This is a genomic window from Nonomuraea sp. NPDC048916 (genome assembly GCF_040649575.1).
Taxonomy (GTDB): domain Bacteria; phylum Actinomycetota; class Actinomycetes; order Streptosporangiales; family Streptosporangiaceae; genus Nonomuraea.
Window position 1 is genome coordinate 54441 of the sequence record NZ_JBEZFS010000021.1, and the last position, 55369, is coordinate 109809.

Annotated in this window: 56 protein-coding genes and 2 pseudogenes (2 of these 58 only partly in view); 29 read left to right on the forward strand and 29 right to left on the reverse strand. The window is 71.2% G+C overall.

The window, feature by feature from the left end; translation table 11 throughout:
- The 3 genes from AB0C16_RS23125 to AB0C16_RS23135 form a co-directional block, all read right to left on the reverse strand.
- Positions 1–674: the 5' portion of a SpoIIE family protein phosphatase gene (locus AB0C16_RS23125; RefSeq protein ID WP_357685958.1), read on the reverse strand. Its footprint begins 502 nt before the window's first position; 674 of the gene's 1176 nt are visible here — the first part of the coding sequence; its start codon is at positions 672–674; its stop codon lies beyond the left edge, outside the window.
- Between the two features lie 13 nt (positions 675–687).
- Positions 688–846 (reverse strand): hypothetical protein, encoded by a 159-nt coding sequence (locus AB0C16_RS23130; protein ID WP_357685959.1) that lies wholly within the window; start codon positions 844–846, stop codon positions 688–690.
- 310 nt (positions 847–1156) lie between these two features.
- The gene (locus AB0C16_RS23135) at positions 1157–1756 is read right to left on the reverse strand and encodes a helix-turn-helix domain-containing protein (RefSeq protein ID WP_357685960.1); all 600 of its coding nucleotides are present in this window, start codon (positions 1754–1756) and stop codon (positions 1157–1159) included.
- A 67-nt stretch (positions 1757–1823) separates the two neighbouring features.
- On the opposite strand from AB0C16_RS23135, the gene AB0C16_RS23140 reads away from it, so the two are divergent.
- Positions 1824–3071, forward strand: a complete 1248-nt coding sequence (locus AB0C16_RS23140) for an MFS transporter (protein ID WP_357685961.1) — start codon at positions 1824–1826, stop codon at positions 3069–3071.
- 56 nt (positions 3072–3127) lie between these two features.
- Positions 3128–3934: a serine/threonine-protein kinase gene (locus AB0C16_RS23145; protein WP_357685962.1), complete on the forward strand. Its 807-nt coding sequence runs from the start codon at positions 3128–3130 to the stop codon at positions 3932–3934.
- Here AB0C16_RS23145 and AB0C16_RS23150 read toward each other — a convergent pair.
- Positions 3931–4677, reverse strand: coding sequence for a lysophospholipid acyltransferase family protein (locus AB0C16_RS23150; RefSeq protein WP_357685963.1), 747 nt, complete (start codon positions 4675–4677; stop codon positions 3931–3933). The two genes, AB0C16_RS23145 and AB0C16_RS23150, sit on opposite strands and share 4 nt — an antisense overlap.
- Before the next feature lie 177 nt (positions 4678–4854).
- Here AB0C16_RS23150 and dhaK point away from each other — a divergent pair, with 177 nt between their 5' ends.
- Genes dhaK through AB0C16_RS23165 form a run of 3 tightly spaced genes read left to right on the forward strand, consistent with a single transcriptional unit; the run spans position 4855 to position 6955 of the window.
- On the forward strand, positions 4855–5835 hold the full coding sequence (gene dhaK / locus AB0C16_RS23155; protein ID WP_357685964.1) for a dihydroxyacetone kinase subunit DhaK: 981 nt from the start codon (positions 4855–4857) through the stop codon (positions 5833–5835).
- 50 nt (positions 5836–5885) lie between these two features.
- On the forward strand, positions 5886–6572 hold the full coding sequence (gene dhaL / locus AB0C16_RS23160; protein WP_357685965.1) for a dihydroxyacetone kinase subunit DhaL: 687 nt from the start codon (positions 5886–5888) through the stop codon (positions 6570–6572).
- A complete protein-coding gene (locus tag AB0C16_RS23165) occupies positions 6572–6955 on the forward strand; it encodes a phosphoenolpyruvate--protein phosphotransferase (protein WP_357685966.1) in 384 nt (127 codons plus the stop codon). The genes dhaL and AB0C16_RS23165 overlap by 1 nt, the downstream gene beginning before the upstream one ends.
- On the opposite strand, the gene AB0C16_RS23170 is transcribed toward AB0C16_RS23165, so the two are convergent.
- The 4 genes from AB0C16_RS23170 to AB0C16_RS23185 form a co-directional block, all read right to left on the reverse strand.
- Positions 6942–8828, reverse strand: a complete 1887-nt coding sequence (locus AB0C16_RS23170; RefSeq protein ID WP_357685967.1) for a thiamine pyrophosphate-binding protein — start codon at positions 8826–8828, stop codon at positions 6942–6944. The genes AB0C16_RS23165 and AB0C16_RS23170 overlap by 14 nt on opposite strands.
- Positions 8829–8856: 28 nt before the next feature.
- Positions 8857–9639, reverse strand: a complete 783-nt coding sequence (locus tag AB0C16_RS23175; protein WP_357685968.1) for a cyclase family protein — start codon at positions 9637–9639, stop codon at positions 8857–8859.
- 65 nt (positions 9640–9704) lie between these two features.
- Positions 9705–10307 (reverse strand): hypothetical protein, encoded by a 603-nt coding sequence (locus AB0C16_RS23180; protein ID WP_357685969.1) that lies wholly within the window; start codon positions 10305–10307, stop codon positions 9705–9707.
- 22 nt (positions 10308–10329) lie between these two features.
- Positions 10330–10758, reverse strand: coding sequence for a CBS domain-containing protein (locus tag AB0C16_RS23185; RefSeq protein ID WP_357685970.1), 429 nt, complete (start codon positions 10756–10758; stop codon positions 10330–10332).
- A gap of 174 nt (positions 10759–10932) precedes the next feature.
- On the opposite strand from AB0C16_RS23185, the gene AB0C16_RS23190 reads away from it, so the two are divergent.
- The 15 genes from AB0C16_RS23190 (at position 10933) to AB0C16_RS23260 (ending at position 25400) form a co-directional block, all read left to right on the forward strand.
- Positions 10933–12327 (forward strand): aminopeptidase P family protein, encoded by a 1395-nt coding sequence (locus AB0C16_RS23190; protein WP_357685971.1) that lies wholly within the window; start codon positions 10933–10935, stop codon positions 12325–12327.
- A 349-nt stretch (positions 12328–12676) separates the two neighbouring features.
- The gene (locus tag AB0C16_RS23195; protein ID WP_357685972.1) at positions 12677–13468 is read left to right on the forward strand and encodes an ABC transporter permease; all 792 of its coding nucleotides are present in this window, start codon (positions 12677–12679) and stop codon (positions 13466–13468) included.
- Positions 13468–14322, forward strand: coding sequence for an ABC transporter permease (locus AB0C16_RS23200; RefSeq protein WP_357685973.1), 855 nt, complete (start codon positions 13468–13470; stop codon positions 14320–14322). The genes AB0C16_RS23195 and AB0C16_RS23200 overlap by 1 nt, the downstream gene beginning before the upstream one ends.
- Before the next feature lie 3 nt (positions 14323–14325).
- Entirely contained in the window at positions 14326–15345 is a 1020-nt protein-coding gene (locus AB0C16_RS23205) for an MlaD family protein (protein WP_357685974.1), read from the forward strand.
- A 1-nt stretch (position 15346) separates the two neighbouring features.
- Positions 15347–16405, forward strand: coding sequence for an MlaD family protein (locus tag AB0C16_RS23210; protein WP_357685975.1), 1059 nt, complete (start codon positions 15347–15349; stop codon positions 16403–16405).
- A complete protein-coding gene (locus AB0C16_RS23215; protein ID WP_357685976.1) occupies positions 16405–17430 on the forward strand; it encodes an MlaD family protein in 1026 nt (341 codons plus the stop codon). Before AB0C16_RS23210 ends, AB0C16_RS23215 begins: the two co-directional genes overlap by 1 nt.
- Entirely contained in the window at positions 17427–18455 is a 1029-nt protein-coding gene (locus AB0C16_RS23220; RefSeq protein WP_357685977.1) for an MCE family protein, read from the forward strand. Before AB0C16_RS23215 ends, AB0C16_RS23220 begins: the two co-directional genes overlap by 4 nt.
- Positions 18452–19468, forward strand: coding sequence for an MlaD family protein (locus AB0C16_RS23225; protein ID WP_357685978.1), 1017 nt, complete (start codon positions 18452–18454; stop codon positions 19466–19468). Before AB0C16_RS23220 ends, AB0C16_RS23225 begins: the two co-directional genes overlap by 4 nt.
- Positions 19465–20811 carry an MlaD family protein gene (locus tag AB0C16_RS23230; RefSeq protein ID WP_357685979.1) on the forward strand — a complete coding sequence of 449 codons (1347 nt, stop codon included), beginning with the start codon at positions 19465–19467 and terminating at the stop codon, positions 20809–20811. Before AB0C16_RS23225 ends, AB0C16_RS23230 begins: the two co-directional genes overlap by 4 nt.
- Before the next feature lie 128 nt (positions 20812–20939).
- Positions 20940–21764 carry a hypothetical protein gene (locus AB0C16_RS23235; RefSeq protein ID WP_357685980.1) on the forward strand — a complete coding sequence of 275 codons (825 nt, stop codon included), beginning with the start codon at positions 20940–20942 and terminating at the stop codon, positions 21762–21764.
- An 18-nt stretch (positions 21765–21782) separates the two neighbouring features.
- Positions 21783–22370, forward strand: a complete 588-nt coding sequence (locus AB0C16_RS23240) for a 4'-phosphopantetheinyl transferase superfamily protein (protein ID WP_357685981.1) — start codon at positions 21783–21785, stop codon at positions 22368–22370.
- A 9-nt stretch (positions 22371–22379) separates the two neighbouring features.
- Positions 22380–22556 carry a hypothetical protein gene (locus AB0C16_RS23245; RefSeq protein WP_357685982.1) on the forward strand — a complete coding sequence of 59 codons (177 nt, stop codon included), beginning with the start codon at positions 22380–22382 and terminating at the stop codon, positions 22554–22556.
- A 100-nt stretch (positions 22557–22656) separates the two neighbouring features.
- Positions 22657–23115: a MarR family transcriptional regulator gene (locus AB0C16_RS23250; RefSeq protein WP_357685983.1), complete on the forward strand. Its 459-nt coding sequence runs from the start codon at positions 22657–22659 to the stop codon at positions 23113–23115.
- Positions 23116–23175: 60 nt separating this feature from the next.
- Positions 23176–23826, forward strand: a complete 651-nt coding sequence (locus AB0C16_RS23255) for an LppX_LprAFG lipoprotein (protein WP_357685984.1) — start codon at positions 23176–23178, stop codon at positions 23824–23826.
- Positions 23823–25400 (forward strand): MFS transporter, encoded by a 1578-nt coding sequence (locus AB0C16_RS23260; RefSeq protein ID WP_357685985.1) that lies wholly within the window; start codon positions 23823–23825, stop codon positions 25398–25400. The genes AB0C16_RS23255 and AB0C16_RS23260 overlap by 4 nt, the downstream gene beginning before the upstream one ends.
- Positions 25401–25564: 164 nt before the next feature.
- Here the strand turns inward: AB0C16_RS23260 and der are convergent, their stop codons facing one another.
- From der to AB0C16_RS23285, 5 genes and pseudogenes are all read right to left on the reverse strand, one after another.
- Positions 25565–26968, reverse strand: a complete 1404-nt coding sequence (gene der, locus AB0C16_RS23265; RefSeq protein ID WP_357685986.1) for a ribosome biogenesis GTPase Der — start codon at positions 26966–26968, stop codon at positions 25565–25567.
- 3 nt (positions 26969–26971) lie between these two features.
- Positions 26972–27199, reverse strand: a pseudogene (locus AB0C16_RS23270) ((d)CMP kinase); the annotation flags it as partial.
- 66 nt (positions 27200–27265) lie between these two features.
- Positions 27266–27394 (reverse strand): hypothetical protein, encoded by a 129-nt coding sequence (locus AB0C16_RS23275; RefSeq protein WP_357685987.1) that lies wholly within the window; start codon positions 27392–27394, stop codon positions 27266–27268.
- A gap of 53 nt (positions 27395–27447) precedes the next feature.
- Positions 27448–28806 (reverse strand): carotenoid oxygenase family protein, encoded by a 1359-nt coding sequence (locus tag AB0C16_RS23280; protein ID WP_357685988.1) that lies wholly within the window; start codon positions 28804–28806, stop codon positions 27448–27450.
- Positions 28806–29429: a TetR/AcrR family transcriptional regulator gene (locus AB0C16_RS23285; protein WP_357685989.1), complete on the reverse strand. Its 624-nt coding sequence runs from the start codon at positions 29427–29429 to the stop codon at positions 28806–28808. Before AB0C16_RS23285 ends, AB0C16_RS23280 begins: the two co-directional genes overlap by 1 nt.
- 219 nt (positions 29430–29648) lie before the next feature.
- On the opposite strand from AB0C16_RS23285, the gene AB0C16_RS23290 reads away from it, so the two are divergent.
- Complete coding sequence (locus AB0C16_RS23290) at positions 29649–29900, forward strand: glycosyltransferase (protein ID WP_357686043.1); 252 nt, start codon at positions 29649–29651, stop codon at positions 29898–29900.
- On the opposite strand, the pseudogene AB0C16_RS23295 reads toward AB0C16_RS23290, so the two are convergent.
- The 11 genes and pseudogenes from AB0C16_RS23295 to AB0C16_RS23345 form a co-directional block, all read right to left on the reverse strand.
- Positions 29878–30049 (reverse strand): annotated as a pseudogene (locus AB0C16_RS23295) (GTPase); the annotation flags it as partial. The gene AB0C16_RS23290 and the pseudogene AB0C16_RS23295 sit on opposite strands and share 23 nt — an antisense overlap.
- 423 nt (positions 30050–30472) lie before the next feature.
- Positions 30473–31168 (reverse strand): (d)CMP kinase, encoded by a 696-nt coding sequence (gene cmk, locus AB0C16_RS23300; protein ID WP_357686044.1) that lies wholly within the window; start codon positions 31166–31168, stop codon positions 30473–30475.
- Positions 31169–31459: 291 nt separating this feature from the next.
- The gene (locus AB0C16_RS23305; RefSeq protein ID WP_357685990.1) at positions 31460–32548 is read right to left on the reverse strand and encodes a prephenate dehydrogenase; all 1089 of its coding nucleotides are present in this window, start codon (positions 32546–32548) and stop codon (positions 31460–31462) included.
- A gap of 97 nt (positions 32549–32645) precedes the next feature.
- Positions 32646–33005 carry a chorismate mutase gene (aroH, locus tag AB0C16_RS23310; RefSeq protein ID WP_357685991.1) on the reverse strand — a complete coding sequence of 120 codons (360 nt, stop codon included), beginning with the start codon at positions 33003–33005 and terminating at the stop codon, positions 32646–32648.
- Positions 33006–33072: 67 nt separating this feature from the next.
- A complete protein-coding gene (locus AB0C16_RS23315; RefSeq protein ID WP_357685992.1) occupies positions 33073–35070 on the reverse strand; it encodes a pseudouridine synthase in 1998 nt (665 codons plus the stop codon).
- Positions 35067–35600: an SMC-Scp complex subunit ScpB gene (gene scpB, locus AB0C16_RS23320; RefSeq protein ID WP_357686045.1), complete on the reverse strand. Its 534-nt coding sequence runs from the start codon at positions 35598–35600 to the stop codon at positions 35067–35069. Before scpB ends, AB0C16_RS23315 begins: the two co-directional genes overlap by 4 nt.
- 313 nt (positions 35601–35913) lie before the next feature.
- Positions 35914–36726, reverse strand: coding sequence for a segregation/condensation protein A (locus tag AB0C16_RS23325; protein WP_357685993.1), 813 nt, complete (start codon positions 36724–36726; stop codon positions 35914–35916).
- Positions 36723–37664, reverse strand: coding sequence for an AAA family ATPase (locus AB0C16_RS23330; RefSeq protein WP_357685994.1), 942 nt, complete (start codon positions 37662–37664; stop codon positions 36723–36725). Before AB0C16_RS23330 ends, AB0C16_RS23325 begins: the two co-directional genes overlap by 4 nt.
- 116 nt (positions 37665–37780) lie before the next feature.
- Positions 37781–38686, reverse strand: a complete 906-nt coding sequence (locus tag AB0C16_RS23335) for a site-specific tyrosine recombinase XerD (RefSeq protein WP_357685995.1) — start codon at positions 38684–38686, stop codon at positions 37781–37783.
- 15 nt (positions 38687–38701) lie between these two features.
- Entirely contained in the window at positions 38702–39310 is a 609-nt protein-coding gene (locus tag AB0C16_RS23340) for an NUDIX hydrolase (RefSeq protein ID WP_357685996.1), read from the reverse strand.
- Positions 39311–39345: 35 nt separating this feature from the next.
- Positions 39346–41010, reverse strand: coding sequence for a CTP synthase (locus AB0C16_RS23345; protein WP_357685997.1), 1665 nt, complete (start codon positions 41008–41010; stop codon positions 39346–39348).
- 130 nt (positions 41011–41140) lie between these two features.
- Here AB0C16_RS23345 and AB0C16_RS23350 point away from each other — a divergent pair, with 130 nt between their 5' ends.
- From AB0C16_RS23350 to AB0C16_RS23360, 3 genes are read left to right on the forward strand one after another with little or no spacing between them, the layout of a single operon-like run.
- Entirely contained in the window at positions 41141–41794 is a 654-nt protein-coding gene (locus AB0C16_RS23350) for a DapH/DapD/GlmU-related protein (RefSeq protein ID WP_357685998.1), read from the forward strand.
- 40 nt (positions 41795–41834) lie between these two features.
- The gene (locus AB0C16_RS23355; RefSeq protein ID WP_357685999.1) at positions 41835–42959 is read left to right on the forward strand and encodes a nitronate monooxygenase family protein; all 1125 of its coding nucleotides are present in this window, start codon (positions 41835–41837) and stop codon (positions 42957–42959) included.
- 17 nt (positions 42960–42976) lie between these two features.
- On the forward strand, positions 42977–43753 hold the full coding sequence (locus tag AB0C16_RS23360) for a GntR family transcriptional regulator (RefSeq protein ID WP_357686000.1): 777 nt from the start codon (positions 42977–42979) through the stop codon (positions 43751–43753).
- Here AB0C16_RS23360 and AB0C16_RS23365 read toward each other — a convergent pair.
- Positions 43710–46097: an FAD-dependent oxidoreductase gene (locus tag AB0C16_RS23365; RefSeq protein WP_357686001.1), complete on the reverse strand. Its 2388-nt coding sequence runs from the start codon at positions 46095–46097 to the stop codon at positions 43710–43712. The genes AB0C16_RS23360 and AB0C16_RS23365 overlap by 44 nt on opposite strands.
- Positions 46098–46165: 68 nt before the next feature.
- Here AB0C16_RS23365 and AB0C16_RS23370 point away from each other — a divergent pair, with 68 nt between their 5' ends.
- The 4 genes from AB0C16_RS23370 to AB0C16_RS23385 all read left to right on the forward strand — a co-directional run bounded on the left by AB0C16_RS23370 (position 46166) and on the right by AB0C16_RS23385 (position 49273).
- Positions 46166–47071 carry a phosphotransferase gene (locus tag AB0C16_RS23370; protein WP_357686002.1) on the forward strand — a complete coding sequence of 302 codons (906 nt, stop codon included), beginning with the start codon at positions 46166–46168 and terminating at the stop codon, positions 47069–47071.
- Between the two features lie 4 nt (positions 47072–47075).
- Complete coding sequence (locus AB0C16_RS23375; RefSeq protein ID WP_357686003.1) at positions 47076–47672, forward strand: DUF4126 domain-containing protein; 597 nt, start codon at positions 47076–47078, stop codon at positions 47670–47672.
- Positions 47673–48033: 361 nt separating this feature from the next.
- Positions 48034–48639, forward strand: coding sequence for a hypothetical protein (locus tag AB0C16_RS23380; protein ID WP_357686004.1), 606 nt, complete (start codon positions 48034–48036; stop codon positions 48637–48639).
- 58 nt (positions 48640–48697) lie between these two features.
- Positions 48698–49273 carry a Uma2 family endonuclease gene (locus AB0C16_RS23385; RefSeq protein WP_357686005.1) on the forward strand — a complete coding sequence of 192 codons (576 nt, stop codon included), beginning with the start codon at positions 48698–48700 and terminating at the stop codon, positions 49271–49273.
- Here the strand turns inward: AB0C16_RS23385 and AB0C16_RS23390 are convergent.
- The 4 genes from AB0C16_RS23390 to AB0C16_RS23405 form a co-directional block, all read right to left on the reverse strand.
- Positions 49263–49760 carry a hypothetical protein gene (locus tag AB0C16_RS23390; RefSeq protein ID WP_357686006.1) on the reverse strand — a complete coding sequence of 166 codons (498 nt, stop codon included), beginning with the start codon at positions 49758–49760 and terminating at the stop codon, positions 49263–49265. The two genes, AB0C16_RS23385 and AB0C16_RS23390, sit on opposite strands and share 11 nt — an antisense overlap.
- Before the next feature lie 560 nt (positions 49761–50320).
- Positions 50321–52429 (reverse strand): excinuclease ABC subunit UvrB, encoded by a 2109-nt coding sequence (uvrB, locus tag AB0C16_RS23395; protein ID WP_357686007.1) that lies wholly within the window; start codon positions 52427–52429, stop codon positions 50321–50323.
- A gap of 213 nt (positions 52430–52642) precedes the next feature.
- Positions 52643–52876, reverse strand: a complete 234-nt coding sequence (locus AB0C16_RS23400; RefSeq protein WP_357686008.1) for a helix-turn-helix transcriptional regulator — start codon at positions 52874–52876, stop codon at positions 52643–52645.
- A 14-nt stretch (positions 52877–52890) separates the two neighbouring features.
- On the reverse strand, positions 52891–53952 hold the full coding sequence (locus AB0C16_RS23405; RefSeq protein ID WP_357686009.1) for an ABC transporter permease: 1062 nt from the start codon (positions 53950–53952) through the stop codon (positions 52891–52893).
- Between the two features lie 139 nt (positions 53953–54091).
- Between AB0C16_RS23405 and AB0C16_RS23410 the strand changes: the two genes are divergently transcribed.
- Positions 54092–55369, forward strand: the 5' portion of a protein-coding gene (locus AB0C16_RS23410) for an SPFH domain-containing protein (protein WP_357686010.1). The gene runs 321 nt beyond the window's last position; the window shows 1278 of its 1599 coding nt (coding positions 1–1278); the start codon lies at positions 54092–54094; the stop codon falls past the right edge of the window.

Genomic DNA, 55369 nt, shown 5'->3' on the forward strand with positions numbered 1-55369 from the left:
TCCGCGGCGTGCGCCCGCACGGTGTGGCGCGCCAGGCTCGTCACCACGGCGGCCTCCGCGCCCTTGCCGCAGACGTCGCCCAGGACGAGCCCCCAGTCGTCGGGAGACGTCTCGAACAGGTCGTAGAAGTCGCCGCCCACCTCGTCGCCGCGCCCGGCGGGCCGGTAGGCGGCGGCCACGTCGAGGCCGGGGATGCGCGGCAGGGCGGGCGGGATCAGGCTCTGCTGCAGGGTCCGCGCGAGCAGGCGGACCCGGGCCTCGGACTCCTCGGCGCGCTGGCGGGCGCGCAGCAGCTCGTACTCGCGGCGCTGGGTGGCGCGGAACACGCAGGTGCGGATCGTCGCGGGCAGCTCACCGGCGGCCTCGTTGAAGCTGGAGCTGACCAGGACGGGCAGGCGTTCGCGGTCGCTGCACAGCAGATCCACCGCGATCTCGCTGACGCCACCCCGCGGGAGCGTGAGCGGGGCGTAGTGGGTCTCATAGAAGATCCGGTCGCCGATCGTGAGCAGCTCCTGGAAGCGGACGCCGCGCAGCAGGGCCTCCCTGCGGTGACCGGTCCAGGTCAGGAAGGTCTCGTTGACCGTGATGATCGTGCCGTCCGCCAGGCTGCACAGGTAGCCGCACGGCGCGTGCTCGTACAGCTCCTTCAGCAGTGCCGGATCGTCGTCGGCCATCGCGCGTCTCCCCCTACGCTCGTGGGAACGCCCTCGCGATCTCCTCGCGGGCGCCAAGCGCGCGGGAGAAGACCCCGCGGGACCCACAGGAGGAGACCTCGCGGAAGCAGGCCGTCGGCCGGCTCCCGCGCGCCCCCCGGACGTGCGCGTCGCCGCGGTTCGGAACCGTCATGCCAGGATGCTATCCGCACCCTCGCGCACGCGTTCGCGCAGGTGAGCCGCACGACCGGGCAGGCTCTCCCGCGCCACCAGCCTGGGGCGCCCAGGGCCGTCGCGGCGAGGATCAGCCGCTGCGACAGCCGCCCGGCCTCGGCGACCAGCAGGCGGTGGCCGCCCTCGCCGTGCCTGCGCTCGTGACGGGTGAACACGCCGGTCAGGCAGACGAGCACGGCGGCCCCGCCGACCATCGCCCGGTCGGCCGGCAGCAGGGACACTAGGGTCCGGCGGGCGGCGGCGCGTCAGGGTGGGGCCTGGGGATGACCCTAGCCCCGCACCCCCACCGGGAAGACGTCGAAGTGCACCACCACGTGCCCCAGCGACGGATCGGGCCGGGCCGGCGACTCCAGGTCGCGCCGGTCGGCCAGCAGGCGATATCTCTCCAGCACCTCGAACACCTCCTCCTTCAGCTCCGTCGTCTCCTCCGGAGTGAGCCGCATCGACCGCCGCCCGAAGGCGCTGGCCCGCACCCATTCCTCGGGCGTGCCGGGCTCCTCCTCGCGCCAGCGCGCCAGCTCGGCGGCGCGCTGCCGGAGGAGGTCGTCGAGCAGGACCGCGACGGCGTCGGCCGCTTCGGGGTCGTCGGGCGGCGGCTCGCCGTAGGAGAAGCCGCCGGGCACGATCCGCCAGTACTTCTCCTTGCCCTTCCCCAGCTCCGGCACCACCTCGATCATGCCGTGCCGGGCCAGCTCCCTCAGGTGGTAGCTGGTGGACCCGGTGTTCTGCCCGACCAGCCCGGCGAGCCGGGTGGCCGTCGAGGGGCCGTGCTCGTCGAGCAGCCCGTAGAGGCGCAGGCGCAGGGGGTGGGCGAACGACTTCAGCGCGTGGGCGTCGAGGGTCCGGGCGGAAAAGCTCTTGCCGGTCATGGCGTGCACACCTATCTTTGCAAAGGAACCTATGCACACTTTCCCTTACATGTTATCGGAGGCGGCGATGCGAAATCTCGGGCGGTCGTTCACCTTCCTGTGGTCGTCGACCGCGCTGTCCAGCCTGGCGGACGGCATGTTGAAGGTCGGGGCGCCGCTGCTGGCCGTCACGCTGACCCGCTCCCCCACCGAGGTGTCACTGGTGGGGGCGGCGGCCACGCTGCCGTGGTTGCTGCTGGCGCTGCCCGCGGGCGCGATCGCCGACCGGGCGGACCGCAGGCGGATCATCGTGCTGGCCAACACCGCCCGCGCGGGGCTGCTCGCGGGGGCCGCGGCGCTGGCCGCGCTCGGCCTGCTGAACCTGTGGCTGATGCTGGTGGCACTGCTGCTGGCCTGCGTGGCGGAGGTCTTCGCGGACACCTCCGCCCAGTCGGTGCTGCCGATGACCGTGTCACCGGACCACCTCACCACGGCCAACGGCCGGGTGGTCGGCGCGCAGACGATCGGCAACGAGTTCGCCGGCGCGCCGCTGGCCGGCCTGCTGGTCATGCTCCTGCCCGCCGCAGTCTTCGGCGGCCCCGCCCTCCTGTACGGCGCCGCGGGCCTGCTCCTGCTGGGCATGCGCGGCCGCTTCCGGCCCGTGCCCGCGACGGCACGGGGCTCGATGGGCGCGGACATCGCCGAGTCGCTGCGTTACCTGTGGTCGCACCGGTTCCTGCGCACCCTGGCCTTCACCGCCGGGACGCTCAACCTCGCCAGCGCCGCCTACTTCGCCGTGTTCGTGCTCTGGGTCGTCGGCGACGGGTCACGGATGGGGCTGGAACCGAGCGGCTACGGACTGATGATGACCGCGATGGCCGCGGGAGCGGTGGCCGGGTCGCTGGTGTCGGAGCGCGTCACCCGGCTGGCCGGCGAGGGCCGGACGCTGATCGGCATGTGGCTGACCAACTCCCTGCTGTATCTCGTGCCGGTGCTCCTGCCCACCGGGTGGCTGCTTTTCCCGACCGCCGTGCTGTGGGGTGCCACCAGCGCCCTGTCGAACGTGCTCGTCATCTCCACCCGGCAGCGGCTGATCCCGCCGGAGTTGCTGGGCCGGGTCAACTCCGCCTACCGGCTGATCGGCATGGGCGGGATGCCGGTGGGGGCGGCGCTCGGCGGGGTGGTGGGCGAGAGCGCCGGGCTGCCGGCCGTCTTTCTCGGCGCCATGGGCCTCTGCCTCATCTCGATCGCGTTCCTGTGGCGTGTCGTGCGTCATCAAATTTCGGTACCTCTGACCAGCGATCCTTTGGTTCCCGGCACATCCAGATCACGTTAGGCACACTATGTCTTGTGGTGAGATGTCATGATTACCCCGAGCGACGAGGGGATGGCATGCGGGAGATCGGCGGACGGTACCTTCTCAATGAGGAGGCCGGTCGTGGGGGTATGGGCGTCGTCTGGCGAGCCTTCGACCAGTTGCTGCATCGTGATGTGGCGCTGAAGGAGCTGACTCTGGTCGGTGAGGCCGAGATGGTGCGCCGCCGGGTGCTCCGTGAGGCCCGGATGGCGGCCGGGCTCACGCACCCCAACATCGTCACGGTGCACGACCTCATCGAGAAGGGCGGGAAGCTCTGGATCGTGATGGAGTACCTCGACGGGCTCTCCCTGCACCAGCTGCTTTCCCAGGTCGGCACGCTGCCCGCGCAGTCGGTGGCCGCGATCGGCCAGCACCTGCTCGCCGCGCTGCGCACCGCTCACCAGGCCGGGGTGCTCCACCGTGACGTGAAACCGGCCAACGTCATGCTCACCGGCGACCGCGTGGTGCTGACCGACTTCGGCATCGCCACGGCCGAGGGCGACATCCGGATGACCACCTCCCGCAGGCTGCGCGGCACACCCGCGTTCATGGCGCCCGAGCGCCTGCACGGAGGGCCGGCCAGCAAGGAGGCCGACATGTGGTCGTTCGGCGCCACCCTCTACAGCGCCATCGAAGGCCAGCCGCCCTACCCGGGCCAGGACGCGGCGACCGTGCTCGGCATGGCGCGCAGCGGTGGTTTCCCGCCGCCGCGCCGGGCCGGAGTGATGCGGCCGCTGATCGAGGGGCTGCTGCACCACGACCCGGTGCGCCGCTTCACCCACGAGCAGACGGCCGGGCTGCTCGCCGGGATGCGCGCCAGCAGCTATCAGGCGGCGATCTAGCGCTTCCTGGCCCGTGCCTCGGCCTCGGCGGCGTCCATCGCGGCGGCCTCCTCCGGCGTCGGCGCGGTGCCGCCGAGGTGCGCGGGCTGCCACCAGACGCCCCGCGGGATCTCCGGGTAGGTGCGCTGCGCCCGGTCCACCAGCGCCGTCAGCCGCTCGTGCAGGTCGGTCGTGTGCTTGTCGACGTCCTCGCCGCGCTTGGGGTGCATGGGCTCGCCGACCACGATCGTGATGGGCACGTGGCGCTGCGTCAGCGCCTTGGGCCGCCCTTTGGTCCACAGCCGCTGGCTGCCCCACAGCGCCACCGGGATGACGGGCGTCTTGGTGGCCTGCGCCATCCGGATGGCGCCGCTCTTGATCTCTTTGACCGTGAAGGACCGGCTGATCGTCGCCTCGGCGAACACGCCCACCACCTCGCCGGCCTTCAGCATCCGCAGCGCCGTCGCGTAGGAGCCGGCGCCGGCGCCGCGGTCGACGGGGATGTGGTGCATGCCACGCATCAGCGGCCCGGAAATGCGGTGCTCGAACACGTCCTGCTTGGCCATGAACCGCACCAGCCGCTTGGACGGCAGCGCGGCGAACCCGGCGAAGATGAAGTCGAGGTAGCTGATGTGGTTGCTCACCAGCACCGCTCCTCCGGTACGCGGAACGTGCTCGGTCCCTTCGAGGTGGAAACGGTAGTCGAGCACGCGAAAGAGGGTCCGCGCGGCGGCGATCACCGGCGGGTACACGATCTCAGCCATGAGCAGACGGTAGCCTAGGTTTTACCGTAGTGGGCAGCCAGACCACGCCCCGCGCGTCCCCGTGACCGGTCCCGACGGCGTGCGCGCCACGGCCTCCAGGCGGCCCGGTGGACCACCGGGCCATGGTCACCGGAAGTGGCGCTTGCCCTGCGGCCGAAACGGGCACATCTTCCCAGCATGAAGAAGCTCATCAACTCGGCGGACTCCGTGGTAGGCGACGCGCTCAACGGCCTGGCGGCGGCCCATCCATCGCTGCGGGTGCTCGGCCAGGTGGTCTACCGCGCGTCGGGGCCGCGTGCGGGGAAGGTCGGGCTGGTCTCCGGCGGCGGCTCGGGGCACGAGCCGCTGCACGCCGGTTTCGTCGGCTACGGCATGCTCGACGCGGCCTGCCCGGGTGAGATCTTCACCTCGCCCGTCCCCGACCAGATCATCGAGGCCACCCGGGCCGTCGACGGCGGCGCGGGTGTGCTGCACATCGTCAAGAACTACACCGGCGACGTGCTGAACTTCGAGATGGCCGCAGAGCTGTGCGACGACGTCGAAGTGGCGAGCGTGCTCGTCGACGACGACGTGGCGGTCCAGGACTCGCTCTACACGGCGGGCCGCCGCGGCACCGGCGCGACGCTGTTCGTCGAGAAGATCGCGGGCGCGCTGGCCGAGGAGGGCGCGCCGCTGGCCGAGGTGGTGCGGGTGGCCGGCGAGGTGGACGAGCGCAGCCGCTCGTTCGGCATCGCGCTCACCTCCTGTACGACGCCCGCGGCGGGCGAGCCGACCTTCGACCTGCCGGACGACCGGGTGGAGCTGGGCATCGGCATCCACGGCGAGCCGGGCCGCAACCGGGCGCCGATGGCTCCGGCGCGCGAGCTGGCCGGGCTGGCCATGGAGGCCGTGCACGGCGACCTGCCGTTGCGGGGCGAGCTGCTCGTCATGGTCAACGGCATGGGCGGCACCCCGCTGCTCGAGCTGTACGTCGTGTTCGCCGAGGTGGAGGCGTTCGTCAGGGGCAAGGGGGCGCGGGTCGCGCGGTCGCTGGTCGGCAACTACGTGACGAGCCTCGACATGCAGGGCTTCTCCGTCACGGTCTGCCGCCTGGACGACGAGCTGACGCGCCTGTGGGACGCGCCGGTCGAGACGCCGGGACTCCGATGGGGACGATGATGGACTCCGATGGGGATGGCCCCTGTGATGGACCCTGTGATGGACCCGTGATGGACACCGTCTTGGACACCGCCTTCTTCGTCGCCTGGTTCGAGGACGCGGCCAAGGTGATCCGGCTGCGGCGCGAGGACCTGACGCGACTCGACGCGGCGATCGGCGACGCCGACCACGGCGTCAATCTCGACCGCGGGTTCACCGAGGTGCGCAAGGCGCTGGCCGACTGGCCGCCGGCCTCGCCGGTGCAGGTGCTGGTGTCCGCGGGCACGACGCTGATCCGCCGCGTCGGCGGCGCCTCGGGCCCGCTGTACGGCTCGGCGTTCCGGCAGATGGGCAAGGCGCTGGAGGAGCCGGTGACACTGGCCCGGTTCGCCGGGGCGTTCGAGGCCGGAGTCGTCGCGGTCGAGCGGCTGGGCAAGGCCGCCCCGGGTGACAAGACCATGCTCGACGCGCTGGTGCCCGCGTCACGGGCGCTGGCACAGGCCGTACACGAGGGTCTGGAGCCGCGCGAGGCGTTCGAGCGGGCGGCGCGCGCGGCCGAGGAGGGAACACAGGCCACCATCCCGATGCGCGCCCGCAAGGGCCGGGCCAGCTATCTGGGAGAGCGCAGCGTCGGGCACGAGGACCCCGGCGCCGCCTCCTCGGCGCTCATCGTCGCGTCACTGGTGACGGTGGCGGGCGGCATGCCGGACGGCATGACGGACGACGTGGCGGACGGCGCGGATGGGGCAGGGGGCTGATGGTCGGGATCGTCCTGGTCGCGCACAGCGCCGGGCTGGCGGCGGAGACGGCCGCGCTGGCCAGGGGCATCGCCGGGGCCGAGGCGCCCGTGGCCGCCGCGGGCGGCACCGAGGACGGTGGGCTCGGCACCAGCGTCGACCTCATCGAGCGGGCGCTCGCGTCGGTCGACCAGGGCGACGGCCTGGTGCTCATCCCCGACCTGGGCAGCTCGGTGCTGACGGCCCGCCTGCTGGCCGAGCCGGGGCGGGTGGAGCTGGCCGACGTGCCGTTCGTGGAGGGCGCGATCGCGGCGGCGGTGTCGGCCGCGGCGGGCGCGCCACTGGCCGACGTGCTCGCCGCCGCGGCGGACGCGTGGACGTATCGGAAGGTCAGTGGCCCTTGAACGCCTCCTCCAGCCACCATGACGGGTGCTCCCGGGTGACCTTGGCATGGACGAGCAGCGGCCGGTCGCGGGGACCCTTCAGCCACTCGGCCACCCCGCTCAGGTCGCCGCGCTCCGTCACCGTCACGGCGTCGAAGCCGTAGCCCCTGGCGATCGCGGCGAGGTCGGCCGTCGGGAACCGCACCAGGTCGAGAGGATGGCCGTGCGGCCCGAAGTGGTGCACCTCCGCGCCGTAGCCGTCGTCGTCGTAGACCACGACCACCATCGGCAGGCCGAGCCGGGCGACGGTGTCGAGCTCGGCGACGCCCATCAGCGCCCCGCCGTCTCCCAGTGCGGCCACCGGCAGCCGGTCGGGGCGGGCGAGCGCGGCGCCGATCGCGGTGGCCAGGCCGAGCCCGATCGACTGGAACGCCTGTGTGAAGCAGAACCCGTACTCGTCGGGAACGTCCAGCAGCATCGACGGGTAGCCCATGAAGTTGCCCGAGTCGACGGCCACGATCCGCTCGGCGGGCAGCAGGTCGTCCAGGCCGATCGTGAGCGTCCGCGGATCGATCCGGCCGTCGCCGCTCTCGTCGTCGTAGGGCACGGCCCGCCACCGGCCCTCGGCCTGGATGCGCCGCATGAGCTCGGGCGTACGGTAGCGCCGGCCCGCGACGCCGGCGGTCACGGCGGCCTCGGCATCAACGCCGGCAGTCGCGGCGGCATCGGCACCGGCACCGGCACCGGCGTCAGCGGCGGCCTCGGCGTCGGCGGCGTCAGCGGCGACCTCGGCGGCGACCTCGGCGGCGGCCTCGGCGGCGGCCTCGGCGGCGGCAGCGTCGATGTCGGCGAAGGCCGCGGAAACGGCCTGCGCGGTGGCGGCCGTGTCGCCGACCAGGCCGAGCCGGACGGCCCGGTGGGCGCCGATCGCGTTCGCGTCCACGTCGACCTGGACCAGCGTGGCGTGCTCGCCGATCAGGTGGCCGTGGCGGGTGGTCCACATGTTGAGCGCGCAGCCCCAGCCGACGACCAGGTCGGCGTCGCGGATCAGCTCGGCCGCCAGCGGCGTGGCGAACCCGCCGCTCACGTCGAGGTCCCACGGGCTGCCCCGGAACAGGCCCCTGGCCACGGCGGAGGTGGCCAGCAGGGCTCCGGCCAGGTCGGCCAGCTCCTCCAGCTCGTGCCGGGCGTGCCGGGCGCCTCGGCCCGCGATGAACACCGGCCTGCGCGAGCCGGCCAGCAGGCGCGCCAGATCGGCGACGTCGCCGACCGGCCGCGCGCCCCGCGGTTGTGCCCCCGAATCCGGGGCGGGCGGCGAGGGGGCCGGGACGGGTGGGGTGTGCGCGGCGGCGGCCGCGCGCTGGCCGGCGATGATCTGGTCGAGGAACTCGCCGAGCCGCCCGCCCCAGGGCGCGATGTCGGCCTGCACGTCGAGCGGCAGGTTGAGGAGCACGGTGCGCCGGTCGTGCCAGGCCGTGCGGAAGGCCGCCACGGTCTCCTCGACCGCCTCGCCGGCGGCCGTGACACGCATCGGGACCGCGCCCACCGCGCGGGCCATGGAGTCCTGGTCGATGTGGAAGTTGGAGCGGACGTCCGTGGCCTCGCCGGCGAGCACCACCATCGGTGTGCGGCTCTTGGCCGCCTCGGCGATGCCGGTCATCGCGTTGGTCAGGCCGGGCCCCTGGTGCACGGACAGCACCGCGACCGTGCCGCTCATCCGGGCGTAGGCGTCGGCCATGGTGGCCGCGCCGCCCTCGTGCCGCGCGGCGACGAAACGCACGCCGTGCTCGACGAGGCTGTTGGTGACGTGGAAGTTGCCGCTGCCCACCACGCCGAACGCGGCCCGCACGCCGAGCGAGGCGAGCGCCCGCCCGACGGCCTCAGCGACGGTCACCGCTCCCGCCCCCGGCCGCCGGCGCGGCTCACTCCGAGCTCCGCTCCACCAGGGCCAGCACGCGGACCGGGCTGCCCGACCCGCCCACGATGGGCAGCGGCGGGGCGACCACCACCGCGCCGGTCACCGGCAGCCGGTCGAGGTTGCGCAGCTGGGTCAAGCCGTACTTGCCGGCGCCCAGCAGGAAGGAGTGGCAGGGGAAGGCGGGGTCGAAGGAGTGGGCGGCGCCCGCGTCGGTGCCGACGGTCTCGACGCCCAGCCCGAGGATGGGCGTCTGCTCCGCCAGCCAGCGCGCGCACTCGACCGAGATGCCCGGGGTGTGCGGGCCGTTCTCGTCGGCGTTGAGGAACGCCGCCTGGTCACCGGAGCGGGTGTCCCAGCCGGTGCGGTAGAGCAGCCAGCCGCCCTCGGGCAGCGGCCCGTTGGCCCGCTCCCACTCCTTGACGTGATCGATCTGGAGCAGGAAGTCGGGGTCCTTGCCGGCCTCGGCCGTGAAGTCGAGCACCACGGCGGGGGCGAGCAGGCTGCTGACCGGCACCTGCGAGACGTCCTCGCCGTCGCGGGCCGTCACCCAGTGGATCGGCGCGTCGAAGTGGGTGCCGCTGTGCTCGCCGGTGTGGATGTCGTTCCAGTACCAGGCCGGGCCCCGGTCGTCGTAGCGGCTGATCTCCTCCAGCCGGAACGGGATCGTGTTGCCGAACGGCTCGGGCAGCTGGAGGATCGGCGTCTCCGGCGTCAGGGGCGCGGTGAGATCGATCACCTCGATCGAGCCGTTCCGCACACTGTCCACGAAGCTCCGCAACACCGACATCTGTTCCTCCTGAGTGAGGTGGCCTGGGAGAATCCTCCTACGCGGGCGGGCGCGCTGCCAACATGTCAGGCCCTGATCCACTCGGCGCAGCCGCCGGTCTGGAACGCCTTGTCGGTGGGCGCGATGGTGACGGTGGCCGCGCCGACGGGCATGTCGGCCGCGATGATGTCGGCGGGCCGCGCGGTGGTGCTCTTGAGCCGGGCCCAATAGCAGACCGGCTGCCCGGGCGCGGGTCCGGTCGTGCGGTAGGTGCCGGGCTGGATGTCGACCCCGACCACCAGGGTGCGGTTGGCCGCCGTCGCGCCGGCGGGCGCACCGGTCGGATCCGTGCTCGCCGGAGGCGTGCCGCCCGGAGCCGTGCTGCCCGGCGCGCCGGTTTCAGGCTGATCGGTGGCGGGCTGCTCGGTCGCGGGCGGGCCGGTCGCGGGCGAACCGGTCGCGGGCGGGTCGTTCGCGGCGGTGGCCGGCGGCTGGGAGCCTTCGGGCCCGACCGGCTGCTCGACCGTCACCGTGACCCGGGGCGCGGGCGCGGCGGACGTCTCTCCGGTGCCGAGGCCCGCGAAGAAGCCGATGAGGAACCCCAGCACCCCTGCCAGCCCGGAGACCAGCAGGATGATCGTCGGACTGCTGGTCGCCCGGGGGAGCTCGGGCGGGGGTCCGTACATCACGGTGACCAGCGTCCCACCCGTGTCAACGGTGGAGGTAGTCGACCAGCGACGCCTTCTCCGTCTCCAGCTCCTCGATGGCGCTCTTGACCACGTCGCCGATGCTCACGATGCCGACCAGCCGGCCGCCCTCGACCACCGGCATGTGCCGGAATCGGTGAGTGGTCATGGTCTTGCGTAGCTCCTCGACGTTGTCGCGCGGGCCGACGGTCTGGACCTCCGAGGTCATGATCGCCGACACCGGGCCGTCGAGCACGCCGGCGCCCCGGTCGTGGAGGCGTCGTACGACGTCACGCTCCGACACGATCCCGACGATCGCGTCACCGTCGGGGGAGACGACGACGGCTCCGATGTTGTGCTCGGCGAGCTGGGCGAGCAGCTCGCGGACCGTCGCCTCCGGTGCCACGGTCGTCACATGACTGCCCTTGTTGCGCAGGATTGTCCCAATGAGCATCTGCACCACCTCGGCTCTCAGTTACCCCGGGAAGGTGGCGGCTAAGCCCCTCCACCCGCCCCCCCTCCAGGCAAGCAACGGCAGTAGGAGAGCGTCAAGCGTTCCCGTAGGCTGCTTGCCGTACGACGGCTTCGCCCGGCTAGACAACACCCACCCTCCAGCTTCAGGAAGACGATGACCGATCAGCTCAACACCGGCAGTCACGACCTCCCCTTCACCGACGAGCTGGCCGCGTTCATGCGCGCCGACTGGGCCGACAGCAGACGTGATGACGTGCTCCCCCTGCCGATCGCGCCCTGGGCGGGCAAGCGCCGGGCCGCGCTGGCGGCGCGGTTCCCCGGCGAGCGGCTGATCGTCCCGTCGGGCACGCTCAAGTTGCGCAGCAACGACTCCGACTACCGGTTCCGCCCGCACAGCGCCTACTCGTACCTGACGGGGGCGGGCGAGCCTGACGACGTGCTGGTGATCGAACCGTCGGGCGAGGCCAGGCTGTACATCAGGCCGCGCTCGCCGCGTGAGGACGGCCAGGAGTTCTACCGCGACCGCCGCTACGGCGAGTTCTGGGTGGGCCGCAGGCCCGCCCTGGCGGAGGCGGCGGAGCTCTACCAGGTCGACTGCGCGCACATCCGCGACCTGGCCCTGAAGGGGCCAGCCCGGGTGCTGCGCGGGGTGGACCCGTCGGTGGACGCCGCGGTGCCGCCCGGCGAGGGCGACGGCGAGTTCGAGCAGTTCCTGTCGGAGATGCGGCTGATCAAGGACGAGTGGGAGGTCGGCGAGCTGCAGGCGGCCGTCGACGCCACGGCCCTCGGGTTCGAGGACGTGGTGCGCGCCCTGCCGCGGGCCCTTGGTCACGAGCGCGGCGAGCGCTACCTGGAGGGCGTGTTCGGGCTGCGCGCGCGGCTCGACGGCAACGCGGTCGGCTACGAGAGCATCGTCGCCTCCGGCGCCCACGCGTGCGTGCTCCACTGGATCCGCAACGACGGCCGGCTGCGCGCCGGCGACCTGCTCCTGCTCGACGCGGGCGTGGAGACCGACACGCTCTACACGGCCGACGTCACCCGCACCCTGCCGATGTCGGGACGGTTCGGCGCCGTGCAGCGGCAGGTCTACGAGCTGGTGTACGAGGCGCAGACGGCCGCGATCGGCGTGCTCAGGCCGGGGGCCCGCTTCCGTGACTTCCACCTGACGGCGATGCGCGTCATCTGCGAGGGGCTGCGCGACTGGGGCCTGCTCAAGGGCTCCACCGACGCGCTCCTGGAGTCGGGCCTCTACCGCCGCTACACGCTGTGCGCCAGTGGCCACATGATCGGCCTCGACGTGCACGACTGCGCGAGGGCCCGCGCCGAGGTCTACCTGGACGGCGTGCTGGAGGAGGGCCAGGTGCTCACCGTCGAGCCCGGCCTCTACCTCCAGCCCGACGACCTCACGCTGCCCGAGGAGTTCCGCGGCCTGGGCGTCCGCATCGAGGACGACCTGGTCATCACGGCCGACGGCGCGCGGTTGATGTCCGGGGCGCTCCCCCGCCACCCGGACGAGATCGAGACCTGGATGTCCGGCCTCCTCGCCTAGAAACCCGCGCCGGCGGTTGATCGACCGCCGGCGCGGTGATGTGCCCGGATGCCCACGCTTCGGTGTGACGCGGTTTTCAGTCTCCAGTCGGATGTCCTGTCAGGCGATCCGGTCGGCCGTCCCCGCCGCCAGGATCGGCTCGCCCGGTGATCAACCCCGGCGGGCCGGGCGTAACGGGCGCGTCACGATTCGTAGGTAACTGACAACCTGTGGCGTGTGCCTCATACCTTCTCCTCAAATTTCCCGCGAAGCATCGACCTACTGGACAACTCGTCAGTAAGGTGACTGCTCCGTAGTCGGCGGGTTACGAGGTGGTCATGACGGCAACACGCGTCCGGGCGGGATGCTGATGGCCCTGTCCGGATACCTCGGCCGCCGGGCCGGGTCCGCGCTGGGCCAGGTGGGTGACCTGTTCGTCATCGTCCTGGAGGGATTACGCCGCAGCTGGGACGTCAGGCACTGGTGGTGGGAGTTCGTCGGCCAGTGCTGGTTCCTGGCCCGCGTCACCAGCGTGCCCGTCCTGCTCGTCTCGCTGCCCCTGGGCGCGACCGTGGCGCTGCAGGTCGGCGACCTGGCCTGGCAGCTGGGCGCCGCCTCGGCCACCGGGAGCGCCGTCTTCGTGGGCCTCATCCGCGAGGTGGCGCCGCTGGCCAGCGCCCTGCTGATCGCCGGGGCCGGCGGCAGCGCGATGACCTCCGACATCGGCGCCCGGCACATCCGCGACGAGCTGAGCGCGATGGAGGTCATGTCGGTCAACCCGATCCACCGCCTCGTCACGCCGCGCATGTGGGCGGCCAGCACGGTCGCGGTCTGCCTGTGCCCGCTGGTCATCCTGGCCGGGGCGAGCGGCGGCTACTTCTTCAACGTGGTCGTGCAGGGCGTCACCCCCGGCGCCTACTTCGACGGCGCGCTCTCCCTCGTCGTCGGCTCCGACCTCTACGTCACGCTGTTCAAGGCGTGGATCTTCGGCTTCATCGCCGCGGCCGTCGCCTGCTACAAGGGCATGACCTGTGCCACCAGCCCGGTCGGCGTGGGCCGCGCGGTCAACCAGGCCACCGTGGTCACGTTCATGCTGGTGTTCGCGTTCAACTACGTGATCTCCGCGGTCTACTTCCTCGCCTATCCGCCCAAGGCGCTGTGATGGTCACGCGTGCGGCCGGCCTCCGGTTCGCCGACCGGGGCCGCGACTGGGCCGAACGGTTCGCCTCGCTGGCCGACTGGCCGTTGTTCGTGTGGAAGGTGCTGTTCTACTCGGTCCGCGACGTCGTCCTGCGGCTGAAGTACGTCAAGGTCGTCATCCGGCAGGTCAGCGACGTGGTGGTGGGCGTCGGGGCGACCGTCATCGGCGGCGGCATGATCTTCGTGGTGTTCACCATGGCCTTCGTCGTCGGCGCGACCGTGGGCCTGCAGGGCTACCAGGGGTTGCAGGCGATCGGCGCCGAGTCGTTCATGGGCCTGGTCGGCAGCTTCGCCAACGTCCGCGAGATCACCCCGATCATCGCGGCGACGGCGCTGGCGGCGCAGGTGGGCTCGTCGTTCACGGCCGAGCTGGGCGCGATGCGGATCTCGGAGGAGATCGACGCGCTGGAGGTGATGGGCATCAACGCCTTCACCTACCTGATCTGCACCCGGGTGGTCGCCGCGCTGCTGGCTCTGGTGCCGATCTACCTGATCGCGCTGTTCGCCAGTTTCTTCGCCACCCGGCTGATGTGCACGGCGTTGTTCGGGCTGGCGCCCGGGGTCTACGACTACTACTTCTACCTGTATCTGCCGCTCAGCGACATCGTCTTCAGCGTCGCCAAGGTGGCCGTCTTCGCGTTCACCGTCATCGTCATCCACTGCTACCACGGCTTCCACGCCACCGGCGGCCCCGTGGGCGTCGGGGTGGCGGCGGGCCGCGCGATCCGCCAGTCGATCGTCACGATCGTCCTGCTCAACCTGCTGCTGTCGTACCTGTTCTGGGGTGGCGGCGGCAGCGTGAAGCTGACGGGGTGAGCGATGGGACGTGACGGGTTCCCGCTGCCGGCGCGGATGGGCATCGCGCTCGCGGTGGTCGCGCTGTTCGTGGCCGCGACGGTGTTCGTGGTGCGCACGGCCACGGAGGTGCGCGGCATCCGGGTGGACGCGGTGTTCGGCCGGGCGGGACAGGGGCTCGACACCAACTCCTCGGTCAAGATCCGCGGCATCACGGTGGGCGACGTGACGGAGGTGTCGCTCGACCCGGCGGGCAGGGCCGTGGTGACCATGCACGTCGAGCCGGGCGTGCGGCTGCCGCGGACGACGGTCGCGGCGGTCGAGCCGGCGTCGGTCTTCGGCCCCAAGTACGTCAACCTCAAGCCGGGCACCGGCGAGGCCACCGGCCCCTACCTGGGCGCCGGGGCGGTCATCACCGACACGCAGGACCCGCTCGACCTGTCCGACACCCTCGGCGACGCCTACCGGGGCCTGGACGCGGTGGACCCGCGCGAGGTCACGGTCATCGTGCACACGCTGGCCAAGGGGCTCGACGGCAAGGGCACCCGGCTGCGCGAGCTGATCGACGACGCGGGGACCGTGGTCGGCGTCGCCCACCGGCAGCGCTCCCGGGCGCGGCAGTTCCTGCGCGACACCGCAGGGCTGTCCACCGCCCTGTCGGACAAGGGCGACGAGCTGGTGTCGATCTCCTCCGACGTCAACGTCATCACTCCCGGCCTGCTGGAGCGGGCCGACAAGGTGCGCGCCCTGCTGAAGGAGATCACCTCCGTCTCCGGCCTGACCGCGCACGGCCTGCGCGAGCACCGGCGCAACCTGCGGGCCGGTGTCCACTCCGGCGAGCGGGTGGCCGCGCTCGTCTACGCCCAGCTCGGCCTGGCCGGTGACGGCGTACGGGGGCTGAACAAGCTGATCGACCTGCTCAACGAGCTGATCGAGGCGCCGGGCCCGAACGGCACCCGCCAGTTGCAGGTGGAGGCGTTCATCGCGACCGACGTCTGCGAGCTCATCGTCGGCGCCTGCGGACCGACCGACGGGAGGCGCTGAGGTGGCGATCTCCAGGGAGCGCGTGACCCGCCGGTGGACGCTGGTCCGCGTCGTGCTGTTCGTTGGCGTGACCTTCTCCCTCATCGCGCTCATCGCGGCGCAGATCGTCCGGTTCGGCACCGAGGACGGTTACCGGCTGGTCGCCACCTTCGACGACGTGTCCGGGCTGGCCGAGGGCGACCAGGTGAAGATCGCCGGAGCGCCGGTCGGCCAGGTCGGCACGATCGAGGTGGTGAACGGCCGGGCCGAGGTGACCCTGGAGGTGTGGGAGGCGGTCAGGGTGCCGGCCGACACCGAGGCGGCCATCAGGTGGCGCAACGCGGTCGGCCAGCGGGTCGTCTACCTGCTTCCCGGCACCGCCCCCGGCATGCTGGCACCCGGCTCGCGCATCACCCGCACCTCGTCGGTGGTCGACATCGGCGAGCTGGTGAGCGACCTCGGCCCGCTGACCCGCAGCCTCGACCCGGAGCAGATCAACCAGCTGCTCACCGCGGCCGCGGCGTCGCTGAAGGGCAACGACCGCAACATCCCGCGGCTGCTCGACAACGTCAACGACATCACCGGCACCGTCACCCAGCGCAAGGAGACGATCGAGCGGCTGCTGAAGGACTACGCCACCGTCTCGAACGTCGTCGCCAGGCGCGACAAGCAGATCGAGCAGCTGGTCGACAACCTGGTCACGCTGTCGGAGGCGTTCGCGGACAACCGCACGCTGATCGACGACTCGCTGGTGGAGCTGTCGGCCACCTTCCACACCTCCAACGAGGTGATCGGCAAGAACGCCGGCGAGCTGGGCGCGCTGGTCGACCACCTGACCGGGCTGACGGGCGGCGTCAGGCGGCACGTGAACGAGCTCGACCGGACGGTCAACACCCTGCAGCCGCTGTTCGCCCGCGCCCACAGCAGCGTCGGCCGCGGCCACTACTTCGTCACCGCGGTGCCCTGCCTGGCGCTGGGGCCCGCGCCGTGCCCGTACCCGATGAAGACGCCGCCCCCGCTGCGCGGCAACACCACGATCCAGAGCACCAAGGACCTGCGCAAGCTCATGGTGGGTGAGTGATGGCGGTCAAGTCCTTCAGGGATCGCAACAAGATCGCCGTCGGCCTGGTGTCGCTGGCGGTGCTCGGCACGGTCCTGGTGGCCACGTTCCTCGTCGGCAACCTCGGCCTGCTCGAAGGCGGCTACACGATGTCCGGCACGTTCGTCGACTCGGGCGGCCTGCGCACCGGCAACGACGTCCGGGTGGCCGGAGTGCGCGTCGGCGAGGTCACCGAGGTGCGGGCCGACTACGGACAGGGCAACGTGGTCGTCACCTGGCGGGTCGACGACGATGTGCGGCTGGGCCGCGGCACCCGCGCCGACATCGCGCTGTCCAACCTGCTCGGCGGCCGCTACGTCAAGCTGACCGGCCCTGTGTCCGCCCCGTACGTCGACCAGCTGCCGGAGAGCGCCCGGCGCATCCCGGTGGAGCGGACCGGCGTGCCCACGCTGATCAACGACGCGGTCAAGGACGCCACCCGGCTGGTGGAGAAGCTCGACACCGACGCCGTGGACGACCTGGTGACCGAGCTCGGCAAGATCGACACCAGCGAGCGCGGCCGGGTCACCAGGCTGCTGAAGAACATCGGCGACCTGTCCGACACGATCAGCAGGAGCGAGCCGGACCTGCGGCGGCTGCTCGACAACGGCACCCGGGTCATGAAGGTCCTGGAAAGGAAGGACAAACAGCTCGGCCGGCTCATCGACGCCATCGAGGTCATGCTCAAGGAGCTGCGCGGCCGCCGCGACGAGCTGCGCACGCTCCTCGGAGACGGCAGCGACCTGGTGGAGAGCACCACCCGGCTGATCAGCCGGCACGAGAAGTCACTGGTCCGGGTGCTCGACGACACCGGCGCGATCACCACCAGGCTGAGCGGCGGCAACGAGCGGTTCAACGAGCTGCTGGCGTGGGCCGGCCCCACCTTCTCCGGCCTGTCCACGATGGGCGGGCAGGGCCCGTGGCTGGAGGCCGTCGCCTCCGGCCTCGGCCCCGTCGACCCCGAGGTGCTCGCCGCCATCGTCAAGGACAGGAAGAACGACCGATGAGAGCGCTCGTGATCCTGCTGGCCGGGGCCCTGCTGATCGCCACCGGCGGCTGCGCGCCGCTGGGGCCCGCGCCGTACCGGCTGACGGCGATCTTCAGCAAGGCGCCCGCCCTGTACGAGCAGGCGCGGGTCAAGGTGATGGGGCTGGACGCCGGCTACGTGGAGCGGATCCGGATCGAGGGCGACCGGGTCCGGGTCGAGCTGTCGGTCGACGCGGAGGTGCCGCTGCCCGCCGGCGTGCAGGCCGTGGTCGCGCCACAGAACACGCTGGGCGAGCGGAACGTGGTGCTCCACCCCCCGTGGAAGCCCGGCGACCAGCGGATCGCGCCGGGCGCCACCATCCCGCTGGAGCGCACCGACCTGCCGGTGGAGATCGACGACGCGCTCGACGCGTTCACCAAGCTGACCGGCGCGCTCGACGCGGACAAGGTGGGCGACGTCGCGGGCGACCTGGCCGACGGCGTCAGGGGCCGGGGCAAGACGATCAACAACGCGCTGGCCGACACCGCGGAGCTCACCGACACGCTGGCCAGGCAGGACCAGCAGCTGATCGACCTGGCCAAGGGCCTGAACCGGCTGGCCACGAGCCTCAACCGGCGCCAGGGCCAGGTGACGGGCGCGATCGACTCCTTCGCCGAGGCCGCCGCCATCCTGGCCGAGGAGCGCCGGCGGCTGCGCGGGTTCATCTCGGCCATGGCCGGCTTCGTCCGGCGCGGCGACGTGATCATCGAGGCCTACTCGGCCCGGCTCCCGCAGGCGACCGGCACCCTGGCCGAGCTCGTGCTGACCGTGCGGGCCAACAGCGCGTCGATGGCCCGGGCGGTCAAGGGCGCCGCCGACTTCGCCGACGTGCTGATCGACTCCTGGGACCGCGAGCAGCATGTGCTGAAGATCCGCGTGGTCCTCAACGCGATGACCAGGGCCTGGCTCACGCCGCTGTTCGACGCGCTCGACCTCGGCAAGGTGTCGTGCCTGCCGGCCGGGCTGAGCAACTGTCCCTTCGAACAGCGCAAGAGGCAGCGATGAAGGCACGCCTGTGCACCGCGATCCTGGCCCTGGGCATCACCACGTCGTGCTCGATCCAGACGCTCGGCTCCACGTCGGGCGACCTGACGCTCAACGCGACCTTCGACGACGTGCAGAGCCTGGTGGCCGGGCACAGCGTGCAGATCGCCGACGTGCGGGTGGGCACGGTCACCGGCATTCGGCTGGAGGGCTACCGGGCCAGGGTGACGATGGCGATCCAGGAGCGGCACCGGCTGCCCGCCGGCAGCACGGCGACGGTGGGCAAGACGTCGGTCCTGGGTGAGAACTACATCTCGCTCACCCCGCCGCCCGGCAAGGACCTGACGACGGGCCCCTACCTGGCCGACGGGGCCACGATCATCGACACGTCGGTCGAGCCGGACATCGAGCAGGTCACCGCGAAGGCCGGGCCGCTGATCGAGGCGCTCGGCGCGCAGGACGTCAACGCCATCCTCGACGCCGCCTCGACCGCGTTCGCCGGCAAGGGCGGCGACGTGAACACGCTGATCAAGCGGACGGCCGAGGTCACCGACGCCTACGCGGCCGCCCGCCGCGACCTGGGCACGACCATCGACGCGCTGGCCGAGCTGGGCGACGACCTGGCCAAGGGGAGCAAGGAGCTCGACCAGCTGCCCGGCACGCTGGCGGCGGCCACGGCGCGCGTCGCGCACGGCCGCAAGCACATCAAGAAGGCCGTCGTGGCGTTGACCAGGCTCGCCAAGGAGGCCAACCTGACGATCTACCCCCGCCACGCCGCCCGGCTGCGCACGTTGCTGCGCCGGCTCGACGCCATCAACTCCTCGATGCTGCGCGGCAAGGACGATCTGAAGGCGCTGGTGGCCAAGATCCAGAAGTTCATCGACGCCCCTCCGATCACGGTCAACGGCCAGGTGCTGACGTACGTGTGGCTGAAGGGCCTGCTCCTGCCACGGAGCGGGGGCGCCACCCGGGACGATCCCGGAGCCGCCGCCCCCAAGGAGGACTTCCGCCTGCTCTGGGAGCCCCCGCGATGAACAACCGCATCTACCTCAACCTCGGCTTCTTCGTGGTGCTCGGCGTCGTGATGACGGTCTGGGCGTTCAGCACCATCATCAAGGTCGACGCGATCACCCGGCCCTACCGGGTGTCGGCCGAGTTCGCCTCCTCCCCCGGCCTGATGCGCGGGTTCGACGTGGCCTACCTGGGCGTCCGGGTCGGCAAGATCGGCGAGGTGCGGCTGGCCACCGGCAAGATCGTCGTGGGGCTCGACATCGACAAGGAGATCCGGCTGCCGAAGGGCAGCACGGCCGAGGTGCGGCGCAGGTCCGCCATCGGCGAGCCGTACGTGGAGCTGTCGCCGCCCGCCACCGGCGTGACCGGGGCCTCGCTCGCGCCCGGCGACGTGATCCCGATGACGAGCACCAGCGTGCCGCTGGACTACCGCAAGCTGTTCGAGGGCGTCGGCAGGCTGCTGAACGCGGTGCCGCCCCGCGACGCCAAGACGATCACGCACGAGCTGGCGGTCGCGCTGGACGGCCGATCGGGGGCCATCCGGAGCGTCATCGACGACGCGCACGACCTGACCGGCACGCTGGCCGACAACTCCAAGCTGCTCGACGACCTGTCGGTGCAGCTCACCCAGCTCACCCACACGCTCGCGGGCAGGAAGGACCGGCTGGCCTCGGGCATCACCGACCTGAGCACGGTGACGGGCTCGCTGCGCGCCTCCCGCGCCGACCTCAACGCCTTTCTGGACCAGGGCCCCGGCGTGTTCGGGCGGCTCGACCAGGCCGTCAAGCGGGCCCGGCCCGGCCTGTCGTGCCTGCTGACCGCCGCCGGGCTGCCTCACAGACCGGCCTTCTCCGCGCAGACCGAACGCAACGCGCACCACCTGCTCAGCATCGTGCCGACCGCGCTCAGCCTGGCCGACGACATCAGCGACAAGCGCGGCGACACCGTGTACGGCAAGGCGGCGTTCATCTTCAGCGTCCCGGGCGGACCCCAGCCGGCCGAGGAGTACGAGAACCCCGTCGGGCCGCCCACCGTGCCGCGCCTGCGCGCCTGCCCGGACCGCGTGACCGTCGCGGCCGACGCGGACGTCGCGAACGACCCCGTCGACGACGTACGGCACGACAGGCAGGGCGAACATCCCGAGACCAGGACTTCGGCCGACACCGCGGAGCCCGCGCGGACCCTGGAGGCCAAGGCGTCCAGCTCGCCGTCCGGCGTGGCCGCCACCACCGGCGCCGCGCCCCGTACCCCGCTGAACACCACGCCGCTGATTGTCGCGATATTCCTCGCCATAGTGGCATCCGGTGGCATCGTGGGCTGGATCGCGGCGGGCCGGGCCGCCCGCCGCGGTAAGGAGAGCGGTTGACGTCCTCCCCACGTCTGAAGGCGGGGGATTCCAACCCTCGCAGGTTGGACCTTCCTGCTTCACAGGTGACAGCCGTCCCGGTTTCTCCCCAGCGCCAAAGCCCGGTGTCTCCAGCAAAGGAAAATCCGATGACCGCCCAGCAGGACCTCACCGAGGGCCGGCAGCCGTCCGAGACAGAGCCCGTCCCCCCTCCCGCCGACACCCAGACCACCGCCGTCCGGCCCGCCAAGGAGCCATCGGCGACCGAACCTCCCACCGAGACCCGGCGACCCGCCGAGACGGACGCGGCCGAGACCGACCGGCCCGCCGAGACGGTCTCCGACGAGGGCGAGACCGAGGACCGGGCGGCGCCGGCGGCCGGCGGCGAGGCGGGCCGGAGGCCGCGGTTCACCCGGGCGCGCGTCACGGGCGCGCTGGCGGCCATGCTGGTCGCCGCGCTGGCCGCCACGGCCGTGCTGCAGTGGGTCTCGGCGAACCAGGCCCATGACGCGCTCGCCGGGCTGGAGTCGGAGCGGGCGCTGCGCCTGGAGGTGTCGGGCGCGGCCGGCTCGTTCGGCCAGGCGCTGCTCAGCTACGACTACCAGGACCTGCAGACCACCCGCTCGACCTTGATGGCCCAGGCCACGGGCGACTTCCTGACCACCTACGACGAGGCGTTCGGCGGCGCGATGGCCCAGGTCATCGTCAAGCTCAAGGCCGTCTCCCGGGCCACGGTCCGCGAGGTCTACCTGTCGGACGTGGACGAGGCCACGGCCCACGCCATCGTCGTGGTGGACCAGCAGGTCAACACCGCCGAGGCGATCCGCTCGGTCACGGGGTCGCACCTGAAGGTCACCCTGGTGAAGGAGAAGGGGGTCTGGAAGGTCCAGGAGGTGACCGTGCTGGGCGCGGCCAAGGAGGACCAGTACAACCTCGACGGCACCCCGGCGGACGGCCAGAAGAAGAAGGACTGACCGATCGTCCCCGTGGCGATGGGCGGCCGCCCGGACGAGGTGCGCGCCCCCGAACGATGGCTGACCCCGGTCGAGCGGGAGCGCGCCGCCCGCTTCGCCGCCGACGCCGACCGGCGCTCCTTCGTCGCCGCCCACCTGCTGGTACGGCTCTGCGCCGCCGCCGTCCTGGACGCCGAGCCGGACGGGCTCACCCTGCTGCAGCACTGCGACGTACACGGCCCGGGCCACGGCCGCCCGTACATCCGGCAGGCCCCGTCGCTGGGCGTCAGCCTCAGCCACACGCGCGGATACGTCTGCGCGGCGGCCGGGGAGGGCCAGGTGGGCGTGGACGCGGAGCGGGTGCCGGCCGGCCCGCTGGAGGAGTCGCTGGCCGACATGGCGCTGACACCTCGCGAGCGCGCGCTGGTGAGCGGCAACGACGAGCTGATCAGGCACTGGACCCGCAAGGAGGCGCTGATCAAGCGCGGCGAGCTGTCACTGGACCTGCTGCGCTCGGTGGAGGCCGGCTGGGCGGGACGGCATCTGCTGGAGTGGACGGCCGAGCCGGGCATCATGGTGGCCGTCATCACCGACACCCGAGCGGAGAGGCGCCCAATTCCCGGATAAAGTGGACGTATGTTCTATCGCAAGCCCCTCGAAGAGCGGATCGCCGATCGTGTCGCCAAGCGCAAACCGCTCGAGGAGGGCAAGACCTTCGAGCACGGCCCCGCCAAGTTCATATTCGTCTCGCTGATCGTCGCCGTCGTGCTCATGCACGTGGTGGGTGTCGCCATCGTGATGGCGTTCAGCTAGCGGCGGCCCGGGGTGGGAGGCGGCGTCCCCGTGACCCTGCCGGGGCCCTTCGCCTGCCGCTTCGCCACCAGATCACTCAACGTGCGTTAGATTGGGGATCATGAGCACGCCTCGCTGGCTTTCCCCCGCAGAGCAACGTGCCTGGCGTACCCACCTGGCCCTGCACAAACTCCTCATGCACCGGCTCGACCGCGATCTGCAGGAGCACTCACTCTCCGTGAACGACTACGAGATCCTGGTCAACCTGTCGGAGAGCCCCGAGCGCCGGATGCGGATGAGCGACCTGGCCGACGCGACGATCCAGTCGCGCAGCCGCCTGTCACACCAGATCTCCCGCATGGAGGCCAAAGGCCTGGTGAGCCGGGAAGACTGCCGTGACGACCGGCGCGGCACGTTCGCGGTGCTCACCGAGGAAGGCTGGGACACCATCCAGCGGGTGGCACCCGACCATGTGGCCAGCGTGCGCGAGCACTTCGTCGACCGGCTCACCGACGAACAGCTCAACGCGATCGAGGCCGCCTACAGGCCGATCGTCGACCACCTGAAGAAGTTGCGCTGACACCCAACCGATATCGCTGACGGCTCACGATCGCTCCCGGCCGATCGCTACGATCCGCTCATGCTCAAAAAGCTGCTGCTCGTCGTCGTTCTCGCGCTTCTGCCTGCCTGCTCGTCGGCTGGCGGCGGCGAGTTGCCCACCGGCCCCGACCTGATGAAGAAGTCCTCGGAGGCGATGAAGACGGTGAAGTCGGCCGCCTTCTCGATCTCCACCGAGGGCAAGCCCAAGGTGCCGGTGAAGAAGGCCGACGGCCGGCTCACCGCCGGGGGCGACGCCGACGGCACGATCACGCTCGAGGTGCTCGGCAACCTCCAGGAGATCACCTTCGCGCTGGTCGGCGACACCGTCCACTTCAAGGGCCCGACCGGCGGCTTCCAGAAGCTCACCCGCGCCGACCTGGCGCAGCTCTACGACCCGTCGCTGATCCTCGACCCCGGCAAGGGGGTCGCGCAGCTGCTGAGCACCGCCACCGATCCGCGCGTCGAGGCCGAGGAGGGCGATACCTACCGGGTCGCGACCACGTTCTCCGGCCAGGTCCTCGGCGCGCTGGTGCCCGGCGTCACGCAGGGCGTCAACGGCAGGGTCTGGATCGACAAGGCCGCCGGCCGGCTCACCAAGATCGAGCTGCCGCTGCAGGACGGCACGGTGACGGTGTCGTTCAGCGACTACGACGCGCCGATCACGATCACCCCGCCTCCTGCGGCCGGATGAGAGCCGCCCGCCGGGTCGCGCTCGGCGCCGGCGGGGCGGTGGTGTTACTCGCCGCCCTCGACGCCTACGTGGTCGTCACCGTCCTCATCGACATCGCCGAGGACATCGGCATCCCGCTCAACCGGCTGGAGCGGGCCACCCCGGTGGTCACCGGATTCCTGCTGGGTTACGTCGCCGCGATGCCGCTGCTCGGGCAGCTCTCCGACCGCTACGGCCGGCGCCCGCTGATCCACGCCTGCCTGGCGGCGTTCGCCGTGGGCTCGGTGCTGACGGCCCTGGCGGCCGGCGAGGTCATGGTGGTGACCGGGCGCACGGTGCAGGGCGTGGCCGGTGGCGCCCTGCTGCCGATCACGATGGCGCTCATCGGCGATCTGTGGGACGAGCGGGAGCGTCCGGTGGCGCTCGGCGCGGTCGGGGCGGCCCAGGAGCTGGGCAGCGCGCTCGGCCCGCTCTACGGCGGCGTGCTGGCGCTGGCCCCGGCCCTCACCCTGGCGGGCGTGCGGCTGGACGGCGCCCTCGGCCCGCTCACCGGCGGCCTGATGGGCGTGATCCCCGGCACCATGCTGGTGCGCGGCGTGGAGCTGGGCGGGTGGCACGCCATCTTCTGGATCAACGTCCCGCTGGCCGCGCTCGCCGCCGTCGCGGTGCACTTCACCGTCCCCCCTCCCGATCGCGAGCGCCGCTCCGGGAGCGGCCGGGTGGACGGCGTGGGCGGCGCGCTGCTGGCCCTCGCCCTGGCGCTGCTCGTGGCCGGCCTCTACAACCCCGACCCGGCCAAGGCGATCCTGCCGCCCTGGGGCCCGCCGCTGATCGCCGCCGGCGTCCTGGCCGGAGCCGCCTTCGTCTGGTGGGAGATCCGCTCCCCCGTCCGCCTGCTCGACCTGTCCACCACCCGCAAGGGCCCCCTGCTGGCCACTCTGGGAGTGAGTTTCCTGACCGGGGCCGCGCTCCTGGTCACCATGGTGTTCGTCCAGTTCACCGCGCAGACCCTGCTGAGGCTGGAGGCGCTCGAGGCCTCGCTGGTCCTCGGCCGGTTCCTGATCGCCCTGCCCGTCGGCGCGGTCGCGGGCGGCCTGCTGGCCCGCGGGCTCGGCGACCGGATCGTCTGCGTGGCGGGCCTGCTGATCGCCATGGTGGGCTACACGCTGATGAGCCGCTGGCCGCTCGACCTGGCCGGCGCCAGGCTCATGGTCGACCTCGACCTGGTCTTGGCCGGGCTCGGCATCGGATTGGTCATCGCCCCGGTCTCGGCCGCGGTGCTCCGGGTGACGCCGGCCGCGCAGCACGGAGTGGCCTCGGCCGCGGTGGTCGTGGCCCGGATGATGGGCATGCTGATCGGCATCGCGAGCGTGTCGGCCTGGGGCTTCTACCGCTTCCAGTCGCTGACCGCCCATCTCGACACCCCGCTGCCGTTCGGCCTCGATCCCGCCGTCTACGCCAGGCAGCAGAGCGAATACCTCGCCAAGGTCAACGCCGCGCTGCATGTCGAATACACCGAGATGTTCCTGGTCACGGCGGTGCTGTGCGCGATCGGCGCGGTCGTCGCGGGCTTCCTGCCCAGGCGCTCGCTCTAGCCTCCGCGGCGTGACCGCCCCCGCCCGGCGTGGGCACGGCAGGACGCGGGTGGCTCGCGCCCTGCCGTGCCCAGTGAGCTACGGCGTCAGACGGTGCAGGTCACGGGGGAAGAGCGCCACCTGCCGGACGTTGGCGGGGCCGGCGGCAACGGCATTGCGGCCGGCTACTTCCTGGACTGGCCGCCCTTGCGCTTCTCGCGGATCTTCATGGTCACCTCGATCGGCGATCCGGCGAAGCCGAACTCCTCGCGGATGCGGCGCTCGACGAACCGGCGGTAGGTGTCCTCGAGCCAGCCCGAGGTGAACAGCACGAACTTGGGCGGCTCGACCGACGCCTGCGTGGCGAACAGGATCTTGGGCTGCTTGCCGCCCCGGACCGGCGGCGGCGTCTGCTGCACCAGCTCGGTCAGGAACGCGTTGAGCCTGGCCGTCGGCACCCGCGTCGACCACGACTCCAGCGCCTTCTCCAGCGCCGGGACCAGGCGGTCCATGTGGCGGCCGGTCTTGGCGGAGATGTTGACCCGCAGCGCCCACGGGGTGCGGACGAGCTGCCTGTCGATCTCCTTCTCCAGGTAGTGGCGGCGGTCCTCGTCGACCAGGTCCCACTTGTTGAACGCGACCACCATGGCCCGGCCCGAGTCGATCACCAGGCTGATGATGCGGAGGTCCTGCTCGGTGAGCGGCTCGCTGGCGTCGATCAGCACGATCGCCACCTCCGAGCGCTCCAGCGCGGCCCTGGTGCGCATGGCCGCGTAGTAGTCGGCGCCCTGCAGCTCGCGGTCGCGCCGCCGGATGCCGGCCGTGTCGACGAACCGCCAGGTCCGGCCGCCCAGCTCGATCAGCTCGTCGACCGGGTCACGGGTGGTGCCCGCCATCGGGTCGACCAGCACCCGCTCCTCGCCCGCGAGCTTGTTGAGCAGCGAGGACTTGCCGACGTTGGGCTTGCCGAGCAGGGCCACCCGGTAGGGGCCGCGCTCGGCGCCGAACGTCACCTGCGGCGTCTCGGGCAGCGCGTCGAGCACCACGTCGAGCAGGTCGCCGCTGGAACGGCCGTGCAGGGCCGAGACCGGCTGGGGCTCGCCGAGCCCGAGGGCCCAGAGCGAGGACGCCTCCAGCTCCAGCTGCTGGTTGTCGACCTTGTTGGCGGCCAGGATGACCGGCTTGCCGGACTGGCGCAGCACGGAGCCCACGATCTCGTCGGCGTCGGTGGCGCCCACGGTCGCGTCGACCACGAACACGATCACGTCGGCCAGCTCGACGGCGACCTGGGCCTGCTCGGCGATGCGGAGGTTCATGCCGGTGGCGTCCGGGTCCCAGCCGCCGGTGTCGACGACCGTGAAGCGCCGGCCACGCCAGTTGGCGTCGTAGGTGACCCGGTCGCGGGTCACGCCCGGCACATCCTCGACGACCGCCTCCCGGCGGCCGATGATGCGGTTGACCAGTGTGGACTTGCCCACGTTGGGCCGTCCGACGATGGCCACGACCGGAACCGGGCCGGTGTCCGCCTGCTCTTCGGAAATCTCGAGATCGTCGAGCTCAGCCTCGACCCAATCCCCCATTGACACCATGTCTCATCCTTTGAGTCCCGCACCCTCACAGGTGCGCTCCTTGACCAGTCTCAGCACCTCCGCGATGACCTCTTCGAGGTTGAACGCGGTGGTGTCGAGCTCGATGGCGCCATCCGCCAGCGAGCGTGGATCCGTCTTGCGTGTTGAGTCCAACGTGTCGCGCCCGGCCATGGCGGCCCACGGAGCCGATGCCGCGGCCTTCGACCACGATGTCACCGGCGCCGATGATCTCCTGCTAGAGCGCCACGAGCCGCGCCCGGACCTGCGGCACCGCCGCCACGGCGGAGACCGCGGAGGTCACCTCGTCCTGCCTGATCGGCTCACCACGTCGACGCCGCCGACCTGGATGGCAGGGGCCTCGGGGTCGGTGCCGGAGACGATCTCGGGCTCGCCGGAGCGGGCCGCGATGGCGGCCGGATCGGCCACGGTCTCTCCCTCTTCACGTTTTCACCTAACCCGAAGAGGGTACCGTCTCCCGGTCAGTCACTCACCCAGCTGCCGTGGAAGCCGAGCGGCACCCGGGCCGGCAAGTGCACGGTGGCGACCGGCTCGCCGGTGAAGTCCTGCGCCGACAGGATCACCAGGTCGGCCGCTCCCCGCTCCGGATCGTTGACGAAGGACATCACGTAGCCGTCGTCCTCGGCCTCGCCCGACTCCACGAACACCGGCTCGCCCACGTAGGCGCCCCGGCCGAACTGCCGCCCCTGCTGGGTGCCCCGCTCCAGGTCGTGCTTGATGAGCGTGTTGTCGAACGCCTCATCCGGGAGGTCCTCCATGGCCGTGTCCTGCGGATAGATCACCTCGACCAGGTCACGGGTCGCGACGGTGTAGCCGTAGCGGTACGGCCTGCCGGTGAGCCGCTCGTCCATCCGCGGGAACTCCTGCGTCCGATCGTCCAGCCGGGTCTCGCTCACCTTGGCCGACGACAGGTCGATCCGCCAGCGGTCCAGCGTGGGCGAGCCGCCCTCGTCGAGGCGGGCGTCGACGAAGCGCCGCGGGTAACGCACCACGTCGACCACGACCTGGTCGCCGTCGTCATAGGCGTTGAGCGTGTGGAAGACCCAGCACGGGTTTACCTCGAACCACCGCACCTCGCCGGTCCGGCGTGACAGCAGCCCGATCCGGGAGCCGTGCTCCTCGTTCCACGCGTACGGCAGCGGCGCGCCCTTCTCGGCGTGCGCCATGCTGAAGGTGACGGGCAGGTCGTAGAGCACCACGAAGCGCTCGGTCAGCGCGAAGTCGTGCATCATGGGCGCGTCCGCGATGGGGATGTCCCTGGTCCGGGTGACGGTGCCCTTGGCGTCGAGCACGATGTGCTGGTGGTGGTCCCAGCCGAAGAAGTACGCCATCGCGTGCAGCTCGCCGGTGGCCGGGTCCAGGTGGGTGTGCGCGGCGAATCCGCCGGGCAGCCCGCCGGCGAAGTCGCACGGACCGATCGTGTCGAGCTCGTAGCCGAGCTCGTACGGCAGCGCCCCCGCCTCCACGGTCGCGAAGGTGCGGCCGGCCAGGCCGATCACGTGCGTGTTGGCCGCGAAGTCCATGCCGCCGTGCGTGCGGCCTGGCCTAGGCTCCTCGCCGAGCCGCCGGGCGACGTCGGCGTTGCGCACCCATCGGTTGCGGTACCACTCGGCGCGGCCGTCGCGCAGCCGCACCCCGTGCACCATGCCTTCGCCCAGGAACAGGTGGGAGGCGTTCGGATCGTCGAGGCTGAGGGGGTTGGGGCCGTTGCGCAGGTAGCGGCCGTTCAGCTCGGCGGGGATGCGGCCGGTGACCTCCAGATCGAAGGCGGTGATCTCGTCGGTGACGGGGGCGAAGCCGCCTCTGTAAGGCGTTGGCATCAGGTGGTCCTCTCGTCGTGCGTCAGGAAGGGGCTGAGCACCGAGGCGCAGAGCAGCCGGTAGCGCTGTTCGCCCTCGGCCCGATCGAAGTAGCCCGCGAGCTCCAGGCTCACCGCGCCGTGCATGGCCATCCAGAGCACGTCGGCGATCTCCACGTCGGAGGCGCCGTGCAGCAGCCCTTCCGCCAGGCAGCGGCGGACCCCGGCCACGAGCAGGTGGAAGGATCTCTTCGCCTCCTGCCTGGCCTCGGGGCTCGGCGTGAAGCCGGGCACGCCTCCCTGGAACATCACTCGGTAATAGGCCGGCTGGTCCAGCGCGTAGGTCCGGTAGGCATCGATGCCGGCCCGCAGCCGCGTCATGGCGTCGGGGCCTGGGGGCGTGGTCAGCAACCGCCGCTCGAACCTGCCGAAGCCCTCCAGCCAGAGCGCCTCGCTGAGCCCGTCCTTGCCGCCGAAGAGCGTGTAGATCACTTTGGTGGAGCAGCCGACCTCGGCGGAGATGCGGCGCACGGTCAGCGAGGCCGGGCCTTCGTCGATCAGGAGGCGCGTGGCCGCGTCCAGGATCGCGGTCCTGACCACATCCTGGCCCTCGCGCTGGGCTTGCTGATAGGCGGTGACACTCATGCGGCAACATCGTTTCTTTTGAGTAACACTGTTTCCGCCTTTTTGTACGCCTGCTCGGCGGCCTCGTCAAGCCACGAGTAGGCGCGGTGTGCCCGGAAAAGGAAGACATGGGGCGAAGGAGCCAAGATGACGGATATAAGAGAGACACGGCCGACAGGGTGACGGTGATGGTCGCCACCATGAACCGGCTCCGTGCGCTCTAGCGCTCGCTCCCCCACCATGGTCGACAACGGCTCCACGGACGTCACCGTCTGCTTCGTCCAGCGTCACTTCCCTCACGTGCGTGTCGTCGAGGCGGGCTGCAACCTGGGCGCGCCCGCCCGCAACCTGGGCGTCGAGCTGGCCGAAACGCCCTACGTGGCGTTCGCCGACGACGACTCCTGGTGGGCCGCCGGCGCGCTGGAGCTGGCCGCCCACCTCCTCGACGCCCACCCACGCACCCCTTGCCCCGCCAGTTGGCGTCGCAGGTGACCCAGTCGCGGGTCACGCCCCGGCACCTCCTCGACGACCGCCTCCCGGCGGCCGATGATGCGGTTGACCAGTGCGGACTTGCCCACGTTGGGCCGTCCGACGATGGCCACGACCGGAACCGGGCCGGTGTCGGCCTGCTCTTCGGAAATCTCGGAATCGTCGAGCTCAGCCTCGACCCAATCTCCCGTTGACACGATGTCTCATCGGATTTCCATTGCTGGAGACCCTGGGCTTCAGCCCTGGGGAGGAAAGAGAACTGGCCGCGGAGCGGCGCGAAGACCGGCGATTCGCCGTCAATGCGGACCGCCGTTGGGGAACGGCAGCGCACTCCTGTGCGAACCGGATATGGAGTGCCTGCCCGGTGGCGGGAACCATACGGCCGGGCCTACCGCCGGGCTGGCGGGATGTGATGCCTGTGGAGGCCACGTAAGACCGTTGGGCAGCTCTCTGCCCCTCGCCTTGACCGGGACGGCTGTCACCTGTGAAGCAGGAAGGTCCAGCCTGCGAGGGTTGGAGTCCCCCCGCCTTCAGGCGGGGGGAGGAAGTCAACCTTAGGAGTCCCGCACCCTCCCTCAGGTGCGCTCGTATGTATGGTCGCGGCCACGCCGGGGCTCGCCGCTCTTCGCGGCCGGGCCCCGGCGTTCCTCGACCAGCCTCAGCACCTCCGCGATGACCTCTTCGAGGTTGAGCGCGGTGGTGTCGAGCTCGACGGCGCCAGCCGCCATCGAGAGTGGATCCGCCCTGCGGGTGGAGTCGAGCCTGTCACGCGTGGCCATCGCGGCCTGCTGCGCCTCCACCGTGGTGCCGGCCAGCTCCGCGTGGCGGCGCCGGGCGCGGGCCTCGGCACTGGCCGTCAGGTAGACCTTGAGCGTCGCGTCGGGGGCGACCACCGTGCCGATGTCGCGGCCCTCGACCACGATGTCGCCGGCCCCGATGATCTCCCGTTGGAGCGCCACGAGCCGCGAGCGCACCTCGGGCACCGCCGCCACCACCGAGACCGAGGCGGTCACCTCGGCCTCCCTGATCGGGCTCGCCACGTCGACGCCGTCGACGTGGATGGTGGGCCCTTCGGGGTCGGTGCCGGAGACGATCTCGGGCTCGACGGCCCGGACCGCTATCGCGTCGGAGTCGGCCAGGTCGACGCCGTGCCGCAGCATCCACCAGGTCATCGCGCGGTACATCGCCCCGGTGTCCAGGTAGCGCAGGCCGAGCGCCTTGGCGACTCCGCGCGACGCGCTCGACTTGCCCGACCCCGAGGGGCCGTCCATGGCGATGACCAGACCGGCCACGGGCTCTCCTTCTCCACGTTCTTTACCCAACCTGAAGAGGCTACCGCCTCGCGACCCTTCGATCGGCCGCGCGCGCCGCAGAGGGCCTCACGCGCGCCCGGCCGTCAGAAGGAAGTCCTTCGTGGCGGGCGGCCGGCGGTGAAGCGGAAAACCTCACCCGTGAGGGTGGGAATCCCCCTCGTTCACGAGGGGGAGGAGGTCAACTTCCCTGCTCCTTTCTCGATTCGCCGTGTAGACGGAGCGAGAAGGCCGGGATGTGACATCAGCCGGTCAGGGAACCTGCCAGCCGCGCTCGTGCAGGGCCCGGGTGAGCACCGCCGCCGCGTCGGGCTGCACCGAGACCTCGGCGATGCCCAGCGGCAGGCCGGGAGCGTGCTCCAGGCGGACGTCCTCGACGTTGACCCCCACCTCGTCGCAGACCTGGAACAGCCGGGCCAGCTGGCCCGGGCGGTCGCCGATGACGACCTGGACCACCACGTAGGCGGGCGCGGGGCCGCCGTGCTTGCCGGGAATGCGGTCGTGGCCGGCGACGCCGCGTTTGAGCAACTGGGTGATGTCGTCGGTGGCGGTGCCGTCGCCGTCGGCCAGGGAACGCAGCGCGGTCGCGGCCTCGGCCAGGTCGCGGGAGACCGCCTCCAGCACCTCGGCGACCGGGGTCGCGTTGCCGGACAGGATGCCGAGCCACAGACCGGGGTCGCTGCCCGCGATCCTGGTGACGTCCCTGACGCCCTGCCCGGCCAGGCCGAGCGCGACCTCGGGCGCGTCCGCCAGGCGGGCCGCCACGGCCGAGGCGGCCACGTGGGGGGCGTGGGAGACGACGGCCACGGCCCGGTCGTGCTCGGCGGCGTCCACCACGACCGGATTGCCGCCGCAGAGCTCGACCAGCCGCAGCACGGCGGCCCTCGCCCCGGGCGCGGCCTCGGGGGTGGGGCACAGGGCCCACGGACGGCCCAGGAACAGGTCGGCCCGGGCGGCTCCCGGCCCCGACCTTTCGCGTCCGGCCAGCGGGTGGGAGGCGACGTAGGTGCGCAGGTCGCATTCGAGCTGGGCGGCCCGGTGGATGGGCTCGGCCTTCACACTGGCCACGTCGGTGTAGTAGGCGGCGGCGTCCTGCTGCTGGAGGGCGAGCAGCTCGGTGGCCACGTGGGCGGGTGGCACCGAGATCACCGCGAGATCCGCCTTCGGGCCGGCCTCCGGCTCCCAGTCCTCGCCCGCGCCGAGCTCCCGCGCCAGCCGCACCGCCGCCTGGTCCCGGTCGGCGAGCAGCACGCGTACGCCGTGCTGGCGCAGGGCCAGGGCGACGGAGGTGCCGATGAGACCGGTGCCGACTACCAGCACGGTACGGAGTGCGGAGGCCATGTCGATGTCCTGATTTTTCGGTCTTGTTGGGTAATGCTGCTCTAAAACTGCCTATAGCTGGTTGACGAGGTTTAGGACGCCTTGCTCGACGCCTTGCTCACTGGGCGATGTCCTGGCGCAGGGCGACCGCCCCACGCAGATAGACGTGCTGGATGTCGGCCCGGGGCCGGTCGGTCTCCACGTGGGCCATCAACCGGACCACCCGGGGCAGCGCCCCCGGCACGCCGATCTCGGTGCAGCAGATCAACGGCACGTCGTGGAAACCGAGCTTACGCGCCGCCAGCGCGGGGAACTCCGCCGTGAGATCGGGCGTGGCGGTGAACAGCACGCTGATCACGTCGTCGGTGGTCAGCTGGTTGCGCTCCATCAGCTCGGAGACCAGCACGGTCGTCCCCTCGATGATCGCGTCACGGTCGTTGGCGTCCACCTGGATCGCCCCGCGGATCGCCCGAACCATCTGAACCGTCCCTCCATAAGCGGTGGAGCCCGTGCGGCCTCCGCACGGGCTCCTGCGTTCTGCCAGATTACAGCTTCACCGCGGCGTAGAGCTCGCCGACCTCCGTCAGGCTCAGCGACCTGACGGTGCCGGGCTTGGTGCGGCCCAGCTTCACCGGACCGAACTCGATCCTCGCCAGGTCGATGACCCGGTGACCCGCCTCTTCGAGCATGCGCCGGACCACGTGCTTGCGGCCCTCGTGGAGCACCACCTCGACCAGCGCCTGCTGGCCGTGCTCCTGCACGATCGTGAAGCTGTCGGCCTTGGCGATGCCGTCCTCCAGCTCGATGCCCTGCTTGAGCCTGCGTCCCAGGTCACGCGGGATCGGGCCGGGCACCTTGGCCCAGTATTTCTTCTGCACCCCGTAGCTGGGGTGGGTCAGCCGGTTGGCCAGCTCGCCGTCGTTGGTGAGCAGCAGCAGGCCCTCGGTCTCGGTGTCGAGCCGGCCCACGTGGAACAGCCTCGGAGCCAGCTCCTCCACGTAGTCGGCCAGGCACGGCCGGCCCTGCGGGTCGTCCATGGTGGAGACGACGCCGATGGGCTTGTTCAGGGCGTAGTAGACCAGGTCGGGCGCGGTCGGGATGCGCTTGCCGTCGACGTGGATGATCTGCGTGGCGGGGTCGACCTTGGCGCCGAACCTCCGCACCACCTGGCCGTTGACGGTCACCCGGCCGTCGCCGATCATCTCCTCGCAGGCACGGCGGCTGGCCACGCCCGCCTGGGCGAGCACCTTCTGCAGCCGCACGCCGTCGGGCACCTCGGTGGTGTCGCGCTCGTCGGTGTAGCCCTCGGGGTAGAAGTCGCGGTCGCGCACGGGCTGGCGCGCGGTCTTGAACCGGTCTCTCCCACCGCCGCTTCTGGCGGAAGGCCCGCCGCCGCTTCTGGCGGAAGGCCCGCCGAGCGTCTGCACGCCGTCACGCCTGGCCGGGCGGCCCTCGTCACGCCGTGCACCCGCGCCTCGGCCGCCGTCAGGCCTGCCGTAGCGCGCGCGGGCCGACTGGCCGCCGTCGTCCCCTCGCCCGCCCCGGTCGGCCCGGAAGCCGCCTTCACGGCCCTCGTCGCGGCCGCGGTATCCACCGCGCTCGCCGCTCCGGTCGTCACGCCGCTCGGCCCGGAAACCGCCACGGTCGGCCCCACGGGAGTCGGGCCTGCCGTACCGGGCGCGGGAACCGCCACGGTCGGCACGGAGCGAGTCACGGCCGTACTCGCCCCTGGAACCGCGGTCACCGTCGTCACGCCGGTCAGAACGGTAACCATCGCGCCCCTGGGAGCCGCCACGGTCGTCACGCCGCTCGGACCGGTAACCATCGCGCCCCTGGGAGCCGCCACGGTCGTCACGCCGCTCGGACCGGTAACCATCACGACCCTGGGAACCACCCCGGTCGTCACGCCGGTCGGAGCGGAAACCACCGCGGTCGGAGCCGGAGCCACCGCGGGAGTCGGAGGTGCCGTACCGGGCGCGGGAACCACCGCGATCGTCACGCCGCTCCGAACGGAAGCCATCATGGCCCTGAGAACCGGCGCGGTCGTCACGCTGGTTGGAACGGTAACCGTCACGCCCTTCCGGACGGGACCCACGATCGTCACGCCGCTCGGGACGGAAACCATCACGACCCTGGGAACCACCCCGGTCGTCACGCCGCTCGGGACGGAAACCATCACGACCCTGCGAACCACCCCGGTCGTCACGCCGGTCGGAGCGGAAACCACCGCGGTCGGAGCCGGAGCCACCGCGGGAGTCGGAGGTGCCGTACCGGGCGCGGGAACCGCCGCGGTCGGCACGGAGCGAGTCGCGGCCCGAGCCGTACTCGCCTCTGGAGTCGCGGCCTGCGCCGCGGTCGTTGTCGTCGCGGCGCGATCCGCCGCGGGTGTCGTCTCGGTGGGGACCGCCACGGAAGCCCTCGCGGCGGGAACCGCCGCGAGTGTCGTCCGAGCGGAAGGCGGGACGGCCGCCACGGCTGCTGGAGCCGCCGGTGCGTCCACGACCGCGTCCATCACCGGACGGGGTGCTGCGCCTGTTGTTCACTTTGTCGTCTCCTCGAGGTTTTCCACGTCGTCGGGGAGGAAGGGCGCGAGCTCGGGGAGCTCGCTCAGGTCCCTCAGTCCCAGACGTTCAAGGAAGTATGAGCTTGTCCGGTAGAGCACTGCCTGGCTCTCCGGGTCGGTGCCGGCCTCTTCGACCAGCCCCCTGGCGACGAGTGTCCGCATGACACCGTCGCTGTTGACGCCGCGCACCGCGGCGACACGGGCGCGGCTTACCGGTTGCCGGTAGGCCACGACCGCGAGTGTTTCGAGCGCGGCCTGCGTCAGCCGCGTCTGCTGCCCGTCGCGGACGAACCGCTCGACCTGTGGCGCGCATGCCGGACGCGTGTAATAGCGCCAGCCGCCCGCCACCTCTCTCAGATCGAAACCCCGTCCGGCTTCGGTGTATTCCGCCGCCAGTGCCCTCAACGCGGCGGCCACCTCGTGGGTGGGCCGTTCGAGCACCTGCGCCAGGGTGATCTCGGAGACCGGCTCGTCCACGACCATGAGGATCGCTTCCAGCGCCGCGCTCAGCCCCGGCCCCTCATCGCCCTCGGCCGGCGAGGAGGGCGCGGCTGAACCCCACGCGTCCTCGGACACATCCGCCGTATCCGGATCGGACCCGGATGCCGGCCCCGGAGGCTCCTCCCCCGGTGCACGCGCCGCCGCCGAACCCACCACGTCGGCCTCCGCGCCAGCAAGCCCGCCCGGCGGCGGATCTGCCGCCAACGGCACGTCTGGTGCGGGAGGTTGGGGGGTGGTGGCGAGGGAGCCGGGGAGGGACATCCAGGCGGGCAGCCCCGCTTCGGGCGACTTGCGCGGCGGGGGCGGAACGTCGTCCGGGCGATCAGTCATCAGCAGCCTTCTCCGCGCTCTCCTCGTAGTCGTCGCCCACCGCGACATCCCCGTCGTCGCTGCCCGTCCAGGTGACGTGCAGGTCACCCAGGGGCTCGAGCTGGTCGAAGGTGACCGCGGACTCCCGGAAGAGCTCGAGCACGGCCAGGAATCGGGCGATGACCTCGAACGTGCCGTCGCAGTCGGCCACCAGGGCCCGGAAGGTGGCCCTGCGCATGCGCCGCAAGTGCTGGACAAGGATAGCGGCTTGCTCCCGCACGCTGGCCAGGGGTTGGTAGATGTGGCCGATGTTGACCGTGGGCGCCGACCTGGGGGTGAAGGCCCGCGCGGCGATGCGGGCGAGCTGGTCGGGGCCGATGCCGAGGACGAGCTCCGGGAGCAGGTTGGCGAACTGGGGCTCCATCGGCACCGTGCGCGGGAAGCGGAGCGCCTCCTCCGCCATCCGGCCCGAGAAGAGCTTCGCCACCTCTTTGTACGCCCGGTATTGGAGCAGCCGGGCGAACAACAGGTCGCGGGCTTCCAGGAGGGCGAGGTCCTCTTCGTCCTCGACCTCGCCCGAGGGGAGCAGGCGGGCCGCCTTCAGGTCGAGCAGGGTGGCGGCGACCAGCAGGAAGTGGCTGGTCTGGTCGAGATCCCACTCGGGGCCGCGGGAGCGGATGTAGGCGATGAACTCGTCGGTGACCTTGGAGAGGGAGACCTCGGTGATGTCGAGCTTGTGCTTGGCGATGAGCCCCAGCAACAGGTCGAACGGCCCTTCGAAGACGTCAAGGTGAACCTGGAACCCTGCCGCCTCCTGTTGCGTCACCTGGCCATTGTGGCAGGCGCCGGCCAGCGCGACAGCACCTCGCGGGCCAGCTCACGGTACGCGTTGGCGCCCAGGGACAAGGGGTCGAAGGTGGTGATCGGCTCACCGGCGACCGTGGCGTCGGGGAAGCGCACGGTGCGGTTGATCACGGTGTGGAACACCTTCTCGTCGAACGCCTCCACGACGCGGGCGAGCACCTCGCGGCCGTGCAGCGTGCGCGCGTCGTACATGGTGGCCAGCAGGCCCTCGATCTCGAGGTCCTCGTTGAGCCGCTCCTGCACCTTGGAGATGGTGTCCATGAGCAGGGCGACGCCGCGCAGCGCGAAGAACTCGCACTCCAGCGGCACCATGACGCCGTGGGCGCAGGTGAGGGCGTTGATCGTGAGCAGGCCCAGGGACGGCTGGCAGTCGATGAGGCAGACGTCGTAGTGCGGCAGCAGCGGCTTGAGCACCCGGCCGAGCACCTGCTCGCGGGCGACCTCGGTGACGAGCTGGACCTCCGCGGCCGACAGGTCGATGTTGCTGGGCAGCAGGTCGAGGCCCTCGACGCCGGTCTCGAGCAGGACGTCCTCGGCGGTGACGTTGCGCTCCATGAGCAGGTTGTAGACCGTGAGGTCGAGTTGCAGCGGGTTGATGCCGAGGCCGACGGAGAGCGCGCCCTGCGGGTCGAAGTCGACGAGCAGCACCTTGAGCCCGTATTCGACGAGCGCGGCGCCCAGGTTGATGGTGGTCGTGGTCTTGCCGACCCCGCCCTTCTGGTTGACCATCGCGACCACGCGGGCCGGCCCGTGCGTCTCCGGCGGCACGGGCTCGGGGAACACGGGACGGGGGCGCCGGGTGGGCCCCAGATTGACGCCGGTGGAGGGCGCGTTGGTCTTCGTGTCACCCCAGGGGTTGTCGGGGGTCCCCGGGGTCGAACCGTTGGTCTTCACAGTCACCAGCTCGAACCTCCCTGACGATCCCGAACCGGACCGTCCGGACGGACACTATGGCGTCACCACTTAACGCGGCAAGGCGGCACGCCGGAGTGGCGCGCGCCGCAAAAGACTATAGATCACTGCCGTGCACGGGGGTGTGCGGCGGCGTAGACCTCGCGAAGCTTGTCCACCGTGACCAGGGTGTAGACCTGGGTGGTCGTCACCGAGGCATGACCGAGTAGCTCCTGGACCACCCTAACGTCGGCGCCGCCGTCGAGAAGGTGGGTTGCGAAGGAATGACGTAGAACGTGGGGAGATATCCCGGCCAGTCCGGCGCGTTCCGCGGCGGCCTGCAGCACCTCCCAGGCGCCCTGCCTGGTGAGGCGGCCGCCCCTGGCGTTGAGGAACACCGCGGGGGTGCCGCGACCGTGGGCGAGCAGGCCGGGCCGGGCCCTGACCAGGTAGGCGTCGAGCGCGGACCTGGCGTAGCGGCCGAGCGGGACGACCCGGGCGCGGCCGCCCTTGCCCCGCAGCCGCACCTGCTCGGTCTCCAGGTCGTCCACGGCGAGGCTGACCGCCTCGGAGATGCGCGCGCCCGTGCCGTACAGGACCTCGAGGAGGGCGCGGTTGCGGAGGGTCAGCGGCGAGCCGTCGGGGCCGGAGGCGGCGATGAGCCGCTCGACCTCGTCGACGGCGATCGCCTTGGGCAGCCTGCGGAGCTGGCGCGGCGGCCGGACCTCGTGCGCGGGGTCGTGCGCGGTGACGCCCTCGCGCAGCGCGAAGCGGTGCAGCCCGCGGACGGCCGACACCGCCCGCGCGGCCGAGCTGGCCACGAGGGCGGGGTGGTCGCCGTCGCCCTCGCGCAACGCGGTGAGGAAGTCGAGGATGTCGGCCTCGCCCACCTCGCGGAGCGTGACCCGGCCGCGTGATCGCAGGTGCTGGAGGTAGCGGCGCAGGTCGCGGCGGTAGGAGGCGAGCGTGTTGGCAGCCAGGCCCCGCTCCACCGCCAGATGGGCGAGGTAGCTGGAGAGCACCGCCTCCACGAAATGGTCCTTCCGTCACACCTCGGGCGCGTCGGCCGGCCGCAGCAGGGCGTAGCCCTCGACCGACGCCGCATATGCGGCGAGGATACCGGCCACGGTCGGGGAATTGTGGATCATTCCCATGAGCGCCGCCTCGACGGCGTCGGCCAGCGGCACCCACTCGACCGGCATGTCGATCTCCTCGTGGCGATGGACGAAGCCGTTCTCGTGGTCGGGGATCTTCGACACGTCGCGGGCGAGGAACACCCGGATCCGCTCGTCGGTCATGCCGGGCGAGGGGAACAGGTCGACCAGGGTGTGCCAGGTGGCGGCGCGGTAGCCGGCCTCCTCGGCGAGCTCCCGCGCGGCCCCGGCGACCAGGGATTCGCCCTGCACGTCGCGGAGCCCGGCGGGCAGCTCCCACAGCAGGTGGCGCGTCGGGTGACGGTATTGGCGGATCAGCAGGACCCGGTCGTCGGCGTCGAGCGCGAGCACCGCGACCGAGCCGGGATGCACGACGTAGTCGCGGTCGGCGACCTCGTCGCGCGGCATGCGCACGGTGTCGGTGCGCACCTCGATCACCCGGCCCTTGAACCGGTGCTTCGAGCCGACGACGTCCCACGCCTCGGGCGTGTCTCTGATCACGGCCCCATCCTCCTCCGGTGCGGGCAGGCCGTGGCTCACTTGGCCACGCTGGAGCTGACGCGGCTGTCGGCGTAGACGAGCGCGGCGCTGATCAGGCCCTTGAACAGCGGGTTGGCCCGCGTGGGCCGGGAGCGGAACTCGGGGTGCGCCTGGGTGCCGATGAAGAACGGGTGGGTGTCGACGGGCAGCTCGGTGTATTCGACCAGGCGTCCGTCGGGCGACAGCCCCGAGAACACCAGGCCGACGCGCTCCAGCTGCTCGCGGTAGGCGTTGTTGACCTCGTAGCGGTGGCGGTGGCGCTCGTCGGCCTTGGCCTTGCCGCCGTAGAGCTGCCTGGCCAGCGTGCCCTCGCCGAGCTTGGCCGTGTAGAGGCCGAGCCGCATGGTGCCGCCCATGTCGCGCTCGCCCGCGACGACGTCCTCCTGGTCGCTCATGGTGGAGATGACCGGATGCTTGGTGTCGGGATCGAACTCGGCGGAGTTGGCGTCCTCGATGCCGGCCATGTTGCGGGCGGCCTCGATGACCATGCCCTGCATGCCGAGGCAGAGGCCGAGCAGCGGGATCTTGTGCTCGCGGGAGTGGCGGATGGCGCCGATCTTGCCCTCGATACCGCGCACGCCGAATCCGCCGGGGATCAGCACGCCGTCGACGCCGTCGAGCTCGCGCTCGGCGCCCTCGGAGGTCTCGCAGTCGTCGCTCTTGACCCAGCGGATGTTGACCCGGGCGTCGTTGGCGAACCCGCCCGCGCGCAGCGCCTCGGTGACCGACAGGTAGGCGTCGGGCAGGTCGATGTACTTGCCGACCAGGGCGATGGTGACCTCCTTGGCCGGGCGGTGCACCCGGCGCAGGAGCTGCTCCCACTCCCTCCAGTCGACGTCGCGGAACGGCAGGCCGAGCCGCCGCACCACGTAGGCGTCGAGGCCCTCGGAGTGGAGCACCTTGGGGATGTCGTAGATGGAGGCGGCGTCGACGCAGCTGACCACGGCGTCCTCGTCGACGTCGCACATCAGGCTGATCTTGCGCTTGATCGCCATCTGCACCGGCCGGTCGGAGCGGAGCACGATCGCGTCGGGCTGGATGCCGATGCTGCGCAGCGCGGCCACGCTGTGCTGCGTGGGCTTGGTCTTCAGCTCGCCGGACGGGCCGATGTAGGGCAGCAGCGACACGTGCAGGAAGAAGACGTTGTCGCGGCCGACCTCGTGCCTGATCTGGCGTACGGCCTCCAGGAACGGCAGCGACTCGATGTCGCCGACCGTGCCGCCCACCTCGGTGATGACCACGTCGACCTCGGGACCGGCCATGCCCCTGATGCGGTCCTTGATCTCGTTGGTGATGTGCGGGATGACCTGGACGGTGTCGCCCAGGTATTCGCCGCGGCGTTCCTTGGCGATCACGTTGGAGTAGACCTGGCCGGTGGTCACGTTGGCCGAGCCGTGCAGGTCGGTGTCGAGGAAGCGCTCGTAGTGGCCGACGTCGAGGTCGGTCTCGGCGCCGTCGTCGGTGACGAACACCTCACCGTGCTGGAACGGGTTCATCGTGCCGGGGTCGACGTTGAGGTAGGGGTCGAGTTTCTGCATGGTGACCCGGAGACCGCGTGCCTTGAGCAGGCGACCGAGGCTGGATGCCGTGAGGCCCTTGCCGAGACTGGAGGCGACACCGCCGGTGACGAACAGATGCTTGGTTTGCGATGCGCTGCGCAAAGGGGCTCCCGTGGCTCGAGGTGTGGTCAAGTGTCCACGGGCTCTCAGGATATCAAACATCGTCCTCGACATGCCCGAACGGTGGGACCAAGCGGTAACTTTGGGCTTTATGTCACTTGTACGCCGGGCAATGAGCACGCTGGTCCACCGTGCCTACACGGCGATCCGCGACGCCGGCGCCATCACCCCGGCCAGCCCGGCCGGGCACGAGTTCCGCCGGCTGGGCGACGGCGCGAAGATCGCCTTCCCGCCGGGCGCCATCTTCGGCGAGCAGTGGATCGAGATCGGCGACCACACCCTGATCGGCGAACGGGTCTCGATCTCGTGCGGCATGTGGCCGGGCGCGGAGCTCGGCCCCGGCTCGATCCTGCGCATCGGCGGCGGCTGCTCGATCGGCCGGGGCTCGCACATCGTGGCCCACCAGTCGATCGACATCGGCCAGGACGTCTTCACCGGCCCGTACGTCTACATCACCGACCAGAACCACGTCTACGACGACCCGGACATCCCGATCGGACGGCAGTGGCCGCGCAACAACCCGGTCTCGATCGGCGCGGGCTCGTGGCTGGGCACGGGCGCGATCATCCTGCCGGGCACCCGGCTCGGCCGCCAGTGCGTGGTGGCGGCCGGCGCGGTAGTCCGGGGCGAGTTCCCCGACCACAGCGTGGTGGCCGGGGTGCCGGCCAGACGGGTGCGCGGCTACGACCCGGAGCAGGGCTGGCACACGCCGGGCGTGGCCCTGGCCATGGACGGGCAGGCGACGGCTTCGGACTTCTCGACCTGACATCTGGACCGAACATCGTTCTGGCAGTTAGCGTCGATTCATGCGGACCGCAATCACCGAACGTCTCGGCGTCGAGTTCCCCCTGTTCGCCTTCAGCCACTGCCGCGACGTGGTAGCCGCGGTCACCAACGCCGGCGGCTTCGGGGTGCTGGGCGCCATCGCCTACACGCCCGAGCAGCTCGACACCGAGCTCACCTGGATCGACGAGCAGGTCGGCGGCCGTCCGTACGGGGTGGACGTGCTCGTCCCCGGCAAGATCGACGCGTCGGCGCTCGACCGTGACGCGCGGCTGGCCGACTTCATCCCCGAACGGCACCGCGACTTCGTCACGCATCTGCTGTCCAAGTACGGCGTGACCGGCCCGGGCCAGCCGCTGGGCGGTTCGGCGGACGAGTTCGGCAGGCGGGTGACGGCGGCGGGCGCGACCGGGCTGATCGACGTGGCGCTCAAGCACCCGATCGGCCTGATCGCCAGCGCGCTGGGGCCGCCCCCGCCGGAGATGGTGGCCGCCGCCCGCGAGGCGGGGGTGCCCGTGGCGGCGCTGGTCGGCACCGTGGAGCACGCGCGCAGGCAGGTGGCGGCGGGCGCCGACCTGATCGTGGCGCAGGGCACCGAGGCGGGCGGGCACACCGGCGAGATCGCCACGATGGTGCTGGTGCCGCAGGTCGTGGACGCGGTCGCGCCGCTGCCGGTGCTGGCCGCCGGCGGCATCGCCTCCGGGCGGCAGATGGCCGCGGCCATGGCCCTCGGCGCGCAGGGCGTGTGGTGCGGGTCGGTCTGGCTGACCACCGAGGAGGCGGAGACCTCTCCCGCGGTCAAGCGCAAGATGCTGACCGCCTCGTCGCTGGACACGGTCCGCTCCCGCTCGCGCACCGGCAAGCCGGCCCGCCAGCTCAGGTCGGCCTGGACCGAGGAATGGGACTCCGGCCAGGAGAGCCCCGGGCCGCTCCCGATGCCCCTGCAGATGCTGGTGGCCGAGGGCACGATGGCCCGCGTCACCGCCGCCGCCGAGCGGGGCGAGCCGGGGGCCCTGGAGCTGGCCAACTACTTCGTCGGGCAGGTCGTGGGCCAGATGAAGCAGGTCAAACCCGCCCGTGAGGTGGTCTACGAGATGGTGAGCGAGTTCGCCGACGCGGTGGAGCGGCTGGCCCGGCTCTCCGGCTGACGGGCTACGATGCGCGTGTGGTCGGGACACCCGAGCTGGAGCGTGGCACCGGTGTTCCCGCGCACGTGCAGATCGAGCGCTGGCTGCTCGACGCCATTGCGGGCGGCGAGATGGCGCCCGGCGACCGGCTGCCCGGTGAGCGGGAGCTGGCCGCGCGGCTCGGCGTGAGCCGGATGACGCTCAGGCAGGCGCTGGCCACGCTGGAGCACGACGGCGTGCTGGTCAGGGTCCCGGGCAGGTCCGGCGGCGCGTTCGTGGCCGAGCCGCGCATCGACTGCGACCTGACCGGGCTGACCGGATTCACCGAGCAGCTGCGCCGGGCCCACCTGCGGGCCGAGGCGAGGGTCCTGACGGCCGCGACCGTCCCCGCGACCGCGCAGGTCGCCGCCGCCCTGGAGCTGGCCGCGGGCGAGCCGGTGCACGAGGTCGCCCGGGTGCGCTCCGCCGGCCGGTCCCCGGTGGCGCTCGAACGCTCCTTCTTTCCCGCGCTGCCCGGGTTCCTGGAGGCGGATCTGGGCGGCTCGCTCTACGCGCTGCTCGCCGGCGCGTACGACCTGGGGCCGCGCACCGCCGTCGAGCACCTCGACCCGGTGATCGCCGGGCCCGGCGAGGCGGCCGAGCTGGGCATCGCGCCCGGCGCGCCGCTGATGTCGATCGAACGCACCGCCTACGCGGCCGACGGCACCCCGGTCGAGTACGCCCGCGACCTGTTCCGGCCCGACCGGGTCCGGATCTCGGTGCGCAGCGGCGTCAGCGCACCCGCTCCCCCGCCGGGTCGTAGAGCGGATCCCTGACCACGTCCGCCGCCACCCACGAGCCCTCCACCTCGACCTCCACCTCGGTGCCCGGCCCGTGCCCGGAGGGCAGGTAGGCGTAGGCGATGGACGCGGCGACCGTGTGGCCGTAGCCGCCGGAGGTGACCCGGGCCACGACCTGGCCGTCCACCCGTACCGGCTCGTTGCCGAGGGCGATGGCGCGCGGGTCGCCGAGGGTGAGGCAGCGCAGCCTGCGGCTGGGCTCGGGGTCGAGCGCGTCCCTGCCGAGGAAGTCCTTGTCCGGTTTGACGCAGAAGCCGAGCCCCGCCTCGTACGGTGTGGTCTCGGGGCCGATGTCGGCGCCCCAGACGCGATACCCCTTCTCCAGCCGCAGGGTGTCGATGGCCCGGTAGCCCGCGGCCGTCAGCCCGTACGGCTCGCCCGCCCGCCACAGCGTCGTCCACAGCGCCAGCCCGTACTCGCTGGAGCAGTACAACTCCCAGCCCAGTTCCCCCACGAACGTCACCCGCAGCGCCAGCACCGGAACGTCGCCCACGGTGATCTCGCGCGAGGTCATGAACGGGAAGTCCAGCGGATCGGGCGTCAGCCCGGACAGGACGTCGCGGGCGCGCGGCCCCCACAGCCCGAAACAGGCGTACTGCCCGGTCACGTCGGCGATCCGGACGTCGGCCCCGGTCAGGGCGGCCTGGCGGCGCAGCCAGCCGAGGTCGTGGGAGCCGAACGCGGTGCCGGTGACGACGAGGAACTCGTCCTCGGCCCGCCTGGTCACGGTGAAGTCGCACTCGATGCCGCCGCGCCGGTTGAGCGCCTGGGTGTAGGTCACGGCGCCGATGCGGCGGGCCACGTGGTTGTCGCAGACCCATTCCAGCAGGGCGACCGCGCCGGGCCCGGTGACCTCGATCTTGGCGAACGACGACTCGTCGAACAGCCCGGCGGCCTCGCGGGTGGCGCGGTGCTCGGCGCCGACCGCGGGCGACCACAGCCGCCCGGCCCAGCCCCTGGGCCGCTCACCGCTCTCCTCCGCCGCGTTCGAGCGGTAGTAATTGACCCGTTCCCAGCCGGCCTTCTCGCCGAACTCGGCGCCGTGCGCGGCGTGCCAGCCGTACGCGGGCGAGACCCGGAGCGGGCGGCCGGCCGAGCGCTCGTGGCCGGGGTAGCGGATGTCGTAGTAGGTCTCGTAGTTCTCGACGGCGCGGGCGAGCGTGTGGGAGGGCGAGCGGTACTGGCGGCCGAAACGGCGGATGTCCATGTGCCAGAGGTCCATGCCGGGCTCGCCCTCGACGATCCAGTCGGCCATCACCTTGCCGATGCCGCCCGCGCCCGCGATGCCGTGCGCGCAGAACCCGGCCGCCACGAAGAACCCGCCGACCTCGGTCTCGCCGAGGCAGAACTCGTTGTCGGGGGTGAACGCCTCCGGGCCGTTGATCAGCTTGCGGATGCCGACGTCGGCCATGGCCGGGACCCGGATCCTGGAGTTGTCGGAGATCTCCTCGAACCGCGGCCAGTCCTCGGGGAGCAGCCGCCCGTTGAAGTCGCCCGGCACGGCGTCGAACCGGCCTGGAGCGGCGGTCCAGGGCGCGCAGGTCCGCTCGTAACCCCCCATGACCAGGCCGCGCACCTCCTGGCGGTAGTAGACGAGCAGGTCGGGGTCGCGCAGCGTCGGCAGCCCGGCGTGCTCGTGGAAGGCGTCGGTCACCACGTACTGGTGCGACATCGGCACGATCGGCACCCGCACGCCGGCCATCCGGCCGATCTCGGCCGCGAACATGCCGCCGCAGTTGACCACGATCTCGCAGTCGAGGTCGCCCTGGTCGGTGCGGACCCTCGTGACCCTGCCGCCCTTGGTGTCGATGCCGAGCACGCGCGTCCTCGTGCGGAGGCGCGCGCCGCCCTCGCGCGCCCCGGCCGCCAGCGCGTAGCACAGCCGCGAGGGGTCCACCTGGCCGTCGGTGGGCAGGTAGGCGGCGCCCACGACCCCCGTGGGGTCCATGAGCGGGAACAGCTCGACGGCCTCGGCGACGGAGATCTCCTCCAGCGGCAGGCCGGACGCGCGGGCCCAGCCGATCTGGCGGCGGATCTCCTCCATCCGCTCGGGCGTGGAGGCCAGCTTGATGCCGCCGCACTCCGTCCAGCCGGCGTCGAGCCGCCGGTAGAGCTCGACGGAGTACTGGTTCATCCGGGTGAGCGTCGGGTCGGCGCGGAGCTGGCCGACGAGCCCCGCGGAGTGGAAGGTGGAGCCGCTGGTCAGCTCGTCCCGCTCCAGCAGGACGACGTCGCGTTCGCCGAGCCGGGTCAGGTGGTAGGCGACGGACGCGCCGCCCACGCCGCCGCCGATGATCACGATGCGCGCCGAGTCGCTCATGGTCGCGAGGGTAACCTTCCGGCGCTAAAAGGTCTAGACCGTTTAGGGCGGCAGAGCTAGGATCGACCATGGCCCTGAGCGAGGTCCTCGACCGCATCACCCTGCTGTCCGGCGTCCCGCGTTCCGTCGAGGAGCTGCCCGGCGGGCTGACCAACCGCAACTACAAGGTGACCGTCCCCGGCGGCGCGTACGTGGTGCGCGTGTCGGCCAGCGACGGGGCGCTGCTGGCCATCGACCGGGACGCCGAGCACGCCGACACCCTGGCCGCCTTCCGGGCGGGCGTGGGGCCTCCGGTGCACGACTACCTGCCCGGCGCCGGCGTGCTGGTGGTGGGGTTCCTGCCGGGGCGGACGTTCACCGAGGCCGACCTGCGTGACGCCCGTAACCTGCCGCGGGTGGCCGAGGCGTGCCGGCGGCTGCACGCGGGGCCCCGGTTCACCGGCGACTTCGACATGTTCGACGTGCAGCGCCGCTACCTGGCGATCGTGCGGGAGCGGGGTTTCCGGCTGCCGCCGAGGTACCTCGACTTCATGCCCGACGTAGCGCAGATCAAGAAATGTCTCGAAATACGGCGGGAAAGCACCGTGCCGTGCAACAACGACCTGCTGCCCGGCAACATCATCGACGACGGCGAGCGCCTCTGGCTGATCGACTACGAGTACGCGGGCAACAACGACCCCTGCTTCGAGCTGGGCAACATCTGGAGCGAGTCGGACCTGCCGCTCGACCACCTCGACGAGCTCGTCACCGCCTACTACGGCCGCCGCCTGCGCAACAAGATCGCGCGGGCCCGGCTGCTCGGCCTCATGTCCAAGTACGGCTGGACCCTGTGGGCCTCCATCCAGGACGGCGCCAACCAGTCCATCGACTTCGACTTCTGGTCCTGGGGGATGGAGAAGTACGAGCGGGCCGTCGCCGAGTTCACCGGACCCGACCTACCGCGCCTCATGGAAGCCGCGAGCCGGGCAGACTAGGGCCATGTTCGCTGCGCTGACAGGGCTGGGGCTGTCCACTGCCGCCGGGCTGAACGCCTACATCCCGCTGCTGGTGGTGGGCGTGCTGGCCAACTTCACCGACGCGGTGAAGCTGCCCGACGGCTACGACTGGCTGTCCAACTGGGGCGTGATCTGCGTCATCGCGGTGCTGCTCGTCGCCGAGATGGTGCTGGACAAGGTCCCCGCCGTCGACACGGTCAACGACATGATCCAGACAGTCGTACGGCCGGCGTCCGGCGGGGTCGTGTTCAGCGCCACGAACGCGGCCGCCGAACTCGACCACTCGACCTGGATGGCCGAGCGTCCCTGGGCGGGCTGGCTGCTGGGCATCCTGGTGGCGCTGGCCGTACACGCTCTGAAGGCGACGGCCCGGCCGGTGCTCAACGTGGGCACGGCGGGAGCCGGCGCGCCGGTCGCGAGCACCGTCGAGGACGCGGGATCGCTCGGCATGAGCCTCATCGCGGTGTTCCTGCCGATCCTGGTGATCGTCGCGCTGGCGCTGATGGCGCTGCCGGCCTGGTGGGCGCTCAGAAAGGTGCGCCGCGTCCGGGCCCGGCGCCGGGCTCGCCCTGTGGGCTGAGGCCGTGTCCGCCGCCGGGGTGATTCGGGCGGCGGGCGCCCGCTCGTACGCTCCTGAGCGACGTGTGGGCGCCTCGTGGTCCCCCGCCCTCGCGCCCACACGTCCACCCGCTCGTCAGGACTACATCGAGAGCCAGAAACGGCCGGGCTGAGCTACTCACAGGGACCAGCTGTCACGGCACCGCCCGGGCTTGGCGGCCCTCCGTGTCGTTTCCTCCAGGGCGTAAACACCCGGAGTTCCCGCCAGATCACGCTGAACCACAGCGTCACCACATGATCAAGAGCCGTTGGCCGGGCCACCGTTCTCCCCGTCACCGGACCCTCCGGGCGCACTATCCTCGAAGGCAGAAACCAACCAGGAGGTGGGCACCATCAGCGAGCTCCTTCTCATCGTGCTGGTGATCCTGGCATTCTTCCTCCTGGTGACCGGGGTCGGCGTCTACTTCCTGGTCAAGGTGGGGCGGAAGGCGGCTTCCAAGGCCAGGCAGGCGACGACGCGGCTGACCACCCACGTCAACGCCATGGGCACCGGCGACGCCGCCGAGGTCGAACGCCTCCGGCTCGACCTGCGCCGCGAGGTGTCACTCACCCGCCAGGCCGTCGAACAGGCGCAGCGCCAGGGCTGGGGCCTCGGCGACCTGCCCGACCTGCTGTCCGACCTGGTCCGCCAGGCAGACGTGCACGACGGTCAGCTCGGGATGTACGCCCAGCAACGCCGCGTGTCCCCCTACGTCGACCACGTCACCCTCGACCGGCTCCGGGAGCACCAGGCCAAACTGACCGCGATGTGCGCCCGCATCCGCGCCGACCTGCTCAGCGACCAGGTCCACCACACCGCCGCCGGCATCGACGACCTCCACTCGCGCACCGAGCTCGAAATCGAGTCCCGCCGCCGCGCCCCCGACCCGCTCGACGAGATCGACGAGCTCTACCGGCGCACCGTGCAGGAAAGAAAAGATCTCCCCTAATCGCTACCGTACGTGGCACGATGGATCCACGGCGTGACATGGCCGAGGAGGCACCACGATGAGCACCGCCCTTCCGGAGTGGTTCTATCCCGGCCCTCCCGGTGGCTGGACCGCCGACATGCTCGATCATCTTCCCCCCGACGCGCCCCCGCACGTCGAGTTGATCGATGGGTCCCTCATCGTGTTGTCGCCGCAAACGGCGTTCCACATGCTCACGCTCCGGTTGCTGGAGCAGTCACTCCGACCGCCGCAGCGGCTCGTCGTCGCCCGCGAGATGGCGGTCACACTGGGCCTGCGCCAGCGACCCGAACCAGACATCCTCCTGGTCAACCGGTCGGCCCTCAAGCCGGAGGTGACCTCGTTCAAGCCCGAGGACGTCCACCTGGTCGTCGAGGTGGTGTCGGAGGAGTCCCGAGACAGAGACCGCACCACCAAGCCGTTCAAATACTCCAACGCCGGCATCTCGCACTTCTGGCGAGTGGAGGCGGAGGACGCGAGCCCTGTGGTCTACACCTTCGAGCTCGAACCGGCCGTGCGGGCCTACGTGCCGACCGGCATCCACCGCAAGCGGCTGTGCACCCACATCGGCTTCGACGTGGAGATCGACCTCGACCTCGACCGGGTCATGGGCTGACCCCGCCCCACCCGTCATAGACCACGGCGGCGAGTTCGTCGACGCCAGCGCCTCTGTTGTACAGGTCCTTCGTTGCCTGTGCCTGTCTCACGGTGGGGAGCAGCCCCTCCAGGAGAACCGGCAACGACAGCCGGCGCAGCAGCAGCTCACCTTCCGAGATCCCGTACGGTCTGCGCACCACGGACACGTTGACCCTGAGCGCGTGCTCGTTGCCCGGGGGCACTCCCGGGCGGTCGATCTCGATCGCCACGTACCTGAAGCCGTTGGCCAGATCGCACCCGGCGCAGCCCGCCTGGCCCCGGCTCAGTCTGCCGCCGCACTCGGCGCAGGTCAGCCGGTCATAAGCGGCGTCGACGACCCGCCACAGATGCTTGTCGGGCTCGTCGACGACCATCTCCGCGATGTCCCGCTCGTCAGCCGCGCTTGCTCCGGCGAACTCCCGCCCCAGAAACTCCCGCCACCCCGCCTCGACGAGTTCGTCCACCACGGCGGCGCAGTGGGCGCAGCCGGGGGCTCCGGCTGGCTCCCAGCCCCCACACGCTCCACAACGCCGCATACCTGGCACCGTAGCCGCCCCGGCTTGGCCCCTTCACCTCCTTTATCGGCGGTGCCCTTGCCTGGGCTTCCGCTCTGTTCTTCCCGGGTTTTGCCGAGCTGCCCCTGGGGGGCCGCAGGCTTGGCTGATCTGGGTGCCCGCAAGTCCAGACCTATCTAGGTGCCCGCAAGTCCAGGCTGATCTGGGTGCCGCGGAGGCGGGTGGGCGTTCCGGCCGACTTAAGACCGTGCCAGGTACCCCCGCGCCCGAGATAAGGCCGAAGGCCAAAAGCACCAGACCCCGGGCAATCGCGGTCGGCCGGAACGCCCACCCGCCTCCGCGGCCCGAAGCCGACACTCACCTCCACGCCCCAGAGTCGCACCCGTCTCCGCAGCCCAGAGGCCGCACCCACCTACACGGCCCGGGGCCGCACCCACCTCTGTGGCCCTGAACAACACCCACCAAGGCACCAGCGGGACGGAAGCACCTCCGGCACGAACCGCAAGAGAGAGCTACTTGACCCCCGCCTCACGCATGTCACGCAGCTCGCGCTTGAGCTCCTTGATCTCGTCACGGAGCCGAGCAGCGACCTCGAACTGCAGATCGGCAGCCGCCTGATGCATCTGTTCGGTCAACGACTCGATCAAGGACTCTATCTGCGCCCGAGGCAGCTCGCCCGCGATCGCCTTGGCGTGCGCCCCGGCCTGCTTGCCGGCGAACCCGGGCACGGGAGCCTTGCCGCGGGACTGCGACCTTCCTCCGCCGAGCAGCCGGTCGGTGTCGGCGTCTTCGCGCTGCAACGAGTCGAGGATGTCGGCGATCTTCTTGCGCAACGGCTGCGGATCGATCCCGTTGGCCTGGTTGTAGGCGATCTGCTTGGCCCGCCGCCGGTTGGTCTCGTCGATGGCCCGCTCCATGGAGGGTGTCACCTTGTCGGCGTACATGTGCACCTGACCGGAGACGTTTCGGGCGGCTCGTCCGATGGTCTGGATGAGGGAGGTCTCGGACCGGAGGAACCCCTCCTTGTCGGCGTCGAGGATGGCGACCAGGGAGACCTCGGGCAGGTCGAGCCCCTCGCGCAGCAGGTTGATGCCGACGAGCACGTCGAACTCGCCGCTGCGCAGCTCGCGCAGCAGCTCGATGCGGCGCAGCGTGTCGACCTCGCTGTGCAGGTAGCGGACCCGGATGCCGAGCTCCAGCAGGTAGTCGGTGAGGTCTTCGGACATCTTCTTGGTCAGGGTGGTGACCAGCACCCGCTCGTCGCGGTCGGCCCGCTCGCGGATCTCGTGGACGAGGTCATCGATCTGCCCCTTGGTCGGCTTGACGACCACCTCGGGGTCGACCAGCCCGGTGGGGCGGATGACCTGCTCGACGACGTCGCCCTTGACGCGGCCCAGCTCGTAGGGGCCGGGCGTGGCGGACAGGTAGACGGTCTGGTCGATGCGCTCCAGGAACTCCTCCCACTTCAGCGGCCGGTTGTCGAGCGCGGACGGCAGCCGGAACCCGTGCTCGACCAGGGTGCGCTTGCGCGAGGCGTCGCCTTCGTACATGGCGCCGATCTGCGGCACGGTCTGGTGGGACTCGTCGAGCACCAGCACGAAGTCTTCGGGGAAGTAGTCGAGCAGCGTGTGGGGCGCGCTGCCGGGCCCACGGCCGTCCATGAAGCGCGAGTAGTTTTCGATGCCGGAGCAGGTGCCGATCTGGCGCATCATCTCGAGGTCGTAGGTGGTGCGCATGCGCAGCCGCTGGGCCTCCAGCAGCTTGCCCTGCCGCTCCAGCTCGGCGAGCCGGTCGGCCAGCTCGGCCTCGATGCCGGCCACGGCCGCGGCCATCCGCTGCTCGCCCGCGACGTAGTGGGACGCGGGGAAGATGTGAAGCTCTTCGTCCTCGGTGATGACCTCGCCGGTCAGCGGGTGCATCGTGGAGAGCTTCTCGATCTCGTCGCCGAACATCTCGATGCGCACGGCGAGCTCTTCGTACTTGGGGATGATCTCGATCGTGTCGCCGCGGACCCGGAACGTGCCGCGGGTGAAGGCGAGGTCGTTGCGGGTGTACTGCATGTCGACGAGGCGGCGCAGCAGCTGGTCGCGGTCGATGTCCATGCCGACGCGGAGCCGGGCCATGCGGTCGATGTATTCCTGGGGCGTGCCGAGGCCGTAGATGCAGGACACGGAGGCGACCACGATCGTGTCGCGGCGGGTCAGCAGCGAGTTGGTGGCGGAGTGGCGCAGCCGCTCGACCTCGTCGTTGATCGAGGAGTCCTTCTCGATGTAGGTGTCACTCTGCGGGACGTAGGCCTCGGGCTGGTAGTAGTCGTAGTAGGAGACGAAGTATTCGACCGCGTTGTTGGGCAGCATCTCGCGCAGCTCGTTGGCGAACTGGGCGGCGAGCGTCTTGTTGGGCTGCATGACGAGCGCGGGCCGCTGCAGTCGCTCGATGAGCCAGGCGATCGTGGCCGTCTTGCCCGTGCCGGTGGCGCCCAGCAGGACGTTGTCCTTGGCTCCGGCCTTGACGCGGCGCTCCAGCTCTGCGATGGCCGTCGGCTGGTCTCCGGACGGAGTCATCTCGGTGACCACCTCGAAGGGCGCCACCTTCCGCTGCAAATCTGTGACCGGTCGCATGCTGCCCACTGTAGGCCGCCCCACCGACAGAAACGTCACCCGGTGACGGGCACCCCCTTCATCGGGGTGAACCCGGACAATTTGACATCAGCGCTGGTCACGTCGGCCGGCTGCTCCTCGCCCTTGCCGTGGCGGGCGCAGGCCTACCCCGGCACACCTAAAGGTCATAGATCGCTATTTACACCGATATATCAAGCGCTTCGTTCGCCTATATCAGGCGCTTCGTTCGCCGATCTTCGGAAACGGGATCGTGGAGAAGACGACCTCGACCGGCACCTCGAAGTGGCCGGCGATGCGCAGCGCGAGGTAGAGGCTCGGGCTGTATTCGCCGCGTTCGAGGTAGCCGATCGTCTGGTAGTGCACTCCCAGCGCGTCGGCGAGCTGCCTGCGGGTCACACCGCGCTCGGCGCGCAGCAGCGCGATGCGGTTGTAGACGGTCTCACTCATCGCCGTACATCTTCTCAGCCGATGCGCTGCAGCGCCCGGTCGCGGCGCGCCTGGACGGCCGAGCCCGACTCGCGCCTGGCCATCCGGCGCAGCACCGGCGGTGCGATCAGCAGCCCGGCGACGGACCAGGCGATGAGGACGGCCATCGTCGCCCCGGGCCGCCACGAGCCGCCGATCTCCACGGCCGCGGCCGAGTCGGGCAACAGCGCGGAGCGCATGCCGAGCCCGAGCCAGTACAGCGGGAACACGTGGGCCACGGCCTGCAGCCAGCCGGCCAGGGCGGAGATCGGGTAGAAGATCCCGGAGACGGCGGTGAGACCGCCCATGGAGACCATCGACAGCCCGGCGGCGGCCTGCGGGCTGGTGGCCAGCGAGCCGATGACCGCGCCCAGCGGCAACGTGGACAGCAGGCCCAGCAGGGCGACCCAGGCCACGGTCAGCCAGGCGCCGGGCCCCGCGCCGGCCAGGTCCAGCACGAGGAACAGCCCGGCGACGAGGATCATCAGCAGGCTGCCGATGGCGGTGAGCGACACCGACACCACCCGGCCGACGAGGTAGCCGACCATGCCCTGCGGCAGGGCCTTGGCCCGCAGGAGTGTGCCGTCCTCGCGTTCGACGGCCAGCGATCCGACCGCTCCGAGCAGTCCGTTGGCGCCGATCACCAGGCCGAGCATGCCGGGCAGCGTGGCCATCGCGAGCGGCATCGTCGAGCCGGGCAACGTGGCGTCGCGCTGGAAGTAGAGCACGACGACGAAGGCGGCGGTGGTGACCAGCGCGAAGCCGATCTCCTGGGGGGCGATCAGGGTGTGCTTGAACTCGGTCCATCCGCGATCGGCGCCGAGCACCCGCGCCCGGCCCGCCGAGGGCACGCGGAAGCCCTCCAGGATCTCGATGGTGGTGGTCTTGCCCGCGCCGTTGGGGCCGAGCAGCGCGACGACCTCGCCCGGGGCCACCGCGAAGTCGACGCCCCGCAGCACCTCGTTCCGCCCGTAGCTCATGCGCAGGTCGCCGACCTCGATCGCGGCGGTGGTGCCGGCGGCGTCGACGTGGCCGTCCAGCTCGCCCACTGTGCTCATCAATCCCCCAAGTAGTAGGAGTACTACATTCATAGCATGTCTGCTATCGAACGCAATAGACCTGTGACCAGCGCTGCAAGCGAACAGTAAGTCGTACCCGATACGGTCGAAATCGCCTGTAGCGGAAAAGGAAGGTGTTATGGCACGCCCCAGAGAGGCATTCATCCAAGCAGGTCAAGGGTTAGCTCAGGCCGTCATGCAGGGTGGTGACGTGCGTCAGGCGATGGGCCAGGCCGTCGGCCAGGCGATGAACCATCCCGGGCAGGCCCCCGGCTTCGCGCTGAACCCGCACGACTTCGCCGCGGCTCGCGACGGCGGCGTCTCGATCGGCACGCTGATCGAGGCCAGGACCGCCTCGCTGAACGAGGCCGGCGAGATCGTCAACCGCAGCTTCGCCGAGAACGGCATGCACGTCATCTCGCCCGTGGTGATCCCCAAGAGCGGCACCGCCAAGGTGATCGTCCCGCTCGGCATCCTGGTGATGCTGGGCCTCATCGGCGCGCTCGGCAACGTGATCCCCAACACCGACCTGTTCTTCGGCCCGCACTACTGGATCGTCCTGGTGCTGGCCGCCGCGTTCCTGTGGTGGCGGCGCAGCGTGGTCATGGTGCCCGAGGGCTGCAAGGCGCTGATCACCAAGTTCGGCAAGCTCGTGCACATCGCCGAGCCGGGCAGGGTGACGCTGTTCAACCCGTGGAAGCGGGTCAGCTACATCGTCAACACCACCCGCGAGTACCCGTTCAACGCCCCCATCCGCGAGGCGCCGACCCAGCAGGGCGTCAAGGCGAGCGTCGACCTGTTCCTGCAGTTCAGGATCGAGAACCCGGCGGAGTTCATCTTCGTGCTCGGTTCGGTCAGCGGCTTCCAGTCCAAGCTGCAGAACGCCATCAGCGAGGTCACCCGGTCCCTCATCTACGCCCAGCGGGCCGAGGACATCTACGACCTGGTGGGCGAGAGCACGCACGGCATGCTGGAGAGCCTCAACCAGCAGTTCCTGCCCGCCGTCCGGCTCACCGACGTGAACATCACGCACGCCGAGCCGTCGAGCCAGGAGTACCGGATGGACCTGGCGGCGCCCGAGATGGTGCGAGTCGCCAAGGAGGCCTACACCTACGAGTACGAGCTGCAGCTGCGCAAGGAGCAGAACGAGGGCGACCTGATCAAGGAGCTGGCCGGGCTGCAGGAGACGCTGAGCGCCATCCAGGCGGAGATCGCCGGCTACCAGGCCCGCATGGACACCGCGCTCGAACGGGCCGAGCACCAGGCCAAGGCGCAGGCCCGGCAGCGGCTGGTCGAGGCCGAGTCCACGGCCAAGGCCAACTCGGCGCTGCTGGAGGCCCAGGCGCTGGACATCCGGGCGCTCAGCGCGGCCGAGGCTCCGGAGATCCTCGAGTACCGCTTCCAGCAGGACCTGCTG

Coding starts and splice junctions, on each gene's coding strand:
- AB0C16_RS23130 (WP_357685959.1), bottom strand. CDS start 846: ATGACGGTTCCGAACCGCGGCGACGCGCACGTCCGGGGGGCGCGCGGG.
- AB0C16_RS23135 (WP_357685960.1), bottom strand. CDS start 1,756: ATGACCGGCAAGAGCTTTTCCGCCCGGACCCTCGACGCCCACGCGCTG.
- AB0C16_RS23140 (WP_357685961.1), top strand. CDS start 1,824: ATGCGAAATCTCGGGCGGTCGTTCACCTTCCTGTGGTCGTCGACCGCG.
- AB0C16_RS23145 (WP_357685962.1), top strand. CDS start 3,128: ATGCGGGAGATCGGCGGACGGTACCTTCTCAATGAGGAGGCCGGTCGT.
- AB0C16_RS23150 (WP_357685963.1), bottom strand. CDS start 4,677: ATGGCTGAGATCGTGTACCCGCCGGTGATCGCCGCCGCGCGGACCCTC.
- dhaK (WP_357685964.1), top strand. CDS start 4,855: ATGAAGAAGCTCATCAACTCGGCGGACTCCGTGGTAGGCGACGCGCTC.
- dhaL (WP_357685965.1), top strand. CDS start 5,886: ATGGACACCGTCTTGGACACCGCCTTCTTCGTCGCCTGGTTCGAGGAC.
- AB0C16_RS23165 (WP_357685966.1), top strand. CDS start 6,572: ATGGTCGGGATCGTCCTGGTCGCGCACAGCGCCGGGCTGGCGGCGGAG.
- AB0C16_RS23175 (WP_357685968.1), bottom strand. CDS start 9,639: ATGTCGGTGTTGCGGAGCTTCGTGGACAGTGTGCGGAACGGCTCGATC.
- AB0C16_RS23185 (WP_357685970.1), bottom strand. CDS start 10,758: ATGCTCATTGGGACAATCCTGCGCAACAAGGGCAGTCATGTGACGACC.
- AB0C16_RS23190 (WP_357685971.1), top strand. CDS start 10,933: ATGACCGATCAGCTCAACACCGGCAGTCACGACCTCCCCTTCACCGAC.
- AB0C16_RS23195 (WP_357685972.1), top strand. CDS start 12,677: ATGGCCCTGTCCGGATACCTCGGCCGCCGGGCCGGGTCCGCGCTGGGC.
- AB0C16_RS23200 (WP_357685973.1), top strand. CDS start 13,468: ATGGTCACGCGTGCGGCCGGCCTCCGGTTCGCCGACCGGGGCCGCGAC.
- AB0C16_RS23205 (WP_357685974.1), top strand. CDS start 14,326: ATGGGACGTGACGGGTTCCCGCTGCCGGCGCGGATGGGCATCGCGCTC.
- AB0C16_RS23215 (WP_357685976.1), top strand. CDS start 16,405: ATGGCGGTCAAGTCCTTCAGGGATCGCAACAAGATCGCCGTCGGCCTG.
- AB0C16_RS23220 (WP_357685977.1), top strand. CDS start 17,427: ATGAGAGCGCTCGTGATCCTGCTGGCCGGGGCCCTGCTGATCGCCACC.
- AB0C16_RS23225 (WP_357685978.1), top strand. CDS start 18,452: ATGAAGGCACGCCTGTGCACCGCGATCCTGGCCCTGGGCATCACCACG.
- AB0C16_RS23230 (WP_357685979.1), top strand. CDS start 19,465: ATGAACAACCGCATCTACCTCAACCTCGGCTTCTTCGTGGTGCTCGGC.
- AB0C16_RS23235 (WP_357685980.1), top strand. CDS start 20,940: ATGACCGCCCAGCAGGACCTCACCGAGGGCCGGCAGCCGTCCGAGACA.
- AB0C16_RS23240 (WP_357685981.1), top strand. CDS start 21,783: ATGGGCGGCCGCCCGGACGAGGTGCGCGCCCCCGAACGATGGCTGACC.
- AB0C16_RS23245 (WP_357685982.1), top strand. CDS start 22,380: ATGTTCTATCGCAAGCCCCTCGAAGAGCGGATCGCCGATCGTGTCGCC.
- AB0C16_RS23250 (WP_357685983.1), top strand. CDS start 22,657: ATGAGCACGCCTCGCTGGCTTTCCCCCGCAGAGCAACGTGCCTGGCGT.
- AB0C16_RS23255 (WP_357685984.1), top strand. CDS start 23,176: ATGCTCAAAAAGCTGCTGCTCGTCGTCGTTCTCGCGCTTCTGCCTGCC.
- AB0C16_RS23260 (WP_357685985.1), top strand. CDS start 23,823: ATGAGAGCCGCCCGCCGGGTCGCGCTCGGCGCCGGCGGGGCGGTGGTG.
- der (WP_357685986.1), bottom strand. CDS start 26,968: ATGGTGTCAATGGGGGATTGGGTCGAGGCTGAGCTCGACGATCTCGAG.
- AB0C16_RS23280 (WP_357685988.1), bottom strand. CDS start 28,806: ATGCCAACGCCTTACAGAGGCGGCTTCGCCCCCGTCACCGACGAGATC.
- AB0C16_RS23285 (WP_357685989.1), bottom strand. CDS start 29,429: ATGAGTGTCACCGCCTATCAGCAAGCCCAGCGCGAGGGCCAGGATGTG.
- AB0C16_RS23290 (WP_357686043.1), top strand. CDS start 29,649: ATGGTCGACAACGGCTCCACGGACGTCACCGTCTGCTTCGTCCAGCGT.
- cmk (WP_357686044.1), bottom strand. CDS start 31,168: ATGGACGGCCCCTCGGGGTCGGGCAAGTCGAGCGCGTCGCGCGGAGTC.
- AB0C16_RS23305 (WP_357685990.1), bottom strand. CDS start 32,548: ATGGCCTCCGCACTCCGTACCGTGCTGGTAGTCGGCACCGGTCTCATC.
- aroH (WP_357685991.1), bottom strand. CDS start 33,005: ATGGTTCGGGCGATCCGCGGGGCGATCCAGGTGGACGCCAACGACCGT.
- AB0C16_RS23350 (WP_357685998.1), top strand. CDS start 41,141: ATGAGCACGCTGGTCCACCGTGCCTACACGGCGATCCGCGACGCCGGC.
- AB0C16_RS23355 (WP_357685999.1), top strand. CDS start 41,835: ATGCGGACCGCAATCACCGAACGTCTCGGCGTCGAGTTCCCCCTGTTC.
- AB0C16_RS23365 (WP_357686001.1), bottom strand. CDS start 46,097: ATGAGCGACTCGGCGCGCATCGTGATCATCGGCGGCGGCGTGGGCGGC.
- AB0C16_RS23370 (WP_357686002.1), top strand. CDS start 46,166: ATGGCCCTGAGCGAGGTCCTCGACCGCATCACCCTGCTGTCCGGCGTC.
- AB0C16_RS23375 (WP_357686003.1), top strand. CDS start 47,076: ATGTTCGCTGCGCTGACAGGGCTGGGGCTGTCCACTGCCGCCGGGCTG.
- AB0C16_RS23385 (WP_357686005.1), top strand. CDS start 48,698: ATGAGCACCGCCCTTCCGGAGTGGTTCTATCCCGGCCCTCCCGGTGGC.
- uvrB (WP_357686007.1), bottom strand. CDS start 52,429: ATGCGACCGGTCACAGATTTGCAGCGGAAGGTGGCGCCCTTCGAGGTG.
- AB0C16_RS23400 (WP_357686008.1), bottom strand. CDS start 52,876: ATGAGTGAGACCGTCTACAACCGCATCGCGCTGCTGCGCGCCGAGCGC.
- AB0C16_RS23405 (WP_357686009.1), bottom strand. CDS start 53,952: ATGAGCACAGTGGGCGAGCTGGACGGCCACGTCGACGCCGCCGGCACC.